The following is a 57671-nucleotide window of genomic DNA, read 5'->3' on the forward strand; positions in this document are numbered from 1 at the left end:
CAGGCCGGCGTGGCGGCGGCGCGTGCTGGCCGCTCGCAGGCCGCTTTGGCCCAAGGCTTCACCACCGTGACCGCCCCCTTTGACGGACGCGTGCTGAACACCCATGTGGAAGTGGGCGACCTGGCCGCGCCCGGCCGCCCTGTGCTGACCTTGTATGCCCCCCGCCCACTGCGCGCCGTGGTGCAGGTGCCCGCCTCGCAGGCCGATGCCGCGCGCACAGCACAACGTGTCGAGGTGGAAGTGCCAGTAGCGGGTGGTCAAGCCGCGTGGCTGAAGCCGACCCAGGTGGTGTCCCTGCCGGGCGCCGACCCGGTGTCCCAGACCGTGGAATGGCGACTGGACTTGCCCGAAGTGGCCGCCCTGCCCGGCCAGACCGTGCGAGTGCGCTTTGCCGATCTGAAAGCCCCCTCTGCCCCGACTGCAGGCGCATCCACGCAGGCTACAGCGCCCCTGACGGTGCCGGCTCAGGCCGTGTTGCGCCGTGGTGAGCTGACGGCCGTGTATGTGGTGCGGGGCGATCGCTTCATGCTGCAGGCCGTGCGCACTGGCACGCCAGCCACCTCGACCGGTCCTGTCACGCTGCTGAGCGGCGTGCGCCCGGGTGATGTCATCGCGGCCGATGCCCTGAAGGCCGGCCTGGCCAACGCCACACCCGCCAAGCCATGAGCCAGCACCCCGACGCCACCCCACCCGCCCTGGGCATTGCCGGGCGGCTGGCCCGCACCTTCCAGAGCAACGCGATGACCCCGCTGCTGGCCATCGTGGCCATGCTGCTGGGGCTGTTTGCCGTGCTGGTCACGCCGCGCGAGGAAGAGCCACAGATCAACGTCACGATGGCGAACGTGATGGTGCCTTTCCCGGGCGCCTCCAGCACCGACGTGCAGAACATGATCGCCCGGCCTGCCGAGCAGGTGCTCAGCCAGATCGCCGACATCGAGCACACCTATTCCGTCTCTCGCCCCGGCATGGCGGTGATGACCGTGCAGTTCAAGGTGGGCGTGCCGCGCACCGAAGCCCTGGTGCGCCTGTACGACGTGCTCAACGCCAACCAGGACTGGCTGCCCCGCAACCTGGGCGCCCTGCCCCCCATCGTCAAACCCAAGGGCATTGACGATGTGCCCGTGCTGGGCGTAACACTGTGGAGCCGCGACCACCAGTCGGGACTGGAACTGGAACGTGTGGCCCGCACGCTGGAAGCTGAACTCAAGCGCGTACCTGGCACCCGCGAGGTGCAAACCATCGGTGGCCCCAGCCAGGCCGTGATGGTGACCGTGGACCCGAGCCGCCTGCGGGAGCGCGGCGTGGATCTCAACGGCCTGCAACAGTCGCTGGCCGCCGCTAATCTGAGCCTGCCTTCGGGTGCCGTGCTGGCCCCCCAGGCCAATGGCCGCAGCCAGTTGCTGACCATCGAGACGGGTGAATTCCTGCGCTCGGCTGACGATGTGCGCCAACTGGTCGTGGGCGTGCACCAGGGCAAGCCGGTGTACCTGCATGAAGTGGCCCAGGTGGAGGCCGGCTCGCAGCAGGCCAGCCGCCACGTCTGGTACACCCCTGGGCAGACACCCGCCGACACGCCCGAGGCGGCCTTGGCGCCTGCCCCCGGCGGCGCCTACCCGGCCGTCACCCTCATCGTGACCAAGAAGCCCGGCCAGAATGCCGTGGACGTGGCCCGCGCCGCCCTGGCCCGCCTGGACAACCTGCGCAACACCGTGGTGCCGGCCGATGTGGAAGTGACCGTGACCCGCGACTATGGCGTGACCGCCGAGGAAAAGGCCAACAAGCTGATCCAGAAGCTGGCGTTTGCCACCGGCTCGGTCATCCTGTTGGTGGGCCTGGCGCTGGGCCGTCGCGAGGCCGTCATCGTGGGCGCGGCGGTGATCCTCACCCTCACTGCCACGCTGTTTGCGTCTTGGGCCTGGGGCTTCACGCTCAACCGCGTCTCGCTGTTCGCCCTGATTTTCTCCATCGGCATCCTGGTCGATGACGCCATCGTGGTGGTCGAGAACATCCACCGCCACCAGCAACTCACACCTGGCAAGCCGCTGCGCGAGATCATCCCGCTGGCCGTGGACGAGGTGGGGGGCCCCACCATCCTGGCCACGCTGACCGTGATCGCCGCCCTGCTGCCCATGGCCTTCGTGAGCGGCCTGATGGGGCCGTACATGAGCCCCATCCCCATCAACTCCAGCCTGGGCATGGCGCTGTCGCTGGGCATCGCCTTCACGGTGACCCCGTGGCTGGCGCTCAAGCTGATGAAGTCGCACGGTGGGGCCCACGATGCCCATGGTGACGACACACCCCATGCGCCCAGCGGTTTGGCCGCCAAGCTGCAAGCCGTGTTCCACCGCGTGCTGATGCCGCTGCTGGTACACCGCGGCAAGCGCTGGACCATGGGCCTGGGCGTGCTGGCCGCGTTGATGGTGTCGATTGCCCTGGCCACCATCCCGTCGTCTGGCATCGGGGTGGTGCTGAAAATGCTGCCCTTCGACAACAAGAGCGAGTTCCAGGTGGTGCTGGACATGCCCGCTGGCACGCCCGTGGAAGACACGGCTGCCGCCTTGCAGGACATGAGTGCCTTCCTGGCACAGCAGCCTGAAGTGCAGAACGTGCAAGGCTATGCCGGCACGGCCTCGCCCATCACCTTCAACGGCCTGGTACGGCAGTACTACCTGCGCGCCGACGCCGAACAGGGTGACCTGCAGGTCAATCTGGTGGACAAGGCCCACCGCCACGAGCAAAGCCACCCGATTGCCCAACGCCTTCGCCCCGAGCTGGAGAAGATCGCCAGCCGCCATGGCGGCCGCATCAAGGTGGTGGAAGTGCCGCCGGGCCCGCCCGTCATGTCGCCCCTGGTAGCCGAGATTTACGGCCCCGACGAAGCCGGCCGCCAACAACTGGCCCAGCGCGTGGCGGGGGCCTTTGCCGGCACGCCCGACATCGTCGGCGTGGACACCAGCCTGAAAGAGGACGCCGAGCGTGTGTTCCTGCGCGTGCAGCGCCAACGTGCCGAGTCCCTCGGCATCCCGGTGGCCGTGGTGGCGCAAGCGGTGCAATCGGCCCTCTCGGGTGCGGATGCCGCCTTCCTGCACGACGGCCAGGCCAAGCTGCCGGTGCCCGTGCGCATCCAGCTGCCGCGTGAATCACAAGTGGGTCTGGACACGCTGCTGGGCCTGCCCCTGCGTGCGGCCAACGGCCAGCTGGTGCCCTTGTCCGAACTGGTCCGCGTGGAGCGTGGCCGCATCGACAAGCCCCTGTTCACCAAAGACCTGCTGCCGGTGAGCTATGTGTTTGGCGACATGGCCGGCCAACTCGACTCGCCGCTGTATGGCCTGTTCGCCATCCGCGACAAGCTGGCCGCGGCCGCTCTGCCCGACACCGGCGGCATCGACGAGTACTGGATTCGCCAGCCCGACGATCCCTTCCGTGGCTACAGCCTGAAGTGGGACGGTGAATGGCAGATCACCTACGAGACCTTCCGCGACATGGGCGCAGCCTATGGCGTGGGCCTCATCCTGATCTACCTGCTGGTGGTGGCACAGTTCAAGTCCTACCGCACGCCGCTGATCATCATGGCGCCCATCCCGCTGACCATCATCGGCGTGATGCCGGGCCACGCCCTGCTGGGCGCCCAGTTCACCGCCACCTCGATGATCGGGATGATCGCCCTGGCCGGCATCATCGTGCGCAACTCCATCTTGCTGGTGGACTTCATCGAGCTGCAAGTGGCCCAGGGCATGGCCTTCAAGGAAGCCGTCGTCTCCTCGGCCGCCGTGCGAGCTCAGCCGATTGCACTGACCGGCATCGCCGCCATGGTGGGCGCCTTCTTCATCCTCGACGACCCCATCTTCAGCGGTCTGGCCGTGTCCCTGATCTTCGGCATCCTGGTTTCCACCCTGCTCACGCTGGTGCTGATCCCGGTGCTGTACTACGCGGCCTACCGCCGCAAGCTGGAAGCGGCCTGAGAGCGCTTCCCCCACACTTTTCAAGGAGTTTCACATGACCGTTGAACGCATGATCCGCATCATCGCCGGCCTGTTCATCATGCTCTCACTCGCGCTGGGCGTGGAAGGCAGCCCGCTGTTTGTCTCGAAATGGGCCCTGGCTTTCACCGCCTTTGTGGGCGCCAACCTGTTCCAGTTCGGCTTCACGAACTTTTGCCCGCTGGCCATCATTTTGCGCAAGCTCGGCTTCAAGGATGCAGCGTGCTGCTGACACATCCCTGACATCTGGCTGCGGCTCAGCTTGAAAGGCGTTGCACAATGACTGATCGACGTACTTCCACCGCACAGGCGGACGACTGCAACATGGCAGCCCTGAACAACGAAAAGAGCCGCACCGACATCCTCAACCGACTCAAGCGCGCCGAAGGGCAGCTGAGAGGCATCCAGCGCATGATCGAAGAAGGCGAATCCTGCCTGCCGATCGCCACCCAAATGGCCGCCGTGCGCAAGGCGCTGGACAGCACCTACGTGCGCATGACCGTCTGTTTCATGGAGCAACAACTGCAAGACAAGCTGGGCACCCCGGCTGAAGGCAGTCCGGAAATGGACGACATGTTCGGCGAAATCGAAAAGCTCCTGGGCAAGATCCGCTGAGCCCCTCTCCCACTCACTGTTCATGACAGCTCATCCTCCTGCCCACCACACCCCTGTGGTGGGCGACCAGGCTCGCCGCGTCGAAGACTCGCTGACCGAGCTCAATGCGCGCATCGCCGTGCTGGCCAAGGTGCTCGGCGCCGACCTGGGATCGGAGACGGACATCGAACACATCCTCAAACGGGATCACCCTTTCTTCCGCCTGTCCGCAGGCCAGAGCACCACGCCCAGTGCCAGCGACCGGCGACTCAAGCGTGAGTGGGAAGAGTTGCGGGGGCTGCTGGCTTTGCGCTGCGACCTGATGGCCCAGACGGTGAACGAGCTGGGCCTGGAGACAACGCGCCACATCACCCTGCAGGTTCAGGCCCGCCGAGACAAGGAAGGGCTCAAGCCCGACTCGGACGGCTTCCACCTGCGTCACCGCCTGACCGACCTCCCCTCTTCTCATCCCAACGGAGATACCAAGTGAGTACGTTCGACCACACCGGCCTCATGCAAGACATCAACAGCTGTCTGGCGCCGTTTCGCAAGTCCCAGTCTGAGGCCATGCGTGGTTTCGGCCAGCTGGCCCAGGCGGCCATGGCCGAGGGCGCCATCAGCGCCAAGAACAAGGAACTGATCGCTCTGGCCATCGGTGTGAGCCAGCACTGCTCGGGCTGCATCGGCTTCCATGTGAAGGCCCTGCACAAGCTGGGTGCCACCCGCGCGGAGCTGGAAGAGATGCTGACGATCGCCGTCTACATGGGCGGCGGCCCCTCGCTGATGTACTCCGCCGAGGCGCTGCGGGCCTGGGACGTCGTTGCCGGGGCCGTGCCTGCCTGAAGCAGGCGTCCCCCAGCGTTTCAGCACCGGGTATACCCTGTAACCCACCTGCACCCTGAGGTTCAGCATCTCTCTGGTACCCACAAAGGTATGACACAGGGAGAGCGGCATGGCACACATCGTGATCTTGGGTGCAGGCTTGGGCGGCTTGCCAATGGCCTTCGAGATGAAGGAACAGGCCCGAGAGACGGACACCGTCACCGTCATCTCCAACAGCCCCACATTCCATTTCGTCCCGTCCAACCCATGGGTCGCGGTGGACTGGCGCGATCGCGATGAAATCGAGTTGCCCATCGCACCGATTCTGGAGAACAAAGGCATCGCCTTCATCCCGGTGGGTGCCCAGCGCGTGGACCCTGAGCACAACAAGGTGCGCCTGGACGATGGGCGAGAGGTGGACTACGACTATCTGGTCATTGCCACCGGGCCCAAACTGGCCTTTGACGAGATCGAAGGCCTGGGGCCGGAGGGCTTCACGCAGTCCGTTTGCCATGTGGACCACGCCGAACACGCCAAAGACGCGTGGATGAAGTTTGTGACCGATCCAGGTCCCATCGTCGTGGGGGCGGTACAGGGAGCCTCGTGCTTTGGGCCTGCCTATGAGTACACGATGATCATGGAGACCGACCTGCGCCGGCGCAAGATCCGCGACAAGGTGCCGATGACCTATGTGACGTCCGAACCCTACATCGGCCACCTGGGCCTCAATGGCGTGGGCGACAGCAAGAGCCTGATGGAGTCCATCTTCCGTGACAAGGCGATCCGCTGGATCTGCAATGCCAAGGTGACGAAGGTGGAGCAAGGGCAGGTGCACGTCACCGAGCATGACGAGGACGGCAAGCCCAAGAAGGACCATGTGCTGCCCTTCAAGTACTCGATGATGCTGCCCGCGTTCAAGGGCATTGACGCCGTCTTTGGCATTGAGGGCTTGGTCAACCCCCGAGGCTTTGTGCTGATCGACGAGCACCAGCGCAATCCGCGCTACCCGAATGTGTTTGCGATCGGCGTGTGCGTGGCCATTGCACCCACGGAGCCGACACCCGTTCCCACGGGCGTGCCCAAGACGGGCTTCATGATCGAGTCGATGGTGACGGCCACGGCCCACAACATCCGTGCCTTGCTGGACGGGTTCAACCCCAGCCAGAAAGCCACGTGGAACGCCGTGTGTCTGGCCGACTTTGGCGACCGCGGCGCGGCCTTCATCGCCCTGCCCCAGATCCCGCCGCGCAACGTGAACTGGTTTGGCGAGGGCTATTGGGTGCACCTCGCCAAGATCGCCTTCGAGAAGTACTTCCTTCGCAAGATGAAGAAAGGCACTTCAGAGCCGATCTACGAGAAGATCGTGATGCAGGCGATGGGCATCATGAAGATGAAGGACCACTGAGCGCAGCGCGGCTCAGTCTTCCAGCAGGCTGCGCAGCATCCATGCGGTCTTCTCGTGCACGTCAATGCGCTGGGTCAGCACGTCGGCGGTGGGCTGGTCATTGGCCTCGTCCACCACAGGGAACAGCTTGCGGGCGGTACGGGCCGTGGCTTCCTGGGCTGCCACCAGGTGACGGATCATGTCGGTGGCCTTGGGCACGCCGTCCACTTCCTTGATGGAAGCCAGCTTGACGAACTCCTTGTAGGTGCCCGGTGCGGCAAAACCCAGAGCACGGATGCGCTCGGCGATCAGGTCAAGGGCGTTCCACTGCTCGGTGTACTGGTCCATGAACATGTTGTGCAGGCTGTTGAACTGCGGACCGGTGACGTTCCAGTGGAAGTTGTGGGTCATCAGATACAGGGTGTAGCTGTCTGCCAGCAGGGCCGACAGGCCTTCGGCGATTTTCTTGCGGTCAGCTTCGCTGATGCCGATGTCCATCGACAGCTTCTTGGATTGCTTTGCCATCTTCTTGCTCCTGAAAAAAAGGGGCGGCACCACGTTGCTTGTGCCATGGTGACACCATACCAAAAACTCACACAACCCATGTGTGATCAGATCAGCTTTGCGCACGGCCAACACGGCCAACACGGCTTCATCGGTGCATCACCCCGGTGCCGGCGCCAGTGAGGAACGCAGGAAGCTCATCATGCGTTGCACGTGATCCGGGCCCAGTCCGTGGGTCAGGTCATGTCCACCCGGTACAGCCAGGCAAGCCTCGGCACCCACGCCGCACGCTTCAGCCAGGCGCAAGGCATCTGTGAAGGGCACGGTCTCGTCGTCCTGGCCATGCACAAACAGGATGGGACAAGTGATCGCACCAGCACTGCGCAGCGGTGCAATCTCGTCAAAACGGGCGCCGATCACTTCCTGCACGTGGGAAAGGATCCAGCGTCCCGGCCAGCGAGACGGAATACGCATCTGCGCCAGCCAGCGCTGCATGACCTCGGCCGGGTGCGCAAATGCGCTCAGGCTGATGACCGCGCGCACGGCGGGCTGGCGTGTGGCGGACAGCAAGACCGCCCCCGCGCCCACGGAGTGACCGATCAAGGCCAGGCGCGAAGCATCCACCTCCGGCTGCTGGCGTAGCCAGGCCAGGCCGGCCTCCACGTCCTGCGCAAACCGTGGCAAGGACTGAAAGTCCACGGCACTGCTCAAGCCATGGCCGCGTGCATCCAACACCAGCAGGGCCAAACCGGCCTCATGCAACCAAGGGGCAGCCGGCAACATCAGCCCTGCATGCGCACCCCAGCCGTGCATCAGCACAGCCCCTGGCGCCAACACCCCCTGTGGGCCAGGCGGAGCGATGTACCAGGCAAACAGACGACTGCCCCCCTCCCCTTCGATCCAGACCGGGCGAATGTGCTGCCCATCCAATGCCAGCCCCTCGGGCATCACCGAATGCTCAAGACGCGGTGCGCGCAGTCCCCACAGCAAGGCGCGATGCGCGAGGGCCTTGAACAGGTTCATCGCGACGCCTCGCTGCGCTCGATGCGACGCAGCAGACGCACATGCATCGGGCGCGTGAAGTCGGCACCTGAGGGGCCACAGTGCGGCGCAAAGGCCCGAGCCACCCGGGCAATCAATTCATCGGTCAAGGCGTGGTCGGCAAAGGTGGGTCGCATCATGCGCTCTTCAAACTCATTGAAGTCCGCGTAGTGCACGGGCATGTCAAAGCGTCGCTCAGCCACCTGCTCCCACGGACCGTGAGCGAGCGCCCGGTCCACCGCAGACTGCGCGGCGGCACGCACTTCCCCCTCGTCATTGAACAGGCGCACGATCTCGTTGAGCGGGCCGTCGTACACCGGCTCCGAGACATACAGGTGCCCGCCCGGGCGCAGCACGCGTGCCACTTCGCTCAATGCCTGGTCCAGCAAAGGTAGAGGCACGTGGTGCAAGGACTTCAGCATCAGCGCCAGGTCGAAGGACGCATCCGCAAAAGGCACCGCTTGCGCGCCTGCGGCCACGAAGCTCAGTCCTTCTTGAGGTGCCGCCAGGTTCTTGGCATGTTGGCGCTCGTCCACTTCCAGCCCCGTGACATGACTGGTGGGGTAGGCCTGCACCAGTTGGCGGGCCAGCCTGGCATTGCCGCAGCCCAACTCGATGATGCGTTGGCCCTCCAGCATCACCAGTTCGGCCAAGATTTGCAGTTCATTGTGGATCAAGGGAGATTTTGCTGAGGGAGACATGTCGGTATCACGCTAGAAGATCATTCGGGCATCAGGACGCCTCACGCAATGCGCGCAGGCGGGCTTGGAGCGCCGGTTCACTCAACACCCCGAAATGGAGTTCAACGATGCGGCCATCGGGGTCGACAAACAAGGTCGCCGGCAAGCCGGCCACTCCCACGGCAGGCCCTAATTCCGAGGATGAGTCGAGCCACACACCTTGCAAGGGCAGCTGGGTGCTGCGCAGGTAGGCCTGCACGTCTTGAGTTGACTCACCCTGGTTGATGAACAGAAACTGCACATCGGCTTCGGTACGCTGCAGGCGCGCAAAGATGGGCATTTCCTGCCGGCACGGCCCGCACCACGAGGCCCAGAGGTTGATGACCCGCAACTGCCCGCGCCCAAGGCTGGGCAAGGCCTGCACGGAGCCATTGGTCGGGTGGTACACCCGCACTCCAGGCAAAGGAGGCTGCGCATCATCCGGGCTCAAGGCCCAGCTCGCAGTCCCCCACACCAGGCTGCCCGCCGCCACACCCAACCCCATGGCTTGGCGCCAGGCTGGCCGGCGCCAAGCCTTCCACAGCAGCCACAATAGTCCGGCGGCCCATCCGCTCCAGCCATGCCAGCCGCCATCGCGAACATCGAGCACAGCCAGTGGGTGAGGAAGGTAAAGGTCGGCGTTCAGCCCCACATGCACCAGACGCGCCCACAGCAACCCCCACCAGGCCGCATGCACAAGCTCATCGCCCGGACGCTCACCGACTGGCAAGCCTGAACGTCGATGAGCCCAACGGCCCGCCAGCCAAGCACCCAGCCACACGGCCACAATCAAAAGCAAAGGGGCCACCGGCAATGCCAGTGGCCCGAGCGAGAGGGAGTACAAGTTCGTCTCAGTCGAAATGATCAGAATGGCATCAGTGTGCCGGACGGCGCACCGACAAGATTGGCCACAACAGCACCGTCACGATGGCGCCTGCTGCCCCGGACAAACCCAGCAAGGTGAGCCAGTCAGCCCAATAGCCCATCTCAGAGACCCCAGACTTCAGCGATGCGGGCACGATGAAAAAGGCCACCACAGCCACCACCAACCCGATCAGCATGGCACGCCCGAGGCCACCTGCCCAGTTGACCCTGCCACTGAACTGAGCGCGAGCCATCAAGGCCAGCCATGCCAGCAACAACACCGCCAGGACCGGCATCGCAGGCAGCATCAACTCCCAGGCGATGTTCATCATCAGCCAGATTTCATACATGATCAACTCCTCGTGAGTGGTTGCAGACGCCGCCTCAGGCATGGCCCTTGAGCACGGACAGATACGCTGGCTTGAGCAAACGCACCTTCATCAGCCACGCCAGGAAGCTGTCTTGCAAAGGCTCGATGCCCGGCAGTGAGGGCACCAGCCGCCCCTCGTAGTCAAACTCCACCAACAGCGCGGAACCCTCGCGGATCAGCAAGGGACACGAGGTGTATCCGTCGAACTGCTCATTGGCCTGACGGCCTGCAATGACTTCCACCAGGTTGTGCGCGACGATGGGGGCGCTCTTCTTGATGGTGGCGGCCGTCTTGCCGCGGGGCGTGCCGTTGATGTCTCCGACGCCGAAAACATTGGGAAAGCGTTTGTGTTGCAAGGTGGCTTTGTCCACGTCTAGCCAGCCGCCAGCAGCCATGGGCCCCTGCTTGACGGCCAGATCGCTGTTGCGGACTGCATCGGGCGCACGCATGGGTGGCACCGCGTGCAGAAAGTCGTAAGGCACAACCAGGTCCGGCGCATCCGGTACCGCAAACGTGGCCTTGCGCCCCCCAATGTCCACGGCTTTGAGCCGGTGCTGGTAGACCACGTCAATGCCCAGCTTGCCCCAACGTTCAAGCACATTGTCATTGACCGGCTTGACGCCAAAGATGCTGTCTTTCAAGGCGGAATGGAAGGTGACCTTGGACTTGCCCAAGGTGCCGGCCTGCAGCAAACGATCTCGCACCATGAAGGTCAGCTTCAAGGGCGCGCCTGCGCACTTCAACGGCGTGGCAGGCAGGGTCATCACCGCCTCACCGCCCCTGGCCGTGAAGGCCTGCATGGCCTTCCAGGTGTTGAGCGCGGCCTGCGGGCTGGGGTACACGCTGCCCAGGCCGTTGCTGCCTATGGCCTGCACATCCATGCCCTCGATGAGAGACCAGTCCTGATGGGTGCCCGTGGCAACCACCAGGTAGTCGTAGCGCACCTTCTGCCCCCCCGCGGTGATGACCGTGTTGGTCTGGGGGTCGAAGCCTGCGGCCATCTCCTGAATCCAGTTGAGCCCGCTGGGGTGATAGTCGGCGTTGCGGTTGATGACCTTCTCAACCGGCCAGATACCGGTGCCCACGAGGGTGTAACCGGGCTGGTAGTTGTGCTCCTGCTTGGCATCGATCAGGGTCAGGCGTGCGCCGTCGAGCATGCTGGACAGACGGTTGGCCATGGCAATGCCACCCAGACCGCCACCCACGATGACGATGTGCGCCTTGGTGCTGAGCTTGGCCGCCCTGACGGGTGATGCGCCTGACACCAAACCTGCCACCAATGGAGCGGTTGCCGCCAAGCCAAGCACATCTCGGCGCGACGCCATCGCTTGCGTCGCCGTATGTTGACCCGGATCGCGGGACTTGCGTGTGTCACCCATCGGAACCTCCTGAGCACGGTTGCGTGATGGCCAATGATCACGCCTCAGTCACATTGTTTACATACCCCACAGGGTATACAAGAGGGTTTTCACTGAGACGCGTGGAACAAGCAACGGACCTCTGAATGAACGGCGCCCCGGCAACCCAAAGGACTGCCGGGGCGCTTGTTCAACTCAAAGCATCAAGCCAGGTCGAAGCGATCAGCATTCATGACCTTGGTCCAGGCAGCCACGAAGTCTTGAACGAACTTCGCTTTGTTGTCGTCCTGGGCATAGACCTCTGCGTAAGCCCGCAGCACAGAGTTCGAACCAAACACCAGGTCTGCGCGAGTGGCCGTCCACTTGGTGGCCCCCGACTTGCGATCGACGATGGCATAGCTGTTGCGGCCCGTGGGCTTCCAGGTGTAGGCCATGTCGGTCAGGTTGACGAAGAAATCGTTCGTCAGTGCGCCCACGCGGTCGGTGAAGACCCCGTGCTTCGTCCCGCCGTAGTTGGTGCCCAGCACACGCATGCCACCGACCAACACGGTCATCTCGCAAGCCGTAAGACGCAGCAGTTGCGCACGGTCGAGCATCAGCTCTTCAGCACTGACGACGTAATCCTTCTTGAGCCAGTTGCGGAAGCCATCGGCCAGAGGCTCCAGCACGTCAAAAGACTCGACGTCAGTCATGTCTTGAGACGCGTCACCACGGCCCGGCGTGAAAGGCACGGCCACGTCCACACCCGCAGCCTTGGCAGCTTGTTCCACACCCAGGTTGCCGGCCAGCACGATCACGTCGGCCACACTGGCACCGGTCTCGGCAGCGATCTTTTCGTACACTGCCAGCACTTTGGCCAGACGTGCGGGCTCATTGCCTTCCCAGTCCTTCTGCGGCGCGAGGCGGATGCGGGCACCATTGGCGCCACCGCGTTTGTCAGAGCCCCGATAGGTGCGAGCGCTGTCCCAGGCGGTGCTGACCATGTCACTGATGGACAGCCCTGCTGCGGCGATCTTGGCCTTGACGGCGGCCACGTCGTAGCCAGTCTTGCCGGCCGGGATCGGGTCTTGCCAGATCAGGTCTTCTGCCGGTGCATCGGGCCCAATGTAGCGAGACTTCGGCCCCATGTCACGGTGGGTCAGTTTGAACCAGGCGCGAGCGAACACTTCGGAGAAGTAGGCCGGATCCTTGTGGAAGCGCTCCGAAATCTTTCGATATTCGGGGTCCATCTTCATCGCCATGTCGGCGTCGGTCATGATGGGGTTGTAGCGGATCGACGGATCCTCCACATCCACCGGCTTGTCTTCTTCCTTGATGTTGATGGGCTCCCACTGCCAGGCACCGGCCGGGCTCTTCTTCAACTCCCACTCATAGCCAAGCAGCAGATCGAAGTAGCCGTTGTCCCATTGCGTCGGATGCGTGGTCCAGGCGCCCTCGATCCCGCTGGTGACGGTGTCCCGGCCGATGCCACGGCTCTTGTGGTTGTTCCAGCCCAGGCCCTGTTCTTCCAACTCGGCACCCTCAGGCGCCGGGCCGAGGTTGGCTGCACTGCCATTACCGTGGCACTTGCCCACAGTGTGACCACCGGCGGTCAAGGCCACCGTTTCCTCATCGTTCATCGCCATGCGGGCGAAGGTCACGCGCACGTCATGAGCCGTCTTGAGAGGATCAGGTTTGCCGTCAACGCCTTCCGGGTTCACGTAGATCAAGCCCATCATCACGGCCGCCAGCGGGTTCTCGAGATCGCGCTCGCCCGAGTAACGGCTGCCCTTGGCACCCGTAGGAGCCAACCACTCCTTCTCAGAGCCCCAATAGGTGTCCTTCTCGGGGTGCCAGATGTCTTCGCGACCGAAGGCAAAGCCGAAGGTCTTCAAGCCCATCGACTCATAGGCCATGTTGCCGGCCAGGATGATCAAGTCAGCCCAGCTGAGCTTGTTGCCGTACTTCTTCTTGATCGGCCACAGCAGGCGGCGAGCCTTGTCGAGGTTGGCGTTGTCAGGCCAAGAATTGATGGGGGCAAAGCGCTGGTTGCCCGTGCCACCGCCGCCACGGCCGTCAGCAATGCGGTAGGTACCAGCCGAGTGCCAGGCCATGCGGATCATCAGGCCGCCGTAGTGACCCCAGTCAGCCGGCCACCAGTCCTGGCTGTTGGTCATCAGGGCCTTGAGGTCCTTCTTCAAGGCGTCCACGTCCAGCTTCTTGACTTCTTCACGGTAGTTGAAGTTGGGGCCCAGCGGATTGGTCTTGCTGTCGTGCTGGTGCAGGATGTCGAGGTTGAGGGCCTTGGGCCACCAATCCATGTTCGTGCTACTGGCCGAAGTGGCGCCGCCATGCATGACGGGGCACTTGCCGGTCGAGCCAGAGTTTTGTTGATCCATGTCGATCTCCTTTGCTGGATTCAATGGGGGAGAGGTGAGCCGCCCAGCGTGATCACACACTGTTCAGTGACCGCGCTGGGGAGTGCGTAATTCACTGTAGCCCTATTTTTTTGCATCCACCCTCATAGCATCATCGCGAATCCTCATGACAGGCATAGAGGTTTCCATCACCTGGGACCATGAGGCAGTGAGCCAGTCAGGTCAACCACTGTGGTCGCAGCAGCATGACCGCACCCAGTACCGCCATGACCACGCCGCTGATCAGCTTCAAGCGCCGGCCGGCCTGTTCAGTGAGTTTGTCATTGGCCAGGGCATACACCGCCGTGCCCACCATGAGGCTGTCATCGGCGATGTAGCCCAAGATGTACAGCGCCAGGTAGGCGTAATGCGCCGATGGGCTGAGTGCTTGCTGCGTGAGGATGGCCGTGTACATGGCCGGCAAGCCTGCGGTGCACAGCAACTCGACCAGGTTGACGGCCACCGCCAACGACGCCACACCCAGCATCGCCAAAGGCAGGGAATGCGCCTGCATCACGCCCCGCATGCGACGGTACAGCGTGGGCTTGGCACGCTCGGGAATAGAGAAGGACACGCCGACCCGGCCCACGGCATAGTCCTTGATGTTGACCGCTGCGATCACCAAGGCCAGACAGGCCAAGGCCACTCGCACTGGCCCCGTTAGCCCCACCGCCTGGAACAGGTTCAGCCAAGCGGCCATGAAGGCGTAGTACACCGCCCCACTGACCAGCACGAAGGTGCCCGCAATCAAGGCCATGCGGCGGCGGTCTCGCAAGCGCACCAGCAGCGAAAGCAGAAACAACAAAACCCACATGGCGCAGGGGTTGAAGCCGTCGATCAGGCCCACCATGACGGTGAACAGCGGCAACCCCCAGTTTTGCAGGCGCGCCAACTCACTCGTCCAGCTCTGCATGGTGGGAGGCACGCTGGCGCCAGCCTCTGAGGCAGCGAGCGCAGGCGATGTGGGTGAATCCAGCGTCGCGTCCACATCGGCCAGCCAGCCTTGCAAAGCAGGCCCGGAAACCTCTGCCTCACCAAAGCCCACCGTGAGCTGGCCACGGTAAACAAAAGTCGGCACACCTGGGGGCCAGTATCCCGCCATTTGGCTCAAGCGATGCAGTTCCAGGCGCGCAGCCGGATCTTCATCCACCTGACGCAACACCACGCGCACGTCCACGCGCGCGCGCTGCAAGACGGGCAGATAGTGTTTGGCTTCGGCGCAATGGGGGCAACCTTCGCGCACATAGACCACGAGTTCGCGAGGCCCCGCAGCGCTAGCCCCTGACTCGGCAAGAGCAACCTCTCCCGCCCGCACCTGCCCAACTGCCGCCCAGCCGACGAGCCAAGCCAGCCACAATGCAAAAACCACTCTCAGCAGGCGGGGCAGCGCGACACCCATGACCAGCACCGATCAATCAAACGGACGAGAACAGCATCGCGGGAATCTCCTTGTGGCTGGTGAGGGTTCACGACACAATACCTCGGCGGCATGATGCATCTTTGCGGCGCATCAAGCCCAGGGCCTGCTGACGGTTGACCCACGAGACCGGCTCAGACCAACCCCAAACGCGTTTCATGGGGGCTGCCACCCGACGCAAGATCAACAAGGTGGCGCCTGGTGCCCAGGAGGCGGTTGAGAGGAGCGCATGCATTGCGTTTCAAGTTTGCATCGGAGGTCTGATGCGTCAGTGGGTGTTGAGCAGATGATCGGCCATGCCGGCAAAAGCTGCTTCCAGCTTCTCGCGGAAGGCCTCGTCAGGGACCTGCTCCTTGAGCGCCTGCCGCATGCACAACATCCACTCGTCCCGCTCCACGGGGCCGATGGCGTAGGGGTGATGTCGCATACGCAGTCTGGGGTGCCCCTTTTTGGCCACATACAGGGGCGGGCCACCCAGCCATCCGGACAGGAATTCGAACAGACTTTCCTCGCTGCCTGCCAGGCTTTCAGGATGTATCTGCCTGACCGTGTAGGCTTCCGGCAGTTCGTCCATCAAGGCATAAAAGCGCTGGACCAGACGGCGTACGCCCTCTGCGCCACCGAGTTGCTCGTAGGGGTTCATGCAGGCAACCTCACAGACATCAGAACGACAGGGTCTTGACCCCAGCCTTCAGCACATGGCTCATCACGTCAGAGGGATTGGCAGGGGTCACACCTTCCATCAGGTCTTTGGCTTGGCGCCCCTTGTTGGGCAGGTAGAGCGCGCACACCTCCACCTTCGCGCCGCCCTTGATCACGCCCTGCAGCATCTGCTGGGGGGTGGCGTTTTTGGGCTTGAGTGGCGCATCCTGCGGCTCGCCTTGCAGCGCCATGTCGGCCGCATCGTCGCACAGCAAAACGCGAACCGGCACTTTCTGAGCCAAGGCTTGGCCAGCCAGCACCAGACCGGCACCCTGAGCCATGGTTTCGTCGCTGGAAATGTTGACAAACAACTCCGTAGCCTGAGCCGCAGCCGAGAGGCCGCACAGCGCGGCGACAAGCAGTAATGATTTCTTCATCATGAGTCTTTCCAAAGGGTGCAGAAGGGCCAAAGAGCGCGTAACAAGAAGAGAAAAGAAACCTCAGGGCACAGGCAAACGCAGCGCCCTGCGGACGGTGGCGTCATCGGTCGCGAAGACAATGCCGGTCACCTTGCCCTCTTTGAGGGTGATCAAGGTCACTGCGTCGTCCTTGACGGGCCAGTCAGCCGTGAGCTTGTCATCCATCACCACCCCCAGGAGGAAGGGCTCATCGCGCAGGCTGGGCAAGGCCATGGTGCGGGTGATGAAGGCGGGCATGCGGCTCATGTTGGCCAGGTACACCGCACGGCGGGAGGCCAGAAAGTCCGGGCCCTGCTGTTTGAGAATGGCTTGCAGCCTGGACGAGGCCTCGCGGCTGGCCGAGTAGATCAGCAACTCGGCGTTGGCCGGCACCTGCCAGTCCTGATCGTGCTGGTCTTTCACGGCCAAGGCAGGCAAAGGCTGACCGACCACGACGGGGGCGGCAGTCGCCCAGGTCACACAGGCCATGAGCCCGGCGGCCAGGGTCAAGCGAAAACGGAGGTGCATGGGAGGACGTTTCATCGGTACTGCTGCAGATAGCGTTTTTCGAAAGCACGCTTGGCCCAATGGAACAAGCGAGATGAGGGCAGCATGATGTTGCGTGTGGGCGTGCGGTAGATCAGCGTGCCGTGGTCCACCGCATCGACGATGCAGATCAACTCGACCTTGAAGGTGACCGATGAGGGCCGCCCCGCCAGGTCGGCCAACAGGTTCACGGCGGCCGCACGCGCTTGCAGGTCAGCCATGTGAGCCTGCTTGGGCATCCAGTCGGGGCCGGGGAAGCTGCCCGAGTCACCCACCACATAGACACCTGGCCAGTCGGCCACGCGGCAATGGGCATCGGCCTGAACCAGCCCCCCGGGTGAGCGCGGCAAATCGGTGTGGTCGAACCATGCATTGCCGGTCATGCCGGGCATGAACAGGATCAGGTCGGCGCGGAACTCGCCACCTGCGGTGACCACCTTGTCGGCATCGAAGCGCACCATCTTGTGCCCAAGGTGGGTGTGAATGCCGCGGCGTGCCATGTCAGCCAGCAGGTGCTGCACGGCTTTGGGCCCGAGGCGGGCGCCCGGCTCAGAAGACGGATTGAAGAAAGTCAGCTCGAAGCGCTCGCGTCGCCCTTCCCTGCGCAACTGCTCGTCGATGCCGAACAGAAACTCGAACATCGGGCCACCCCGCACGGCTGTGGGCTCGTTGGGGTTGCCTGCAAAGCCGATGGCGATGTGCCCGCCCTGCATGGCCTTGAGTCGGTCACGAATGGTCTCGGCCGCCGCGATGCCCTCGCAGGGCGTGATGGCGTGCTCGATGCCGGGCAGCTTCTTGATGAAGCGGCCACCCGTGGCGATGACCAGGGCGTCGTTGCGCACCGGGCCTGCCGTGGTCAGCACCACGCGCCCCTGCTCCGCCAAACCTTCGACCTCGGCCTGGATGAACTGGACGTTCATCCGCTGGAAGAAGTTGTGCAAGGGCACCACCAGATCTTCACGACGGCGCAGGCCGCAGGGAATCCAGATGATGCCGGGCAGGTAGTGCAATTCGGCGCGCGGGGCAATCACCGTGATGCGCACATCGCGGTCGTGCTTGCGCACCTCCCGCACGGTCGAGAGCGCAGCAAAGCCCGCCCCGAGCACCACCAGGTGCCGGGTAGAGGTCTGATCGGACATGGAAAACCTTTCAGTGCACGGAATGAATCGGCTCAGCGCTCACCCTTGGCGCGCGCTTCCTCGTTCTCGCCCCACATGGCGTTGAGGATGGCCAGCAGCACAGCGAAGCCCACACCCAGAATCCAAGCGAAATACCACATGACTGTCTCCTCAGGCTTTGGCGTCGTCTTCGCCGATCAGGATCCGTGTGTCCGACACGTAACGGTGCGGCGGCACCTCCAGGTTGGTCGGTGCGGGCTTGTTTTTGTAAACCCGCCCCGCGCCGTCAAAAGTGCTGCCGTGGCAAGGACAGAAGTAGCCGCCCGGCCATCCCGCCTCGACACTGGGGTTGTTGCTACCCGCCGGAACCGAGCTGGGCGAACAGCCCAGGTGGGTGCAGATGCCGACCGCCAGGAACAGATCCGGCTTGATCGATCGTGTCGCGTTCTGCGCATAAGGCGGCTGCTGGGGCTGCTCGGAAGCCGGGTCTGCCAGCTTCTGATCGTGCCCTTCCAGCTGGGCCAGCATCTCGGGGGTGCGGCGCACCACCCAGACAGGCTTGCCACGCCACTCCACCGTCATCATCTCGCCCGGCGCCAACTTGGAGATGTCGACCTCCACCGCCGCCCCTTGCGCCTTGGCCCGCTCACTGGGCTGCAAGGTCGAGACAAAGGGAATGGCCGTGGCCACGGCGGCCACGCCCCCGGCAGCGGTGGTGAGCTTGAGCCAGTTGCGTCGGCTCTCGACGTCTTGCAGATCCAGACTGTGTGCATCACTCATGGTGTGCTCCTCTCGGCTCAGTAGGCCGCATGGTCGTTCTCGCGGATGTAGGCCTCGGTGACCTTGCCGCGCATCACGCTGTAAGCCCAGCTCGTGTACATCACGATGAGGGGCATGAAAATCAGGGTGGCCCAGAACATGATCCCCAGGGTCAGGTGACTGGAGACGCTGTCCCACACCGTCAGGCTGGCGTTGGGCATGGTGCTCGAGGGCATCACGAAGGGGAACATGCTGGCACCGGCCGTGCCGATCACCCCCACGATGGCCAAGGACGAGCAAACGAAAGCCGTCAGGGTATGACGTGCTCGCAGCAAGGCGGCTGCCGCCAAAGCCCCCACCACGCCCAGTGCAGGCAGGATCCACAACAGGGGCTGCTGCCCATAGTTGGCCATCCAGGCACCGGCTTCGCGCACCACGGTCTTGTCCATCGGGTTGGGCAAGGCCGAGGGGTTCACCACCGAGCTGATGCGGTAGCCGTCAATGCCTTGCAGCCAGATGCCGGCCCCCACAAAGCCCAGCACCATGACCACGGCCGCCCAGGTGGCGCCCTTGATGGCGCGAGCCTGGATGACCCCCTCGGTGCGGTGGGCCAGGTAGGCGCCACCGTGCATCGTGATCATCGCGCTGCTCACCACCCCGGCCAGCAAGGCGAAGGGGTTGAGCAGTTGCCAGAAGCTGCCGGTGTAGGTGGAAATCAGGTACTCGTCAAAGCCGAAGGGCACGCCTTGCAGCAGGTTGCCGAAGGCCACACCGAAGATGACCGGGGGCACGAAGCCGCCAATGAACAGACCCCAGTCCCACACGCTGCGCCAGGTGGCGTTGTGGATCTTGCTGCGGTAGTCAAAGCCCACGGGGCGGAAAAACAAGGCCCACAACACCGCCAGCATGGCCCAGTAAAAGCCGCTGAAGGCGGTGGCATACACCAGCGGCCAGGCCGCAAAAATGGCCCCACCGCCGGTGATGAACCAGACCTGGTTGCCGTCCCAGTGCGGGCCGACGGTGTTGATGACCACGCGGCGCTCGACGTCGTTCTTGCCGACGAAGGGCAACATGCTGCCGACGCCCATGTCATGGCCGTCCATGATGGCAAAGCCGATGAGCAGCACGCCCACCAGCAGCCACCAGATGATCTTGAGGGTTGGGTAATCCAACATGGTGTGACTCCGTTTGAACTCAGGCGTGAGCGGTGTGATGTGCAGCTTCGTTGTCGTAGCGACCGGTACCCAGGCTGCCCGGACCCATGCGGGCGAACTTGACCATGAGGTACATCTCAACCACCAACAACACGGTGTAGAAGCCGACGAAGCCAATCAGCGAGCCATACAGGCTTTCCACAGTCAGGGTGGAGACGCTCATGTGCGTGGGCAGGACACCGTAGATGGTCCAGGGTTGACGGCCATACTCGGCCACGAACCAGCCCACTTCACAGGCGATCCAGGGGACCGGCAGCATCCACAACGCGGTGCGCAGCAGCCAGGGGCGCTTCATGAACGTGCCCTTCAGCGAGGTCCAGAAGGTCAGCGCGAACAGGGCCAACATCGCAAAACCCAGGCCCACCATCACGCGGAAGGACCAGAACATCGGCGTGACACCCGGCACCGTGCTGTCCACAGCCTTGTCGATCATCTCGGCGGTGACCTTGTTCATGTCGTCGGTGTACTGCTTGACCAGGAAGCCGAAGCCCAGATCCGCCTTGTACTGTTCGAACACCTGCTTGGCACCCTCGTTGTTGCGGTCCTTGCGGATGGCCTCCAGGGCCTTGACGGCTTCGATGCCGCGGATCACACGCTCACGGTTCTTGGCCTTGATCTCGTGGATGCCGGGAATCTGCTTGTCCACCGAGCGGGTACCGATCAGGCCCATGACGTAGGGAATCTCGACTTCCCAGTCGTTCTTCTGCTCGGCTTCATTGATGCCAGCGATCAGCTTGAGGCCTGCGGGGGCCGGTTCGGTTTCCCACATGGCTTCGAGTGCGGCCATCTTGGTCTGCTGGGCCTCGCCCACGGTGTAGCCCGACTCGTCACCCAGCACGATCACGCTCAACACAGAGGCCAGGCCGAAGGCCGACGCCACACGGAAAGAGCGCTTGGCAAACTCCACGTCACGGCCCTTGAGCAGGTACCACGACGAGATGGACAGCACGAACATGGCGCCGGTCACATACCCCGCCGAAACGGTGTGAACGAACTTGGCCTGCGCATCGGGATTGAAGATCACAGCCCAGAAGTCGACCATCTCCATCCGCATCGTTTCATAGCTGAATTCGGCCCCCACGGGGTTCTGCATCCAGCCATTGGCGATCAGGATCCACAAGGCAGACAGGTTGGTACCCACGGCCATCAGCGTGGTCACCAGCAAGTGTTGCGTCTTGCTCAGGCGGTCCCAGCCGAAGAAGAACAGGCCAATGAAGGTGGACTCCAGGAAGAAGGCCATCAGGCCCTCAATGGCCAGCGGGGCGCCAAAGATGTCGCCCACGTAGTGAGAGTAGTAGGCCCAGTTGGTGCCGAACTGGAACTCCATCGTGATGCCGGTGGTCACGCCCAGCGCGAAGTTGATGCCGAAGAGCTTGCCCCAGAAGCGGGTCATGTCCTTCCAGATGACCTTGCCGGTCATCACGTACACGCTTTCCATGATGACCAGCAACCAGACCATGCCGATGGTCAACGGCACGAACAGGAAGTGGTACATCGCTGTGGCGGCAAACTGCAGCCTTGACAGGTCAACCAGTTGTTCGGATATCACTTGAAGACTCCTTGAGATGAAACGACACCTGTCGGGTAGAGACCGATGCAGGCCCCTCGACCCAGACCGGAAGGCACAACAAGACGAGAGGTGGCAGGCGTCATACCCCCATCTGTATACATGAACCGTGCCAAGCAGGGCCTCACCACAGAACTAAGGCAAATCAAAGACTTGGGGCTGCCTGACTGACAAGACACCGCCAATTTGACCGCCAAAGTGACACAATGGACTGCCAACATGACAGACACCTGTCACACGAAAGGAACCACTGCCATGTCCGAAGACCTGCCCGCCCTGATGTCCTATCTGGATGGCTTGCCGGAGCCCCACATCGTGTTCGACATGGATTACCGCATCGTGTCGGCGAATGCGGCTTATCTGCGCGAGTTTGCGCAGGGGCAGGACGTGCGGGGGCACACGTGCTTTGCTGTGTCTCATCACTTTCAAACACCTTGCGATCAAGCTGGTGAAAGCTGCCCCCGAGCGCGGGCGCTGGTCTCGGGGCAACGCGAACGTGTACTGCACTTGCACCATACCCCATCGGGTGAGGCCTATGTCAACATCGAACTGGCGCCCCTGAAAGACCGGCGAGGACGCACGCACTATTTCATCGAGAAGATGGAGTCGATGGCGCTGAGCCAGGGCAACCGGGCTGAACAGGGCATGGTCGGGCGCGCACCGGCTTTCCGAGCCACCCTGGAGATGGCGCTGCGGGTGGCCCCCACTGCTGCCAGCGTGCTGCTGCTGGGCGAATCTGGCACTGGCAAGGAGTTGATGGCCAAGGCCATCCACGAGGCCAGCCCTCGGGCCAATGCGCCCTTCGTCGTCGTGGAATGTGCCAGCCTGAGCGAAACGCTGTTTGAAAGCGAACTGTTCGGCCATGAAAAAGGCGCCTTCACCGGCGCCACATCGGCCCGCCTGGGCTTGGCCGAATCCGCCAATGGAGGCACCCTCTTCCTCGACGAAGTGGGCGACATCCCCTTGAGCATGCAGGTCAAGCTGCTGCGTCTGCTGGAAACGGGCACCTTCCGCCACGTCGGCAGCAGCGAGTTGCGACACACCGACGTGCGGGTGATCGCGGCCACCCACCGCCCCTTGCGGGAGATGATCTCCCAGCAGCAGTTCCGCGAAGACCTGTACCACCGCCTGAGCACCTTCCCCATCCGCCTGCCCCCCCTGCGCGAACGACGTGAAGACATTCCCCTGCTGGCCGAAACACTGCTGGCGCGTGTGGCGCCGGCTCGCCATCTCAGCATTTCATCCGCTGGACAGCATCGGCTGATGAGCCACCCCTTCAGCGGCAACATCCGCGAGCTGCGCAACGTGATGGAGCGCGCCGCGCTGTTCTGCGATGGTGAAGTGATTGAGCTGGCACACATCGAGCAGGCCCTGGCGGCCGATGCCTGGGCGCCATCCGCAGGCACCCCGGCGCCGATGGCGCTCTTGCCGCACACCACAGCCTTACCCACTTTGGCCCTGACGTCTGCCCAGCGCCAAGCCATGGCAGACGCGGCCTTGTGGGAAGCCGCCCAGGCCCATCGTGGCAGCCGCGCGGAGTTGGCGGCCCGCCTGGGCATCAGCGAGCGTTCGCTGTACCGCAGGCTCAAGGCCTTGCAGGCACAGGGCAAACCGGACGATGCGGGTGGATAGTTGCGTGGTTCGATCAGCCTTTGCGAGATGCGTATGATCGCCACACACAATGCAGCATGTCAGACACAACCGACACCGACACTCACGCCACGGCCCTGCGTGAGTTGAGCCGCCTTCACGGCCGCCATCCCCTCTGGTCCATGCTGGCGATGGCAGCCGGCACCGTGCAGGCAGCCGCCACCATTGCCCTCGCTGCACTGCTGGCTCAGGTGCTGCACGGCACCATCATTGCCGGCCAAACCTTCGAAACGCTGCGCACAGCCTGGCTGCTGATGCTGCCTTGCTTTGCCGTGAAGGCGCTGGCCGGTTGGGCGCGTGAAGAGGCCGGCATGCGCCTGTCGCTGGCGGTGCGCCACTCGGTTCGCCAGGCCTTGCTCGACACCTTGCACCGTCTGGGCCCTGCCTGGATGGTGCGACAGCAGGCTGGCAGCCTCAGCACCCTGCTGATGGAGCAAGTGGAGGCCCTTGACGGCTACTTCGCCCGCTACCGCCCGCAGCAGTGGATGGCGGTGATCACGCCCCTCATGATCCTCGCGGTGGTCGCGCCCTTGAGTTGGATCGCCACGCTGATCCTCGCTGTGACAGCCCCGCTGATCCCGGTCTTCATGATCCTGGTGGGTTGGGGCGCACGCCAGCGCCAGACCGAGCAATTGCAGGTGCTGCAACGCATGGGAGGGCACTTTCTGGATCTGATCCGGGGGCTGCCCACGTTGCAGCTCTTCAACGCCCACCATCGGATGGGCGAGGAAGTGGCCCTGGTGGCCGACAGCTTCCGCCAACGCACCATGCGTGTCCTGCGCCTGGCCTTTTTGTCAGGGGCCGTGCTGGAGTTCTTCGGCTCTGTGGCGATCGCCCTCACGGCGGTGTACTTCGGGCTGTCGCTGCTGGGCATGCTCGACATCGGGCTGTACGGACACAAGCTGGATTTGCGCCTGGCGCTGTTCGTGCTGCTGCTGGCGCCCGAGTTCTACCTGCCCCTGCGGGAGCTGGGCACGCACTACCACGCCCGTGCCGAGGCACTCGCTGCCGCGGGTGAGCTGATGGCGGTGTTTCAGGCTGCGTCGCCCCAGCCAAAGGGAGGTACCGTGCGGCTGCCCTCTACCCCACCCTCCTTGCATTTGCAGGACGTCACTTTCTCGCATCGGGAAGGTGAACCCGTCCTGCAAGGCTGCACCTTGCAGGTGGCGCCGGGAGAAACGGTCGCCATTCAAGGGCCCAGCGGGGGCGGCAAAACCACACTCTTGCGGTTGCTGCTCGGTCAATGGCGCGCGGGCTCGGGTCGTGTCTTGATCGAGGGCCACGCCATCGAGACACTGGACCTGTCGGATTGGCGTGAGCGCGTGGCCTGGATGGGGCAACCCCCCCGCTTGATGGCCGACACCCTGGCGGCCAATCTGCGGGTGGCGCGTGCAGATGCCTCCGACAGCGAACTGACCGAAGCACTGGCGTTTGCGGGCCTGGAGAGCTGGTTCGCCGCCCTGCCCGATGGCCTGGCCACCCCACTCGGCGAGGGCGGCCGCCCCATGTCAGGTGGGCAGTTGCGCCGCCTGGCACTGGCCAGGGTGAAGCTGCGCCGCGCAGACGTGTTGCTGCTCGACGAGCCCACCGCCAGCCTCGATCCAGACACCGAGGCTGCCATCGTCACCCGCATTGCCGAGCTGGCGCAAGGCAAAACCACGGTACTGCTGACCCACCGCCCTGCCCCGCTGCGCCTGGCGCAACGCGTTTTTCATCTCTCCCATGGCCAACTGGAGGCCGCCACATGACCGGCCCGATGACAGTGAAAGCCGGCTGGAAAGCCCTGGCACCTTTTGTACGGACCCCGGCGAGCGCCGGTCGCTGGCTGGCCCTCGGCGGCGTCCTGGCGGTGCTGACCCTGGTGGCCAGCCTGGGCTTGCTGGGCCTGTCGGGCGCCTTCCTCACGGGGGCGGCCATCGCCGGCCTGCTCCCAGCCACAGCGGCGGTGTTCAACTTCTTCATGCCTGGGGCTGGCGTGCGTTTCTTTGCGGTGCTGCGCACCGTCTCGCGCTGGGGTGAGCGGGTCACCACCCACGAAGGCGTGTTTCGCTGGCTGGCCGGTCTGCGGGTCTGGCTCTACGGGCGCCTGTCCCGACTCTCTCCGAGCCAACTGGCCGGGCGCCACAGTGGCGACCTGTTGAACCGCCTGATGCGGGACATCGATGCACTCGACAACCTTCACCCGCGCGTGCTGATGCCCCTGGCCGCGGCCGCCTTGGTGCTTGGCACCCTGGTGGGCGTGTTTGCGCTGGTGGCTCCAGCGCTGGTGTGGCTGCCGCTGTGCGTGCTGGTTGCCACCGTGGTGATCCTGCCACTGGCCGGCTGGCGGCTGGGAAGCCGCGTGTTGCCCAGCCTGATCGAGAAGCGCGCCACGCTGCGCGCCACCTTGCTGGACGACATCGAAGGCCTGGAAGACTGGTCCCTGCACGCGCCAGCCTGGGCTCAGCAACGTGCCCGCACACTGGCGACCAGCGATGCCTGGCTGCGTACGCAGCGTCAGAGTGCACGGCGAGCCGCGGCCCTGCGCGCGGCGGTCACCTTGGGCGTGGGCCTGGTCGCCTGGGTGGCGCTGGGATGGCTGACCTCAGAGCCCACCACCTCCCGCGTGAGCGGGCCTTGGATCACCGCGCTGGTGCTCTTGCTGCTGGGCTGCGCCGAGGCCTTGCTGCCGCTGGCGGGCGCCTGCCTTGACCTGCCTGGCACCGCCGCCGCCGCACAACGGGTCCAACAACTGGCCGAACAAGCACCCGCCCAGCGCTTCGTGGCGCATGGCCCCCAGCCTCAGGACGGGTCCATCCACATCCACCAGTTGTGCTTTGCCTGGGATGCGCACACCCCGGTCTTCCACGATTGGGCGCTGGACATCCGGCACGGCGAGCATGTGCTGATCACCGGTGAAAGCGGGGGCGGCAAAAGTACCCTGATCCAGTTGCTGACCCGCTTCGCAGAGCCACAAAGCGGCAGCATCGAAGTGGGCGGCGTGGCGCTGTCCGAACTGGACGAAGTCACCTTGCGGCAACACATCAGCTGTGCCACGCAGTTCACCTGGGCCAAGACGGCCACACTGGCCGATAACCTGCGGCTGGCCCGCCCCGAGGCGACCGACGAGGAACTAGAGTCAGTGCTGGCCCTGGTGGGGCTCAACCCCAGCGAGATGGGCTGGCAAGACGGCCTGCACACCTGGGTCGAAGAAGGCGGAGCCAGCCTGTCAGGCGGACAAAGGCGACGCCTGAGCATTGCCCGCGCTCTGCTTCGAAACGCGCCCATCACACTGCTGGACGAGCCCAGCGAAGGCCTGGACCTGGCATCAGAGCGCGAACTGGTTCGAGGCGTGACGGCCCACCTTCGTGGGCGCACCCTGGTGTGGATCAGCCACCGAGAAGACCTGTATCACCGCTTCGACCGCGTGATGCGCGTCCCCGCCTGAGAGCAAAAAACAGGCCGCATCGCGGCCCGTTTTGCATGATCGATGGCCCGCAGGCCTTGCATCACTTCTTCATCTTGCAGGTCGACAGACCGAAGGGCAGATAGGCCGGGCACCAGCCGCTCAGGCCCGTGGCCAACGGCACCACGCCGATCCAGCCCCATGCACCCACCGTCTCGGTTGCGGCCAGACCGATCAGCACCACACCCGCCGCAATGCGGGCCACACGGTCGATACCACCAACGTTTGCTTTCATGCTCATTCTCCTGGGTTAAAAAACTCACTGTCTGGTTTGCAGTGCATCCCAAGCGTGCTGTGCACTCAAGAAGATACGCCCTGCAAACCGCTTGTCAAGCGACACACGATGCAGACGGTCCATCACCGGCCCCTTCACCTCGGCAAGGTAAAGCGATCGCCCTTGCGCCGTCTGCGCGTCATCAAATTCGATCAGCGACTGGAGCGCCGAGTGGTCGATGCGGTTCACCGCCGACAACAGCAGCACCAGACTGTGCACCTGTGGACGGCGACTGAGCATGTCGCTCAGCCCCATCTCCACGTGCTGGATGTTGGTGAAGTCCAGGCTTTCGTCCACCCGCACCACCATCACACCTGGCAAGCACTCCACGTCGTAACGCTGCACGTTGCGGAAATGCTCGGTGCCGGGCAGACGCCCCACTTCGGCCATGTGCGGCTGGCTGTGGCGCCAGATCATGGCGCCCAAGGACCAGGCAATGCCCAACAAGATGCCCGACTCGAAGCCCAACAACATCACCCCGGCCGCCGTGCTCAGAAACGCCCAGGCCTCGACCCGGTCGTAGCGCCAGGCGTCGCGCAGACCCTGCCACCGCACCAAGCCTGACACGGCCATGATGATGACGGCGGCCAGCGCCGCCTTGGGCAACCAGGCCAGCCAGGGCAGGAACATCAGCATCAAGGCGCCCAGCAACACAGCAGTGAACACACCCGCCAAAGGGCTGCGAGCCCCTGCCGCCTCATTCACCACCGAGCGCGACAGCCCGCCAGCCACGGCCATGCCGCCCACCAGACCGCTGCCCACATTGGCCAAGCCCAGCCCGAGCAGCTCACGGTCGGCATCGATACGCTCGGTGTGTTTGAGCGCGAAGGTTTGCGCCACCGACATGCTGCTGACAAAGCTCACCAAACTGATCAGCAAGATGGGCATGACCAGGTTGGCCAAGGCCGTGACAGGCACCTCGCTCAAGGACGACAGCGCCCGCACCGCCCCACCGAGCTCGACGTTCACCGCCCCCACCTGGGCCACATGCCACTCGGTATGACGGTTCACCCACGCCGCCGCGAAGCTGGCCAGCACCAGCACCACCAGCGGCCACAGGCGGGACACCACCTGGCTGGCCGAATCCCGCATCCCAGCCATCCGCATCATGCGCGCCATCACCCGCGGCCCCAGCCACAGCAAGGCCATGGCACCCAGGCCAATCAGCACGCTGCCCGTCTGCACATCCGAGCGCCAGGCGCCGCTGCTGTCCACGAGATGCTGGCGCACCCCCGCCACCAGATCAGGCACCGTCTGACCCAGGGAAGACCACCCCAGGATGGGCGCCACCTGCCCGGCCATGATCAACAAGGCCGACGCCACGGTGAAGCCTTGCACCACCGGTCTTCCCAGCAACTGCGACAGGAAGCCCATGCGCAAGCGACCCATCAACAACATCAGCAGGCCGGAACCCAGGCCCAACGCGGCGGCCAGGGCCACATACACCTCGGAACCCGGCACTGCCAGCGGCGTTAGCGCCTGCACCATCATCAAGGACGTGATGGCCGCCGGTCCCACAGACATGCTCGTGCTGCTGCCGAATACCGCATAGCCCAACAAGGGCAGCAAGCTGGCCATCAGGCCCACATGCGGTGGCAAGCCAGCCAGCATGGCGTAGGCCAGGCTTTGCGGTACCAGCATCACGGCGACCACGAGGCCCGCCGTCAGGTCCTGAGCCAGCCATGCACGCCGCCACGCGCGCACCCAAGGGGGCGGCATGGACCACGGTGCGCCGCTGCTCAGCCGCACGCCCTGGTGGTCTGGTCTGGACTGAGACAGGCTCACGCAGGGCGCCCCACGCGACAACCCACGGCCTGGAACAGCACATTGGCGCGACCACCCGCGGCACAGAAGGCCACGATGGGGTGCGGCAAATCTGCGCACAGGGCCTGGTAATGCATGACCTGCTGGGGCGTGACCATCATGGTCGCCACCGGAAAGTGCACGTAGGCCATACCGGCCGCCTTGGCCGCCGCCTCGATCTGGGCGCTGGTGGGCTGGCTCGGCCCACCCTCACCGTCCGGACGGTTGTTGATGATGCTGCGATACCCCTGACGGGCCAGCACTGCCACATCGTCCACCGTGATCTGTCCACACACGGTGAACTCGGGACACAGTTGCTGGGTTGAAACACTCAGGGTCATGGCTTTCTCCGCAAATTGAGTTGAAACGGCAACAAAGAAATCGAACAAGAGAAACCGCAAGACTCAGCACGTGCCGCCTGACATCGCCGCACCACACACCCGACTGTGCAAGACCTGCATGACAGCCGCCGCATCGGCACTGACCAGTCGGTAGTAGATGTGCTTGCCCTCGCGACGCGTGTCCACCAGGCCTTCCTGTCGCAACACACCCAGTTGCTGCGACAAGGTCGGCTGACGGATGCCCAGATCGGCCTCGAGCGCACTGACGCAGAACTCGCCCTGCGCCAGACGGCACAAGAGCACCAGCCGGTCGGTGTGCGCCATCACCTTCAACAAGGCGCACGCCTTCTCGGCCGACGCCTGCAGCGCGACGAGATCAGGGGGCGGCAAGCTCACGGCCTGGGCCGCCGGTGTTTCAGGCATGGACACTTTCATGATTTTCATTATGTTGACAGATATATTGTTTGTCAATAAAGTGAAGCATCCACTTTGCAAGAACCTTGTGCCATGACCGCCCTGCTCCCCCAAGTTCAATCCTTTCTGGACCCGGCCACCAGCACCTACACCCATGTGGTGTACGACCGTGCCGGCGGGCATGCGGCCATCGTGGACCCGGTGCTGGACTTCGATGCCCGCAGCGGCCGCACGGCGCACACCCGGGCTGATGAAGTGATCGCCTTTGTGCGCGCCCAGAACCTGACGGTGGACTGGGTGCTGGAGACCCACGCCCACGCCGATCATCTCTCTGCCGCACCGTACGTCAAGGCACAGGTGGGTGGCAAGGTGGCCATTGGCGGCGCCATCCAGCGCGTGCAAAGCGTGTTCAAAACCCTGTTTCACCTGGAGCCCGAGTTCGCGACCGACGGCTCACAGTTTGATCACCTGTTCGCCGATGGCGACACCTTCACCATTGGCGATCTGACCACCACCGCCTGGCACGTGCCTGGTCATACCCCGGCCGACATGGCCTTTGTGGTGGGCGATGCCGTCTTCGTGGGCGACACGATGTTCATGCCCGACGTCGGCTCGGCCCGCTGCGACTTTCCCGGCGGCGATGCGCACCAGCTCTTTCAATCGGTGCGCCGCATCCTGGCCTTGCCGCCCCAGACTCGACTGTTCATGTGCCACGACTACCCGCCTGCCACCCGCGAGTCGCAAGCCATGTGCACCGTGGCGGATCAGCGCCAAGGCAACATCCACGTGCGCGACGGCATCTCCGAGACCGAATTCGTGGCCATGCGCCAGGCTCGTGATGCCACCCTGGCCATGCCCAACCTGATCCTGCCCTCGGTGCAGGTCAACATCCGCGCGGGGCACCTGCCGCCGGCAGAGTCCGATGGTCGCCACTACCTGAAGCTGCCCGTCAACGTTTTCTGAAGTTCAACTGAACGAGGTTTCACAATGGCCCAAGGCATTCACCACGTCACCCTGACCCAGCAGCAGGACTATCAGTTCCGCATCGAGTTCGAAGGCAACATGCCTGCCCTCATCAGCGACGAACCCGCCCCTCTGGGCGGCGGCACCGGCCCTTCGCCCGTGCAAATGCTGTCGGCTGCGGTGGGCAACTGCTTGTCCGACTCGCTGCTGTTCGCGCTGCGCAAGTTCAAACAAGCACCGGACCCCATCCGCGCGGAGGTGACCTCTGAGGTGGGCCGCAATGCCGACGGTCGCATGCGTGTGCTGAACATGACGGCCGCACTGCACCTGGGCGTGCCGGCCGCTCAACTCGAACACCTGGATCGCGTCCTGAGCCAGTTCGAAGCCTTCTGCACCGTGACCCAGAGCGTGGGCCAGGGCATCCCCATCACCGTGCAGGTGTTCGACGCCACGGGCGCTCAACTGAAGTGAGCCTCGCGGGGGCATCACCGCCCCCGTGCTCAGGCCTGCCGCCGCCACACCCAGCGCGTGACTTGCGCTGGTCCCTGGTGGAACGGGCCTTCGTCCAGCGTGACCGGACCTTCCGATGCCACCAGTTCCTCACCCTTGAGACCGGCGTCTGCCAGATCGGAACGCAGCCCTTGCAGGGTGTAGAGCATGTCCACATCCTTCGGCCCACCGCTGGTCAAGCCAAGCTGATTCGGGTGAAAGGCCTCCAGGATCAGCACACCGCCGGGTCTCAAGGCACGGGCCAGGTCGGCCATCACCTTGGGGCGCAAGCTGGACGGCAGGTGCAGGTACACCACCGCCACCGCGTCCACCGAATCCGGCTGGGGCGCCCACTCGGCCAGATCGGCCAGCACGGTGGTCACCTGCACGCCGCGCTCGGCGGCCAGAGCACGGGTCTTGTCCAAACCCACGCTCGAGGCATCGACCGAGGTGACATGGTGACCCTGCTGAGCCAGCCAAACACCATTACGGCCTTCGCCATCGCCCGGCACGAGCACCTGCGCGCCCGCTGGGATCAAGCCAGCCTGCGCGGCGAGAAACACATTCGGCTGCTGACCGTACTTGTAGGCCGCATCCGCAAACTTTTGATTCCAGAACTCACCTGTGGACATGCGCTGAACCTCGGTCACATCTTGCCCGCAGGCGACACCGTCGGGAAACCTTGGCGCACCCAGCCGGTCATGCCACCACTCACAAAGCGCACATGGCCATAGCCCCCCCCGCTCGCGCAGGGCCTGCAAGGAGGCACGCGAGCGATTCTGCGTGGCGCAGATCAGGTACACGGGCTTGGACGGATCGGTCGGCACCTCGGCCAAGCGCTGTGCCAGTTGACTCATCGGCAACAAACGCGCCCCCGCCGCCACGCCTTGCGCGTGCTCATGTGGCTCGCGAATGTCAATGAGCACCGCCGCCCCGCTCTGATGTGCATCGCGTGCCTGAGCGACGCTCACCGCATCGGCCGGATCAGCGGCCTGCGAACAGGCTGCCAACGCGGACATGGCACATACCAGCCAAGCTCGGCGGCACAGAGTGATTGAAGGTGGTGACATCACAGACCTCATACGGTGCAGGGTATACAAGCAAAGATACCACAGGCGGATTTTTGACACACATCAGTTCGGCGCCCAGCCACCTCTGCCTAGAATGCACGCATGTCACCCCTGATCCACACGCTGCGCCACCGCACGCGCCTGACCGCCTGGTTGGGCTTGCTGGCATTGTGCGCGCAGTTGCTGGCTGGGGGTGTCAGCAATTGGCACATGGTGCAGCGACTGGCAGGAGCGCCCAGCCTGCTCGACATCTGCTCCTCCACCGGGGGCACCCGTGGCACCCAGGACCCTGCCACCGGCACGGGTTCGGCCGCGCAGCACTGCCCCTTCTGCCTGGCAGCCAGCGGTCCCGCCCTGGCCCCCTCCCCCACCTTGGCTGTCGCGCTTCTGCGCCCTCAGCACGACACCCCGCCGAGCAGCTCAGCCGGCATCCTGCCCCGTGCCCCCGACTTGCGGCACGCGCGCACCCGCGCCCCACCTTTCTTCGCTTGATTTGCTTTTGACTTTGTTACCCGCGCGAGTCGGCCTGTGGCTGGTTCGCGTGGACGTCGTTTGCACACGAAGAAAGACCTTTCATGTCGACCTCATTCCGCCCGACCGTCCTGGCGCTGTCCCTCGCTGCCGCTTTCCCTTTCCACGCGCTCGCTCAGGCCGATCTGGCCGGCTCATCCACGCCCGGCACCACCGCGCCTGACGCACAGTTGGCCGTGCTGCCCCCTGTGGTGATCACGGCCCCCACCATGCAGACCCCGCTGGTGACCCAGTTCAACCCGCGTGACCCGCAGCAGCCTCTGCCCGCCAACGATGGCGCCAGCCTGCTCAAGACCATTCCCGGCATGAGCGTGATCCGCAAAGGCGGCACCGACGGTGACCCCTTGTTCCGCGGCATGGCCGCTTCGCGCCTGAACATCCTCATCGACGGTGAACACATCCTGGGCGGCTGCGGCATGCGCATGGACCCACCCACGGCCTACGTCTTCCCCGACACCTTCGACAAGGTCAGCCTGATCAAGGGCCCGCAATCGGTCGAACACGGCCCCGGCGCCTCAGCAGGCACCGTGCTGTTCGAACGCAAGCCCACCTACTTCCGACAACCCGGCGCCGAGTTCAAGGCCGCCGTCACCGGTGCCAGTTTCAATCGCTACGACACCTATGTGGACGCCAAGGCCGGCACCCCCTTGGGCTACGTGCAAGTACAAGCCACCGAAGCCGCCTCGGGCGACTACGAAGATGGCGACGGCACCCAGGTCAACTCGGCCTACCGCCGCCGCAGCCTGAGCGCTGCCATCGGCTGGACGCCGGACGAACACACCCGCCTGGAGCTGTCCGCCATCGAAAGCCGGGCCAAGGCTGCTTATGCCGACCGCAGCATGGACGGCAGCAAGTTTGACCGCAGCAATGTGGGCCTGAAGTTCGAGAAGACCCACATGAGTGGCGTACTCAACGCCGTCGAGGCACAGGTCTACTACAACTATGTGGACCACGTGATGGACAACTACACCTTGCGCACGCCCACCGGCACACCGATGACGTCCAACCCGGATCGTGAGACCACGGGGGGGCGTATCGCCGTGACCCTGCGCCCTGACGATGTCCACAAGATCGTTCTGGGCGTGGACCAGCAGGCCAACATCCACACCCTGCGCAAGAGTGGCATGGGTGGGGATCTGGTGAACTCTTACGCCAATCAAACACGGATGGAAGACGCCCGCTTCCACAACCTGGGCCTGTTCGGAGAAGTCACCCACGTGCTGAGCAACGAGCAGCGCGTGGTGGGTGGCCTGCGTCAGGACCAGTGGGAAGCACGTGACCGCCGCACCACCCTCAGCAGCGGCATGATGAACCTGGGCGCCAACCCCACGGCCAACCAGACACGCGACAAGACCCTGCACAGCGGCTTCCTGCGCTATGAGCAGGACCTGGGCGAACACACCCAAAGCTACGTCGGTCTGGGCTACACCGAGCGCGCGCCCGACTACTGGGAGTTGTTCAGCAAGGAGTCGCTGACCAGCATCAGTGCATTCGACCGCGTCAACCCGGAAAAAACCACCCAGATTGACGTGGGCGTGACCCACCAGCAAGGCCCCTGGGACACCTTTGCCTCGGCCTACGTCAGCCAGGTGCAGGATTACATCCTGATCCAGTCGAACGTCGTCAAGGGGATGCGGAGCACCACCGTGGCCCGCAACGTTGACGCGCGCACCTGGGGTGGCGAAATCGGCGCGCACTACCAGTTCACCCCCCAGTGGACCGCCCTCGGCAGCCTGGCCTACGTCAACGGCCAGAACCGCACCGATGGCCGCGCCCTGGGTCAAATCCCACCGCTGGAAGCACGACTGGGCCTGAACTGGCAGCATGGCGCCTGGTCGGCTGGCAGCCTGCTGCGCCTGGTGGCGTCACAACACCGCTATGCCGTCAACGAAGGCAACATCGTCGGGCAAGACCTGGGCCGCACCGGTGGCTTCGGCGTGGCTTCGCTCAACGGCAGCTATGCCTGGAGCAAGGCGGTCAAGCTCAGCGCGGGCATCGACAACCTGTTTGACAAGACCTACGCCGAGTCCATCAGCCGGGGTGGCGCGAACGTCAGTGGCTACGACACCACCTATCGCATCAACGAACCCGGCCGCACCTGGTGGCTGAAGATGCAGGTGGCGCTGGACTGACGCCGCGGCGGCGCCAAGATCCGCCCCGCCCCGGGCTCGCATCAGCCCGTCGCCCCTGCAACTTCAGGGGGGCGGCGGGCCGATGCGCGCTGTGGTTTCACGGACAATCTGACACTGTCGCCTCGCTGACCGCCCCCGCTTATGCCCTCTGTCGCGCCCACCGCTGTCACCCCCGCTGACCTCAGCACGCCCTCCCTGCGGGTTCTGCCCCCGGATGACGCGCAGCGCCGTGTGCTGCACAACGAGGTGCACGCCCGCCCGTCGGCCCGCATCCGCATGCCGGCCCTGGTCGTATACGTGGCCGTGCTCAACGAGGGCATCACGCGCGAGATGGAGTGGCAGCACCTGCGCCAGCTCCCCGGCCAGGAAGGCCTCACGCTCGAGCACCTGTCGGGCAACTTCCAGCGCCTGCGCTTTGCCAACCACACGCTCAAGTGGGAGCGCCACACCGAGTTCACCCGTTACTCGCTCGTACAGGCCCTGCCGGAAGACGCCCTCGCCCATGGCGACGACGACACACTGATCCGCTCCCTGGTGCTAGCCCCCCAGTGGCTCGCGACCATCCCCGGGCGCACCGTGGCCGCCATCATGATGGCCATGGTCGAAGGCGATGTCGATGACCTGGAAAGCATGCGCCAGACCAGCGAGTCGTGGATCGAAGGGCGGGAGACCATGGCCTCGCTGCTGGGTCTGCGGCGCTCCTGCGTGATGACCGACTTCCGCCTGCGCGACAGCGGCTTCGAACACCTGCTGGTCATCTCGCCGCCCGGCACCACCGAGCTGCGCGTGGGCCGCATCTCGCAGCGCCTGCTGGAGCTGGAAACCTACCGCCTGATGGCCTTGCGCGGCCTGCCCGTGGCCAAGGAGATGGGCCCCTTGCTGATGCAGGCCGAATCCCAACTGGCCGAGATCATGGCACGCATGGAAAATGCCGACACCTCGGACCAGGAGTTGCTCAACACCCTCATAGGCCTGGCAGCGCGCATCGAGCGCGCCACGGCCACGCACATGTACCGCTTCTCGGCCACCATGGCGTACCACAGCCTGGTCGTGCAGCGCATTGAGCAACTGCATGAAACGCCCATCCCCGGCACGCAGACGGTGGGCGAGTTCATGCTGCGCCGCCTGTCACCGGCCATGGCCACGGTGCAGGCCACCTCGCAGCGACTCAGCTCGCTGTCACAGCGGGTGGAGCGGGCCAGCGCCTTGTTGCGCACGCGGGTGGACATTGCCACCGAGTCGCAAAACCAGATGCTGCTGGAAAAGCTCACCAAGGGCCAAGAGCTGCAACTGCGTCTGCAATCCACCGTGGAAGGCCTGTCGATCGCGGCCATTGCCTACTACGTGGTCAGCCTGATTCTGTACGTGGGCAAGGCTGGCAAGGCAGCCGGTCTGCCGCTCAACCCGGAGATGCTGGCCGGCGCGCTGATCCCGCTGGTGCTGGCGGGCGTGTGGTGGGGCACCCGCCAGATCCACAAGAAGCTGACCCACAGCGCCGGACACTGAGCCCGGTCACACACGAGCGGTTCGCCGGGCCGACGCTCAGTCCCAGCGCCAGGACCAGATCAGGTCGGCCGCATTGTCCACACCGGCCTGCAGGCGCAGGGTGAAGCGCCGCGCCAGGGTGTAGATCAGTTGCCAGTTGCCGCCGGTGGCGTTGAGGTTGCGCTCGTAGCCCACATACCAATAGCGCGACACCTGCTTGCCCACGTTGACCACGGTTTCGCGCACCGCCCCATCGGTCTGGCGCACCGAAAACTCATCCAGACCCAGCATGCCGATCAGGTTGTCCGACGGCGACGAGCCCTCGCCGGACAGAAGCGCCACGGCCGCAGTCTGCAGCAGGCCGATGTCAGCACCGCCCAGGCCTGTGGGCGCCCGACCCAGCACCAACCAAGACAGCTTCTCCGTCTCGGACATGGCCGGCTCCGAATACAGGCGGATGCGCGGGTCTTGCGCCGTCCCGGTGATGGCCACCCCCACCTTCACATCGCTGTTGCTGGCCACCGCCGACTGCGCCCGCATGGCCAGGATGTCCAGGCGCGGGTTCTCGATCGGGCCGGTGAAGGCCAGGGTGCCGCGCTCGACCACGAGCTTTTGCCCATACGCTGCATAGGTGCCATTTTCAACGCGGATGATGCCGTTGAGCAAGGGGCGGTTTGAAGGGGTCGTGACCTTGAGTGCGCCTTTCAACAGGGCATCCAGGCCCATGCCCTTGATGCGCAGATTCTGACCCAGGTCCACGTCCAGATCGGCCATCAGCTTGCGCTGCGGTGTGCGCTTGGGGCCACCTTGCGAAGCCGCATCGGCCCCTTCACCCACCGGGCGCGCGTTCGCCGGGCGATTGACCACCGTCACATCGTCGCCCACCGTGGGGGCCGAGGACTGGCTGATGTCGATCAGGCCCTCGTCCACCTTGGCGCGCCCGTCCACCTCGATCGTCTCCGTGCCCAGAGCGGCATTGATGTTCGCACTGACCACCAGGCGCCGGTCCACCCGCTGTAACAGCGGGAAGCGGTCGGCCGTCAGGCTCAAGCGCGCCTGCGGGATTTCGCCGAAGGTGCCCTGCCCCTGCGCAGTGATCAGACCACCCGCCGCGCCACCGCGAGCTTCGAAATGCTGCAACACGATCAAATCACCCCGCAGCGACATCAGCAGTTTGCCCTCGCTCAGGCTGACGCCCAGCAAGGCTTGCCCGCCGCCGAGGTTTTCCCCCACGATCTGGCCGCTGTAGCGCGGAGCGCCCAAGGTGCCGGCCAACTCTGCCTTGGCCTGCACCTGACCGCTGACACGCCAGCCCGCAGGAATCCAGGTGCCCCAGGGGCGCAGGTTGCCGATGGTCAGGTCCAGTTCGCCATGCAAGGGGTCGCTGCCCTGCGGCCCCGCAATCGGGTTCTGAGCCTGCACCACCTGACGCCCCACCAGTTTGCCCAGGGAGCGCCCCTCGAACAACTCGGTCAGCGTCCAGACACCCTCACGTGCCTGCAGTTGCACCTTGGCCTCCCGAATACCCAGACGCTGCGCGCTGTTGCCCTCGATGGTGGGCTCCGACAGGCTAAGGTCGCCCGACTTGCGCTGCACGGTGGCATCCACCCGCCAGGGCTCCTGGCGGCTGTGCTTGAGCTTCATGTCGCCGCTCAGGATCAAGTCGCCGCCCCAGCCCGCCTGTGGCTGCCAGCGCCCGAGCAACTCGGGCAGGTTGAAGGCCTCCAGTTCCATGTCCATCTCGGCCACACCCACCGGATCGCGATGTCGGTCGGCCCAGGTCCAGGCACCTTGGCGCAGGTGCAGCACAGCGCCCATCAGGTTCATGCGGGTGCTGCCCAGCGTCACGCTCTCGGCGCGGGCATCTTGCCGCCATTGCACCGGCATGGGCTGCAAGCGCGCCACTTCGCGGCCCGGCGCCTCACCCAAGTGGATGGCCAAGTCCTGAATGCGGCCCTGCCAGGCATGGACTGCGTCGGTCCAGGTCAATCCGCCTTGCAGCGCAAGGTCCAGCCTCAGTCGCTCGGGCTTGGGCGGGGCCGTGCTCTCGTCTGTGCTCGGCTGCACGGGCGGCTTGCGCGTCAAGGTGGCATGCGCCTCACCTTGGTGAGACTGGACCGAGCCGTGAAGGCGCAGGGTGGCCTCCATCAACTCAACGCTGGCCGCGCGCACCTGGCTCACCTGGACTTGTGCCTTGACCGGTGAGGTCGGGTTGCGCATGTCCAGCCCCCAGTCTGCCTGCACCGAGGCCACGGCAACGCCCTCCCCCTCCTTGGGCACCCAGCGCAGACCGCTCACACGGGCCTGCCCCTCGCTGCTCACCCGAGGCCAGAGGCCCAGGCCCTGGGTGTTCAAGGTCACCTCACCTGACAGCTGTCGCGCGCCCACCAGGGCAGCCAGCGGTTGCAGGCTCTGCAAGGTGGTGGCATTGACCTGCGCCTGCCAATGCGGCGATGCGGACACCTCGGGCCGGCCTGCCTCCCCCGGTTGCCAAGGCAGTTGCACCTGTGCCTTCGCCAGATTGCCAGCGGCATCGAGGTCGAGGTTCAGGCTCATGACCTGACGCTCACGCGGCGACTGCCATTGCACCGTGCCCTTGAGGGGCACCCCGGCCAGCCAACTGGGCGCGAGCTGGGCATTCAAGCTGCCGCGCCAGTCGGCGTCCAGCTCGAACTGCGCCTGGGCAGACAGCTGATGGCGGCCGCTGGCCTCCGTCGGCCACGGCAACCACAGTCTCGGATCAAAGGAGCGAACATTCAGCGCCCCTTTCGTTTGCCAAGCCGGCGCGGCGGGCGCGGACGCTCGCGCTGCGCCCTGTCCTGCGGGTTCGTCTGGCCGGGTTGCCCCCGCCTGAGACCAGCGCCACTGCGCCTCACTGAGCACCGCACTCGCCTCACCAGAGTTCAGGGCCAGACGCGTCACACTCACCAGCCCGGGTGCATAGTGGGCCTCGGCCGTGGCCTCGACCGGGCGCATGCCCGGCGGCATGGCTTTCGCGCGCTCAGGCGTGGCATGCTCCGGCCCGTACGCCCCCTTCAAACGCGCCGTCAGCGTGGCTGCCGTGTCGCGCCACGAGGACCTTGCCCCCTCTGGCTGACTTCCCGGCACCAAGGTCAGATCGCCTTGCAGCTGCAAGGCAGGCGCCAGGCTGTGCAGCGCCTGGGGCTCCAGTTGCGCCATTGACAGCTTCAGGCTGCGCCCCTGACCCCAGCCACCGCTCAGCTGCACCTTTGCGTGCTCCTTGCCACGCACGCGAGGCAAAGCCAGTTGCCAGTCCACCTGGAGGGCGTCCAGCACATCGTCAACCGACCGGGCCTCGGTGGCCTTCGCCATCCGCAGTGTCCCCTGCCAGTCCGCCACGGGCAAGCGTTGCGCGTCCCAGGCACCGCTCAAGCTGTTGTGCAGGTTCACACGCCCCAACAGATCGGTGTGCCCCCTGCGGGTGGCCCCCTGCGGTTCGATGTCCAACGTGCCTTGCAAGGCCGTGCGCGGCAATCCTGCATGCAGATCGGCCAGATTGAGGCGCTCCAGCCTCGCCTTCAGACGCGACACCGGCCAGGCTGCAAAGGGCTGCACCTGGGCGCTCACGTCCACCGCCTGTTCCGCCTGATCGGCACGCTGCAAATGCGCCTGCGCAGTCACGCCAAGGTCCGTCAACGCGCCCTTCAGCCGCACATCGGCACGGCCCTTCAGGTCGCTCGACACCGCGCCGGAGGCCTGCAATGCGGCGTCCACCGCCATGCGACCGCGCACGTTCACATCGGCTTTGCCCTGTACCTGCCAATCGCCCCAGGCCAGATGCTGCAAGTGGATGCGATGGCGCGTGGGCAGCACCCCGTCGTGCAGTGCCACCGCCGCGTCCAGCCCGGTCAAAGGCACGGCGCCCAGCAGGTTGCTGGCAAATGCCCCCACCTCCACGCGCCCCAGGTGCACCGACACCGGCAAGCTCAGATTGCGGGGGGCCTGGGTCGGTCCTGGCGATGGGGGGCCGGCCACCCAGTTCAGGCGCGCTTGGCGCACCTGCAAACCCTGGGCGCGCACACCCATCCACCAGCCCACCTCCAGATCAGGGACCAGCGTCAAACCCTGCCAGGCCGGCGCCTCCAGATGCAACAAGCCCCCTCGCGGCAGGTCCACCTCCACGCGCTCGGCCTGAAAGTTGCCCAGCAAGGCTCCCTGGGGTGCGGTCACCCGCACGCCCACGCCAGACAGCGACGTCAACAGCCGCTGCGTGGCCCACTCGGTGTGGGCCAGGCCCCAAACGGCCACCAAGAGGGAGAACACCACGGCCACCGCCGACAGCGGCACCCACAACCAGCGCCACGCCGTGCGCCGACGCGGCGTCGCCACGGGTGTGTCCGCAGGCGCATTTCCAGGTGGGTTCGGCACCGGGTCGGGCATGTCAGGCGCCTCGCTCACAGGCTGATCCCCACGCTAAAGTGCACCCGAAACTGCCCGGTCTCGGTGCCCCGTGCCAGGTCCAGGCGCAACATGCCCACCGGGCTGCGCCAACGCACGCCCACGCCATAACCCACATTGGGCCGCAGATCGCCCATGCGCTCAGCCGCATCGCCCACGTCCACGAACACCGCGCCCAGCAAGCTGGGCATGCGCTTGACGATCGGATGCGCCAGTTCCACGCTTCCGGTGGCCAAGGCACGCCCCCCGGTGATGACGCCTTCTCGCGTCACGCCCAAAGAGCGGTAGGCATAGCCACGCACAGAGTCATCCCCGCCCGCGCGGAACAGCAAGGTGTCCGGCACGCTCACCGCATCGCCCGCCGTCACCTGCCCCGCCTCAGCGCGTGCGGTCAGGTGCCAGTCGGCCGGCAAGGGCTGGTAGGCCGTCACCCGGCCATAGGCCCGCAAGAACGTGCCGGTGTCATTGAGGGCCGAGTAGGTCTGGCCCAGGGTCAGCTCCGCCAGGCTGGTGAAGCCTTTTGTGGGCAGGACCTGGTTGTCCACATGACGCCAGATCCATTGCGTGGTGCCACTCAAGGCCGAGGCGTTCGACACCACCACCTGGTCGCGCGAGGTCACACGCGCATGCTGGTAGGCCAGATAGTGGGTGCGCTCATGCAGTTCGCCTTCTTCCAGCACACCGACCCGAACGCGCTGGCTGCTCGTCTCGGCATCGTCGCTGTCCAGCAAGCGCGAGGCCTGCCCCGACACCAGGCCCCGCACGCGCCCTGGCCAGGGGTGGGAGGTCAGGTCCAGTTGTCCACGCGACTCGCGCTTACCAATCTGCAGTGAGGTCTTGGCCTGCCAGCCCAGGCCCCAGGCATTGCGGTGCAGATGCTCGCCAGACACGCGCGGCCCGGTATCGCTGCTCGCCCCCACCCCCACGGTGGCGGCCTGCAAGGGCAACTCACGCAACTGCACCACCACCGGCGTGGCATCGGCCTGGGTGGGGTCAAACCCCGTGGTCACAAAGATGTTCTCGAACAGGTTGAGCTTCTGGATGCGCTCCTGCCAGTCGAGCACCATCTTTTCCTCGTAGGGGTCGCCCTTCTTGAACGGCGCCAGGTTCAACACGGCCGACGCCGGCTGCCGGTGCAAACCCTCGACGCGGATGTCACCGAACACGAAGCCCGGCCCCGAGTCGGCCACCAGGAAGATCTTGGCCGTGCGCGCGGTCGCATCCACCGTCACCGAGGTCCCGCTCCACGACGCCGTGGGATACCCCTGCGCCCGCAGCCGCGCCAAGGCACCATTCTTGGCCGACGACCACACGCTCTGGCGAAACACCTCACCCACGGGCAGGCCCCACTCGGCGGCCAGCCTGTCCACCAAGGATTGCGCCCGCGGGTCTCCATCGGACAGCGCGACATCCAGCGCACCTTCGTAAATCATCTGCACCTTGCTGATGCGGGTGCGCTCACCGGGGACCACCTTGAGCGTGACGACCACCGGCTTGCCCTCCACCTCGTCATCGACCCGGGTCGTGATCTGGGCACCGAAATAGCCTTCGGCTTCGAGCAGGCTGCGCGCCTCGTCGGGCGCCGAAATCACCAGGCGGCGCAGTTCGTTGCGGCTGATGCGCAAGGCATCGTTGCCAACGAGTTCACGCTGAAAACGCGCGAGCTCCAGGTGCTGCGTCAGCAAGGTATCCAGTGGTTCGGGGGCGTCGACCTTCAGTTGCCACACCAGCGGCGGCAGACGCCGGCGTGGCGTGACCACCGTGGCGGGCGCAGCATCGGCGTCCTCCACCTCCGGCGCGGACGCGGCCGGCGCGGGGGACACTGGTGTGGTGGGCGCCGAAGGGGTGAGCGGCGAAACCGGCCCAGGGGGCGCCGCGCCTTGCGCCGTGGCACACAGGGGCACCGCGCTCAGCCACAAGGCGATCGCAGGCCACAACCCCGGTTTCACGGACCCCAATTGGCTCATTTGCTCAGCAAACGCATGGCGCTTTCGAGCCCTTGCAGGCTCATGGGGAACATGCGTCCCCCCATCAGCTGGTGCATGATGGAAACGCTCTGGCGGTAGTTCCACACCCCAGGCGGCTCCGGATTGATCCAGACGTGGTTCGGAAAGGCGTTCGTCAACCGCCCGATCCACTCCGCGCCTGGCTCTTCGTTGTTGTATTCCACGCTGCCGCCGGGCTGCAAGATCTCGTACGGGCTCATGGTGGCGTCGCCCACGAAGATGAGCTTGTAGTCCTTGTTGTACTTGCGCAGGATGTCCCAGGTCGGGATCTTCTCGGTATAGCGGCGGTGGTTGTTCTTCCACATGAAGTCGTAGACGCAGTTGTGGAAGTAATAGAACTCCAGGTGCTTGAACTCGGACTTGGCCGCCGAGAACAACTCCTCCACCCGGTGGATGTGGTCGTCCATCGAGCCGCCCACGTCCATCAGCAACAGCACCTTCACGGTGTTGTGACGCTCGGGCACCATCTTGATGTCCAGCATGCCGGCATTGGCCGCCGTGGCCTGGATGGTGTGATCCAGATCCAGCTCCTCGGCCGCACCTTGGCGCGCGAACTTGCGCAGGCGGCGCAAGGCCACCTTGATGTTGCGGGTGTCGAGCTCGATCGTGTCGTCGTAGTCCTTGAACTCGCGCTTGTCCCAGACCTTGACCGCGCTGCGGTGGCGCGAGCGGTCTTGGCCGATGCGGATGCCTTCGGGGTTGTAGCCATAGGCCCCGAACGGCGAGGTGCCGCCCGTGCCGATCCACTTGTTGCCGCCCTCGTGGCGCTCCTTCTGCTCTTCCAGCAGCTCCTTGAGGCGGTCCATGAGCTTGTCCCAGCCCATGGCCTCGATCTTGGCGCGGTCTTCCGGGCTCAGTTCGCGCTCGAACTTCTTGCGCAGCCACTCCAGCGGCAGTTCGCGCGTCAGGTCGATGGCCTGGGTGGCCCCCTGAAAGTACGTGGCGAAGGTGCGATCAAATTTGTCAAAATGCGTTTCGTTCTTCACCAGGGTCATGCGCGCCAGGTGATAAAACTCGTCGACCGAGGGGCCAATGACCTCACCCTTGATCGCTTCGAGCAAGCTCAGGTACTCCGGGATCGTGACCGGCAGCTTGGCGTTGCGCAAGGCGAAGAAGAAATCGATGAGCATGGGCTTTCCAGAAAGTCGCTGCGCTATTTTCACCTCGGATTAACCCAAACGAAAGCCTGGGGCCTCTTGGCAACCCAGAAACTCCCCGCCCCCAATGGAAACTCGCCATTTGCTGCTGGCCTTTGTCCTGCTGACCCACACGCTCACCACGGGCCTGTGGTGGACGGCCGGGACCTGGATGGGGCTGTCCAGCCGCGCGGCGCGCTACTGGCTGATCGCCACGCTGGGCAACGGCGTGGCCCTGTGTCTGATGCTGGTGCCCGGCAGCGGGCCCGCCCAGCTCCGGGTGCTCACCGCCTGTTCGCTGGCGGCGCTGGGCGCCATCTGGCTGCGCCAGGGCCTGCAGGTGTTCCTCAAACTGCCTCACGCCGAGACCCGCCAGCTGGCCTTGAGCATGGCGCTGATGGTGTTCAACATCCTGGTCTGCGTCCCCTTGGGCTGGCAGACGGCCGGGGTGGTCGTCAGCGCGTGCGTGGTCGCCGCCACCATGCTGTGGAGCGCCCGCGAGATCTTCCACCCGCTGCGCCAGGAGTTCAAGCGCGGCACGGCCTGGGCCGCCACGCTGATGTTCGTCACCGTGGCCCTGGGCGCCGCGGTCACGGGTCTGAACCAATTGCTGCCTCACTGGCCGTGGCCCTGGCTACAAAGCCCGCTCGACACCCGGCAGTTTGTGCTGACCTTCCTCAGTGTGACGCTGTCCATCTTGACCAGTTTCGTGCTGGGCTACATCGTGGTCATGCGCCTGGTAGCCCGACTCGAACACATGTCGCTGCACGACGGGCTCACCGGCTTGCTCAACCGGCGCGCCATCGAAACGCTGCTCGAGCGCGAAGCGCAGCGCCTGGAGCGTTTCAACCAGCCTTTCGCCATCCTGTTGATCGACATCGACCACTTCAAACGCGTCAACGACCGCCTCGGCCACCCGGCCGGCGACCGGGTCCTGATTGAGGTGGCGCGACGCCTGCAGGCCGAGGCCCGCGAAGTCGACCATGTGGCGCGCTATGGCGGAGAGGAGTTCTGCGTGCTCTTGCCCCACACCGAGCACGAAGGCGCCCTGCTGGCAGCCGAACGCCTGCGTGAAAGCGTGTGCGAACGCCCCATCAACTGGGACAATGCCGCGGTGACGGTCACCATCAGCATGGGGCTGGTCTGCGCCAACGACCCGCAGGAATCGCTGCAGGCGCTGCTGCGGCGCGCGGACGCAGCCCTGTATCAGGCTAAGGAAGGCGGGCGCAACATGGTGGTGTCCGCCCCCTGAGGGACGCCACCGCCATGCCTGACGCCCCGCACGTCTGAGTTCCAGCGTGGCCGACCACCACGCCCGCCCGAGCCTCAGCGGTTGTGGCGGGCCATGTGAACCAGTTTCTCGAACAGGCTGAGGTCTTGCTCGTTCTTGAGCAAGGCGCCCACCAACGGCGGCACGCTGACCTTCTCATCCTTGGCCTGCAGCACTTCCAGCGGGATGTCTTCGGCCACCAGGAGCTTGAGCCAGTCGATCAGCTCCGAAGTGCTGGGCTTCTTCTTGAGGCCCGGCAGGTTGCGCACTTCGTAGAAGTGGCGCATGGCGGCCTGCAACAGGTCCTGCTTGATGTGGGGGAAGTGCACCTCAACGATCTGCTTCATCGTCGACGCATCCGGGAAGCGGATGTAGTGGAAGAAGCAGCGGCGCAGGAAGGCGTCAGGCAGGTCCTTCTCGTTGTTCGAGGTGATGATGACCAGGGGGCGGTGCTTGGCCTGGATCAGCTGGCGAGTCTCGTAGCAGTAGAACTCCATGCGATCGAGTTCACGCAGCAAGTCGTTGGGGAACTCGATGTCGGCCTTGTCGATTTCGTCGATGAGCAGGGCGACCTGCTGCTCAGCCTCGAAAGCCTGCCACAGGGTGCCTTTGACGATGTAGTTGTGGATGTCGCGTACCTTCTCGTCGCCCAACTGGCTGTCGCGCAGGCGGCTGACGGCGTCGTACTCGTACAGGCCTTGCTGGGCCTTGGTGGTGGACTTGATGTGCCACTGCAGCAGCGGCATGCCCAGGGCTTCGGAAACCTGTTCGGCCAACATCGTTTTGCCGGTGCCCGGCTCACCCTTGACCAGCAAGGGCCGCTGCAACTTGAGGGCCGCATTCACGGCCAGTTTCAAGTCATCGGTGGCGACGTATTGATCGGTACCTTGGAATTTCATGCGCTGACTCAACAGGGTTGCTACTGTGTTCGAGTATAGGCGGAGCCCCAATAATGGGTTGCACGCCCGTGTTTCACTCAGCAGCCATTTTCCACTGCCCGCCATGCAAACACTGCCTCACCTGCTTCGTTCTTTCGGCGTCTTGACCTCCGCAGCCTTGCTGTCGTTTGGCGCATGCGCCCAGAACGTCACAGCGGGAGATGCCCAAGCGGCACGCAGCAAGGTCGCCATGTGCATTGGCTGCCACGGGATCCCGGGCTACCAGTCCAGCTTTCCCGAGGTGCACAAGGTGCCCAAGATTTCGGGCCAGAACGCCGCCTACCTTGCCGCGGCCCTGACGGCCTACCGCAAGGGTGACCGCAAGCACCCCAGCATGAAGGCCATTGCCACCTCGCTGAGCGACCAGGACATTGCCGACCTCGCGGCTTATTACGCCGCACACGGGCAGGATTTGCCACCCAGTCCCGCCAAGGGAGGCGCAGCCAGCCCGGACGTGCAGGCACTGCTGACCCGAGGCAACTGCGTGGCGTGCCATGGCGAGAACCTGAACAAGCCCATCGACCCGTCTTACCCTAAGCTCGGCGGCCAGCATGCCGACTACCTGTACGTGGCGCTCAAGGCGTATCACACGACCAACAACCCGAACATCGGGCGCGCCAACCCCATCATGGCGGCGCAGGTGCTGGCTTTCACGCCCAAGGAGCTCAAGCAGTTGGCGCAACACATCGCCTCCCTGCCGAGCGACCTCAAGACGGTGCCGCAATCGAAACTGCGTTGAACCTCCGACTGAGCCCCAAGCACTCAAGCAAAAGCCCGCTCGAAAGCGGGCTTTTGTATTGAAGGGACAGACGCTACGCCCGCCCCCTTCCTCGCTCAGGCTGCGCTCACGCCGCATCCACCCAGAGCTTGTGGTCAGCGAGCATCTTGGCGATGACCAAGCCATCTCCGGCACCAGCATCCAGGCCCATGTCGGTGCGCAGGTTGACGCCTTCCAGCACGATTTCCTGTGTGATGCTGCCCTGACCATTGACCAGATCGCCGTTCACGCTGATCTGGATGAGGGTGTTCGCACCACTGGTGTCGAAATGCAGATACTGCGTGAGGTTGCCCGTGCCACCGTCGGTGTGCTCGCCCTGCAGCAGATCGCGCAGGTCCAGCACATCGCCGCCGGCCGCGTGCGCCGCCACGTCGAAGTCTTCAATGCTGTCCACGGTGGTGTGGCCATTGACGACATCGCTGAGGCGCCACGCAAACACATCGCTGCCATCGTCCCCGTTGAGGCGATCGTCGCCCCGACCACCGATCAGCACGTCGTCGCCAGCCAAGCCTTGCAGCGCATCGTTCCCGGCCTGACCGAGCACATCGTCATCGCCCGAGGTACCAGTGACCGCGCGGCCTTCGTTGTCGGTGATGGCCACATCGTTCCAGTTGACAGGGTTCATCACCTCGCCCTGCACCACGGTGGCCTGCAGGCGGAGGTATTCCACCGGCTCCGTGTACATGTCTTCCAAGGTGACCACGCGCACTTCGATCTGGGTCTCACCGGGCTGGAAGCTGAGCGGACCGCTCACGGCCTCCCATTGCTGAGTGGCCACGTTGAAGAACTCCAGGTCGGTCGACGAATCGAGTCCTGGCTGCGCAGCGTCACTGGGCGAATCGGCGGGCTGCAACGCCAGGGTCACGGCCACGACGTCGGCAGCGGCGGACGTCAGGTTCACCGTGAAGTGAGCGGCTTCACCCTCGATGGCGTCGGTCGCATAGACCACCATATAGGGCTTGTCGTTGTCGGTGACGGCCGCGTCGTTGGAGTTGAAGGGGTTGGCCGTTTCGCCGCTGGTGACCGTCGCCTTGAGCTGGATGAACTCGACACCCTCGATCTCGGTGTCGTCAAACGTGGCCACGCGCACCTGCAGTTGGGTCTCGCTGGCGGCAAAGGTCAGATCACCGGTCACGGCTTCCCATTGCTGGGTGGCGCTGTTGAAGAACTCGAGCGGGCCGAGGGTGTCGACGTCGGGCGTCGCGGCCGTGGTCGGGTCGCTGCCGGCCAGCAGGTCAAGCTTGACGGTGACCGGACCGGGTGACGGCTGAGTCAGGTTGACGGTGAACCCAACCGGCTGCCCTTCGACTGCGTCCTGACCGTACACGACGAGATAGGGCTTGTCGTTGTCAGTGATGGCGGCGTCGTTCGAGTTGAAGGAGTTGGCGGTTTCGCCACTCACGACCGTGGCCTTGAGCTGGATGAACTCGACGCCCTCGACCTCGGTGTCGTCCATCGTGGCCACGCGTACCTGGATCGCGGTTTGGCCCGCGGCAAACGTGAGGTCACCGGTGACCGGCGCCCACTGCTGGGTGACGGTGTTGAAGTATTCGAGCGCCGCAGCGGTGTCCACGCCCGGCGTGGCGGCGTCCACCGGGTCACTGCCGGGCAGCAGTTCCAGCCTGACGGTGACGGGATTGGCCGGCGCCTGGGTCAAGGTAACGGTGAACTCGCTGGCCTGGCCCTCGACCGCGTCCTGACCGAACACCACGAGGAAGGGCAAGCTGGCAGGTGGTGCGGGTGGCGCAGGCGGCTCTGCTTCCGTCGTGGCCAGGGGGCGTTGGTCGGTGAGCGCGCCGGCCAGAGGATCGTTGCCATCGGCGATGGTGCCACCGGCCGATGCAAAGGCCTGCGGCGAAACACTCTCGCTGACTCGGTCCACTCGCAGACCCTGCCCCAGCGAGGCGCCGTCGCCACCGGTCAAGCCGGCGGCAGGCGCGTCCTCTTCATTCGGGGCAGCATCGAGGTTGGCGATGGCCTGATCCACCTCGGCCGTCAGGTCAACCGGACGTGCTGCGGGGGTGGGCGTGGTTTCAATAACCTCACCAGTGGGGCCGAGAATGACCTGACCGGGCTGGACAGTGTCGCCCACTTTCACGGGGACCAGATCGCCTTGAGGGGAGCGGATGAACGCTTCACCTCGAACGGCGGTGACGACGCCAGCAGACACAGCAAGGATCGACATAGGGCGGCTCGTGACAAAAAGTATGCGATGCCACCACTTTAGGGGGAGTTGACGTCACAAGACCCCTGGCCGCCCCCCCTGACCGCAGGGGCTCGGTGTGTCAAAAGTCGCTGTTTGCAGGGCACCCCGCCCTCAGCCACCTAGCAAAAACCCGCTCAGCGGGTGGCGCGCATCATCAGGCGGTCGATGTAGCCTTGGCCGTCGAACGGACGACCCGAGCGCTGCGCTTCCCAGACCATTTCGCCCAGGGCTTCCATGGCGACGTGGTGGGCTTCGTGCAGGGAGTTGAGGCGCTGCGCCAGCCGCTCGATGGCGGCCTTGACGCCGCGCGGCTGGTCGATGCTGACCTGTTCGGTGATGGACAGGTGCATGGACAGGTGCAGGAAGGGGTTGGTGCGCCCCTCCTCCACGGTGTAGACGGCGGCGATGGCCGCGTCCACGTCAGAGAGATCCTGATGGTATTCAGGGTGCTCGATCATCCAGTCGGCGGCCTGGGCCTCCAACGGGGTGAGCGGCTGGCCAGCCAGGTGCTTGGCCCAGGCCTCACAGAAGAAACGACGAACCTGTTCCTGGCTGGGGGCAAACATGGTGGATCAGACGCCCAGCAGTTCGACTTCAAACATCAGGGTGGCGTTGGGGGGGATGACGCCGCCAGCACCGCGGGCACCGTAGCCCAGCTCGGCCGGGATCACCAGGATGCGGGTGCCGCCGACCTTCATGCCTTGCACGCCTTCGTCCCAGCCGCGGATCACGTGACCGGCGCCCAGGGGGAAGGCGAAGGGGTCGTTGCGGTCCTTGCTGGAGTCGAACTTGGCGCCCTTGACGCCGTTCTGGTACAGCCAGCCGGTGTAGTGCACGGACACGTAGTTGCCGGCCTTGGCTTCAGCGCCGCTACCGACGGTAACGTCTTCGTATTGCAGACCGGAGGTGGTGGTGACGACAGCCATGGCGTGTCCTTTCTGAGGTAAGGCGAATGAAAAAGAGGCCAGAGTCTAACCTCTGGCCTCATGCCCTTGCTGGGGGTCTGATTTGTCTGCGCTCAAATCGACATGAGCTGGCGCACGCCGTCGGTGGCCATGTTCTCGCCACGGCCCTGCTGGATGATCTCGCCGCGCTCCATGACGAGGTACTGGTCGGCCAGTTCTTCGGCGAAGTCATAGAACTGCTCGACCAGGACGACGGCCATTTTCTGGCCGTTGAGGCCTTCGTCGGCCAGCTTGCGGATGGCGCGACCGATGTCCTTGATGATGCTGGGCTGGATGCCTTCGGTGGGCTCGTCCAGGATCAGCAGCTTGGGGCCGGCAGCCAGGGCGCGGGCGATGGCGAGCTGCTGTTGCTGCCCGCCGGAGAGGTCGCCGCCGCGGCGGTGCAGCATCTGCTTGAGCACGGGGAAGAGCTCGAACAGCTGCTCGGGCAGCGGGGTGCTGCCGGGCTTGCTGGCCAGGCCCATCTGCAGGTTCTCGGCCACGGTGAGGCGGCCGAAGATTTCGCGGCCTTGGGGCACATAGCCCACGCCCAGGCGCACGCGCTCGTAGGGCTTGGTGCCGTTGATGGACTGGCCGTCCAAGCGGATGTCGCCTGACTTGATGGGCACCAGCCCCATCAGGCTCTTGAGCAACGTGGTCTTGCCCACGCCATTGCGGCCTAGCACCACGGTGACCTCGCCGAGTTTGGCCTCGAAACTCAGGCCGCGCAGGATGTGCGAGCCCCCGTAGTACTGATTGACGCTTTCAACCTTCAACATGCTGACTGTTCCTTCGCGTGGGTCGTGGCAGCGGCGCGGCGCTCAACGACCCAGATAGACTTCGACCACCTTGTCGTTGGCCTGCACTTCAGCCAGCGTGCCTTCGGCCAGCACCGAGCCTTCGTGCAACACGGTGACCTTCTTTTTAGCGGCATTGGCGCCCTGGGTGGTGAGTTCGTGGATGAACTTCATGTCGTGTTCGACGACGACCAGGGAATGCGCGCCTTCCAGCGACAGGAAGAGCTCGGCGGTGCGCTCGGTTTCTTCGTCGGTCATGCCGGCCACAGGCTCGTCGAGCAGCAGCAGCTTGGGGTCCTGCATCAGCAACATGCCGATCTCCAGCCATTGCTTTTGCCCGTGCGACAGCAGACCTGCGATGCGCTGGGCATGATCTTTGAGGTGGATGAGCTCCAGCATGGCGCCGATGCGGTCGAGCTGGGCGCCGCTGAGCTTGAAGAACACCGAAGCGCGCGCACGGCGGTCGGCCTCGAGGGACAGCTCCAGGTTCTCGAACACGGTGAGGTATTCGAAGACGGTGGGCTTCTGGAACTTGCGGCCGATGCCGCGCTGGGCGATTTCGCTTTCGCGCAGGCTGAGCAGGTCGATGGTGGAGCCGAAGAAGGCCGTGCCGCTGTCGGGCCGTGTCTTGCCGGTGATGACGTCCATCATCGTGGTCTTGCCGGCACCGTTGGGGCCGATGATGCAGCGCATCTCACCCACCGAGATGTCCAGGCACAGCTTGTTGAGCGCCTTGAAGCCGTCGAAGCTGACCTCGATGTCGTCCAGGTAGAGGATGGAGCCGTGGGTGAGGTCGAGCTGGCCGGGCTGCACCACGCGGCCGTAGGCGGCTTCTCGCCCGCCCGACTCGCCGCCCTGCCCTGCGCGGGACTTCACGCGGGCCAGCTTTTCAACGCCTTCTTCCATGAGTTCGGGTGTCATGCCTTCACCTCGGTCTTCTTGTTGAGCAACTTCTTGACGCCACCGACGATGCCGTCGGGCAGGAACAGGGTCACGGCGATGAACAGGGCGCCGAGGAAATAGAGCCAGAACTCGGGGAAGGCCACAGTGAACCAGCTCTTGGCACCGTTGACGAAGAAGGCGCCGATGATCGGGCCGATCAGGGTGGCGCGACCACCAACCGCCGTCCAGATGGCCATCTCGATACCAGCCGCAGCCGACATTTCACTGGGGTTGATGATGCCGACCTGGGGCACGTACAGGGCCCCGGCGATGCCGCACATCACAGCCGACAGAGTCCAGATGCCGAGCTTGTAGGCCAGCGGGTTGTAGCCACAGAACATGACGCGGTTTTCGGCATCACGGATGGCTTGCAGCACACGACCGAACTTGGTGTGAACCAGCCAGCGCGCCATCAGGAAGAAGCCGATGAGCGTGAGGCCGGTTAGCACGAACAGCACCATGCGGGTGGACGGCTGGGCGATGGGGATGCCCAGGATGCGCTTGAAGTCGGTGAAGCCGTTGTTGCCGCCAAAGCCCGTTTCATTGCGGAAGAAGAGCAGCATGGCCGCATAGGTCATGGCCTGGGTGATGATGGAGAAGTACACCCCCTTGATGCGCGAGCGGAAGGCGAAATAGCCGAAGATGAAGGCGATCAGGCCGGGCACCAGGACCACCAGGGCCATCTGACCGAGGAAAGACTCGCTCAGGGTCCAGTGCCAGGGCACTTCTTTCCAGTCCAGGAAGACCATGAAGTCGGGGATATCAGCGCCATAGCTGCCGTCGCGGCCGATCTGGCGCATCAGGTACATGCCCATGGCATAGCCGCCCAGCGCGAAGAACAGGCCATGGCCCAGCGACAGGATGCCGGTGTAGCCCCAGATCAGGTCCATGGCCAGCGCACAGATGGCGTAGCACATGATCTTGCCGATGAGGGACAAGGCGTAGTCGGACAGGTGGAAGGCCGAGTCGACCGGCACCAGCAGGTTGAGCACGGGTGCCAGGATCAACACCGCGAGCACAGCCGCCATGACGGCCGCCCACCCCTTGGTGCCCAGCATCAACCCACCTTTGGGTTGGAAGAAAGCAGAACTGGTCATAGTTGTCATCGTTCTCATGTGAACAAACCTGCGGTAGGTCAAGCCTCTCGTCCCTTGATCGCGAAGAGGCCCTGAGGACGCTTCTGGATGAAGATCACCACGATGACCAGCACCAGGATCTTGGCGAGCACGGCCCCCGTCCAGCCTTCGAGGAACTTGTTGACCATGCCCAGGCCGAGCGCGGCGTACACGGTGCCGGCGATCTGGCCGACGCCACCCAGCACCACGACCATGAAGGAGTCCACGATATAGCTCTGGCCCAGGTCAGGCCCCACGTTGCCGATCTGCGAGAGCGCACAGCCGGCCAGGCCTGCGATGCCCGCCCCCAGCGAGAAAGCCAAGGTGTCCACCCGTGCGGTGTTGACGCCCATGCACGAGGCCATCGGGCGGTTCTGGGTGACGCTGCGCACGAACAGGCCCATGCGGGTCTTGGCGATCAGCAGCGTCATGCCGATGAGCACCAGCGCAGCGAACACGATGATGGCCAGGCGGTTGTAGGGCAAGGTCAGGTTGCTGAGCACGTCGAAACCACCGGACATCCAGTTGGGATTCTCGACCTGCACGTTCTGCGCGCCAAACACGGTGCGCACCAGTTGCATCAGCACCAGGCTGATGCCCCAGGAGGCCAGCAGCGTTTCCAGCGGACGGCCGTAGAGGAAGCGGAACACGCTGCGCTCCAGAATGGCGCCCATCAGGGCCGCAGCCAGGAAAGACGCCGGCACGGCCAGCAGCAGGTACCAGTCGAACAGCTCAGGCAGATGCTGGCGGAACAGGTTCTGGATGACGAAGGTGGCGTAGGCGCCGATCATCATCAACTCGCCGTGCGCCATGTTGATGACGCCCATCAGGCCGTAGGTGATGGCCAGGCCCAACGCAGCCAGCAGCAGGATGGAACCCAGGCTGATGCCGGTGAAGACGACGCCGGCATGCTCACCCCATTCGAGCTTGCTGGTGACCTCGCTCAGTGCGGACTGCAAGGCAGCTTTCACCTGGGGATCAGATTCTTCGCCGCTGTTGAGGCGCTCCATCAGCAGGCCGCGAGACTCGGGGCTGGCGTCGGCGGCCAGAGCCTCGGCTGCTTCCATGCGACGGGCGGGGGTGCTGGCAGTCAGCAAGGCCTTGGTGCGTGCCATCTGCAGCTGCTTGCGCAGGGCCTTGTCGGTTTCCGCGGCCAGGGCCTGGTCGATGAGGGGCAGCCGAGATTCGTCGGCGGCATTGGCCAGCGCTTCGATGGCCTCGGCGCGCAGGTCGCGGTCGGGGGATGTCAGGTTGGCAGCGGCCAGCACGGCTTCGATCTCGCCGCTCATGCGGTTGTTGTTGACCACGTCTTCGGCATCATCGGGCAAGGTCGCTGCCTGGCCGGTGACGGCGTCCACCGCCTGCCCGTCGTTCTGGATGATGTAGGCGCGGTCGGCGCTCACCTTGACCGCATCGTCCAGCATCGCCTTGAGGAATGGCGTCAACGCCGGATCGTTCGTGGCGGACAACTTCTTGAGGGTGTCAATGCGCGCGTCGTTGTCGCCCGCGGCCAGAGCGTAGGCGTCTTGCTGGGTCAGGGCGTGCGAGGCGGGCGCCCAGGCACCAAGGCTCAGGCTCAGCGCCAGGCCCAGGGTTGTCAGCCAGGATCTTGTGTTCACAGGCATGTCCTGCTCGTTTCGTGTGTGTGCGGTGAAAAAATGGCCCCGTCGGGCAACCCGAACGGGGCCAACCGCTCTGCTCCAAACTCAGCCCGCCGTCGCGAGGGCGGGCACTCGTGGATCAAACCGGTGCTTTACTTGGCTTCCGGCTCGTCCTTCTTCTTGTCGTTGCCCGGGATGTAGGGGCTCCAAGGTTGAGCCTTGACCGGGCCTGGGGTCTTCCACACGACCTTGAACTGGCCGTCGGCCTTCACTTCGCCGATGAACACGGGCTTGTGCAGGTGGTGGTTCTTCTCGTCCATCTTGGACATGAAGCCGCCCGGGGCCGGGAAGGTCTGGCCGGCCATGGCCTTGATGACCTTGTCCACATCGGTGGTGCCGGCCTTCTTGACCGCTTGCGCCCACATGTTGATGCCGATGTAGGTGGCTTCCATCGGGTCGTTGGTCAGCGGCTTGTCCTTGTGACCAGCGATGTTCTTGGCCTTGGCGTAAGCCGACCACTTCTTGATGAAGTCCGCATTGGTCGGGTTCTTGATGGACATGAAGTAGTTCCAGGCAGCCAGGTGGCCGACCAGAGGCTTGGTGTCCACGCCACGCAGCTCTTCTTCACCCACCGAGAAGGCGACCACCGGCACGTCCTTGGCCTTCAGGCCCTGGTTGCCCAGTTCCTTGTAGAACGGCACATTGGAGTCGCCGTTGATGGTGGAGACCACGGCGGTCTTCTTGCCTTCAGACGAGAACTTCTTGATCTTGGCAATGATGGTCTGATAGTCGGCATGACCGAAGGGGGTGTACTCCTCCATGATGTCGGCATCGGCCACGCCCTTGGACTTCAGGAAGGCGCGCAGGATCTTGTTGGTGGTGCGGGGGTAAACATAGTCGGTACCCAGCAGCACGAAGCGCTTGGCCGATCCGCCGTCCTTGCTCATCAGGTATTCCACGGCAGGGATGGCCTGCTGGTTGGGCGCGGCGCCGGTGTAAAACACGTTCTTCTCCAGTTCCTCACCCTCGTACTGCACGGGGTAGAACAGCAGGCCGTTGTTTTCCTTGTAGACCGGCAGCACCGACTTGCGCGACACCGAGGTCCAGCAGCCGAAGGTCACGGCCACCTTGTCTTGCGTCAGCAGCTGCTTGGCCTTTTCGGCGAACAGGGGCCAGTTGGAGGCCGGATCCACCACCACGGGTTCGAGCTTCTTGCCCAGCAGGCCGCCCTTGGCGTTGATCTCGTCGATCGCCATCAGGACGGTGTCCTTCAGCACGGTTTCCGAGATGGCCATGGTGCCCGACAGCGAGTGCAGCACGCCGACCTTGATGGTGTCGGCGGCCTGGGCCATGGAACTGAAAGCCAGGCCGGCCACGCCCAGGGCGACGGCGGTCAGGGAGGCAGTGGCACTGCGGCGAGAGATGTTCATGGGAAGCGCTCCTTGGAGACGGTGGGTTGAACGAATCAGAGTGAATTCAGTGTGCCCACCGGGGCTGAAGCGAGGAATACGCCATGTGGCGTACGAGTGGCGTATGGCTCGCGTTTGAAGGTGCCGCCATGGCGTCAGATGCCCCCCATGCGACACTGTCGGCATGAGCGAGCAAGCGCGGCTGCACCAGAACAGCCAGACCCTTTCCCTGAGTTTCGAGTCGTCCCTGATCCAGAGCTGCATGAGCCTGGCGGACCCCGATGAGCTGGTGCTGGACTACACCCGCGCGATGATGGGTTTTCTCTTGTTGAACCCCGCGCCACGGTCTGTGCTGATGATCGGACTGGGAGGCGGTGCGCTGCACAAGTACATCCACAAGCACCTGCCCGAGACGGACCTGACCACGGTGGAGATCAACCCCGGCGTCATTGAGTTGCGGCAGGACTTCTGCATTCCGCCAGATGACGAGCGCTCACGCATCGTGTGCGCCGATGGGGCGGCGTTCCTCGCAAAACCCACGCATCAGTTCGACGTCATCCTCGTCGACGGCTTCACGGGCGAAGGCATCCCGGATGCGCTGTGTTCACCCGGCTTTTACCGACGCGTGAAGGCGGCCTTGACGCCACAGGGGGTGATGGTGGCCAATGTGCAGGCCGACACCGAGCAAACACGCGACATCATGAAACGCGTGGGGCGGGTGTTCGACGGCGCCACGCTGTCATTTGAATCAGACGAGGGCGGCAATGACATTGTGCTGGCGGGGACGCGCGATACCCTCGTACGCGGCTGCCAGTCGTTTGACGCCCGTTGGACCGCCCTGCCCTCCGTGCACCAGGCCACCTTGGCGGCCTGCTCGACCCGGCTGCAGCGGGCCTTGCTCAAGGAGATTCGCGCGATCAGCGGGCCTTGAGCTGTCCCACCCGGCTCAGAGCCAGCCCCGCCGCCGCCGTGCGGGTCTCGACCCCCATCTTGGCAAAGACGCTCTCCAGTTGCTTTTTGACCGTGGCCGGGCTGCTGCCCAGGATGTCGCCAATGTCACGGTTGGTCTTGCCCTTGACGACCCAGTACAGCACCTCACCTTCGCGGGCGGTGAGCTTGAAGGTCTGACTCAGGGCCTCCATGGCGGCCTGGTCGGAGCTTTCCTGCATGACCAGCAGCCATTCGTCGTCACCCGTGGGTTGGTGCAGAGTGAAACGCAGGCAGCTGTGCCCCTGGTTCACCGTCCAGCTCGGCGCGGGAGCGGGCACGTCGCCCGGCCCGACCTGGTCCTGCTGGCGCGACACAGCCAGACGCAGCCAATCCAGCAACTCAGGCGGCGCCACGGCCTCAGGGGTGTCAAAGTAGCGCTGCAACAGCTTGCGGGCCAAGGGTGTTTGCCACAGCACCTTGCCCTCGCGCAGGTGCACGGTGAGCGAGGCGTGGCCGAAGGCGTCGAGCGCATTACGAGCTTGGCGCGACTGCCGAGCCGCTTGCATGTGCGACTCGATGCGGGCGAGCACCTCGCGTGGCCGGATGGGCTTGACCACATAGTCCACGCCGCCAGCTTGAAACGCCGCCACGACGTGCTCGGTTTCGGCCAAGCCTGTCATGAAGACAATGGGGATGTGGCTGGTATCGGGCTGCGCCTTCAGTCGCCGAGCCACCTCGAAGCCGTCCATGCCCGGCATGACGGCATCGAGCAGGATGATGTCGGGCACCGCCTGGCTGGCACGCTGCAGGGCTGCCTCGCCATGAGTAGC

The 57671-nt window shown here is 64.6% G+C and carries 52 protein-coding genes (2 of these 52 cut by a window edge); 18 read left to right on the plus strand and 34 right to left on the minus strand.

What is annotated here, in order from left to right; all coding sequences use genetic code 11:
• From RBT42_RS03235 to RBT42_RS03265, 7 genes are all read left to right on the plus strand, one after another.
• On the plus strand, positions 1-666 hold the 3' portion of the coding sequence (locus tag RBT42_RS03235; RefSeq protein ID WP_320362425.1) for an efflux RND transporter periplasmic adaptor subunit. It extends 435 nt beyond the left edge of the window; 666 of the gene's 1101 nt are visible here — the last part of the coding sequence; its start codon lies off the left edge, out of view; its stop codon occupies positions 664-666.
• Positions 663-3962, plus strand: a complete 3300-nt coding sequence (locus RBT42_RS03240) for an efflux RND transporter permease subunit (RefSeq protein ID WP_320362426.1) — start codon at positions 663-665, stop codon at positions 3960-3962. Before RBT42_RS03235 ends, RBT42_RS03240 begins: the two co-directional genes overlap by 4 nt.
• A gap of 34 nt (positions 3963-3996) precedes the next feature.
• Positions 3997-4212, plus strand: a complete 216-nt coding sequence (locus RBT42_RS03245) for a DUF2892 domain-containing protein (protein WP_320362427.1) — start codon at positions 3997-3999, stop codon at positions 4210-4212.
• A 92-nt stretch (positions 4213-4304) separates the two neighbouring features.
• Complete coding sequence (locus RBT42_RS03250; RefSeq protein ID WP_320362428.1) at positions 4305-4595, plus strand: metal-sensing transcriptional repressor; 291 nt, start codon at positions 4305-4307, stop codon at positions 4593-4595.
• A 22-nt stretch (positions 4596-4617) separates the two neighbouring features.
• Positions 4618-5064 (plus strand): hypothetical protein, encoded by a 447-nt coding sequence (locus tag RBT42_RS03255; RefSeq protein WP_320362429.1) that lies wholly within the window; start codon positions 4618-4620, stop codon positions 5062-5064.
• Positions 5061-5417, plus strand: coding sequence for a carboxymuconolactone decarboxylase family protein (locus RBT42_RS03260; protein ID WP_320362430.1), 357 nt, complete (start codon positions 5061-5063; stop codon positions 5415-5417). Before RBT42_RS03255 ends, RBT42_RS03260 begins: the two co-directional genes overlap by 4 nt.
• Positions 5418-5526: 109 nt before the next feature.
• Positions 5527-6801, plus strand: coding sequence for an NAD(P)/FAD-dependent oxidoreductase (locus RBT42_RS03265; RefSeq protein WP_320362431.1), 1275 nt, complete (start codon positions 5527-5529; stop codon positions 6799-6801).
• Positions 6802-6813: 12 nt separating this feature from the next.
• On the opposite strand, the gene RBT42_RS03270 is transcribed toward RBT42_RS03265, so the two are convergent.
• The 16 genes from RBT42_RS03270 to RBT42_RS03345 all read right to left on the minus strand — a co-directional run bounded on the left by RBT42_RS03270 (position 6814) and on the right by RBT42_RS03345 (position 21735).
• Positions 6814-7305 carry a Dps family protein gene (locus RBT42_RS03270; protein WP_320362432.1) on the minus strand — a complete coding sequence of 164 codons (492 nt, stop codon included), beginning with the start codon at positions 7303-7305 and terminating at the stop codon, positions 6814-6816.
• 138 nt (positions 7306-7443) lie between these two features.
• The gene (locus RBT42_RS03275; RefSeq protein WP_320362433.1) at positions 7444-8307 is read right to left on the minus strand and encodes an alpha/beta hydrolase; all 864 of its coding nucleotides are present in this window, start codon (positions 8305-8307) and stop codon (positions 7444-7446) included.
• Positions 8304-9026, minus strand: coding sequence for a class I SAM-dependent methyltransferase (locus RBT42_RS03280; RefSeq protein WP_320362434.1), 723 nt, complete (start codon positions 9024-9026; stop codon positions 8304-8306). The genes RBT42_RS03275 and RBT42_RS03280 overlap by 4 nt, the downstream gene beginning before the upstream one ends.
• A gap of 31 nt (positions 9027-9057) precedes the next feature.
• Positions 9058-9888, minus strand: a complete 831-nt coding sequence (locus RBT42_RS03285; protein ID WP_320362435.1) for a TlpA disulfide reductase family protein — start codon at positions 9886-9888, stop codon at positions 9058-9060.
• A gap of 31 nt (positions 9889-9919) precedes the next feature.
• Positions 9920-10258, minus strand: a complete 339-nt coding sequence (locus tag RBT42_RS03290) for a hypothetical protein (RefSeq protein WP_320362436.1) — start codon at positions 10256-10258, stop codon at positions 9920-9922.
• Positions 10259-10292: 34 nt separating this feature from the next.
• Positions 10293-11657 (minus strand): FAD/NAD(P)-binding oxidoreductase, encoded by a 1365-nt coding sequence (locus RBT42_RS03295; protein WP_320362437.1) that lies wholly within the window; start codon positions 11655-11657, stop codon positions 10293-10295.
• Positions 11658-11839: 182 nt separating this feature from the next.
• Positions 11840-14014, minus strand: coding sequence for a catalase/peroxidase HPI (gene katG / locus RBT42_RS03300; RefSeq protein WP_320362438.1), 2175 nt, complete (start codon positions 14012-14014; stop codon positions 11840-11842).
• Between the two features lie 196 nt (positions 14015-14210).
• Positions 14211-15431: a glutaredoxin family protein gene (locus RBT42_RS03305; protein WP_320362439.1), complete on the minus strand. Its 1221-nt coding sequence runs from the start codon at positions 15429-15431 to the stop codon at positions 14211-14213.
• 286 nt (positions 15432-15717) lie between these two features.
• A complete protein-coding gene (locus RBT42_RS03310; RefSeq protein WP_320362440.1) occupies positions 15718-16092 on the minus strand; it encodes a group II truncated hemoglobin in 375 nt (124 codons plus the stop codon).
• Positions 16093-16111: 19 nt separating this feature from the next.
• Positions 16112-16531, minus strand: coding sequence for a hypothetical protein (locus RBT42_RS03315; RefSeq protein ID WP_320362441.1), 420 nt, complete (start codon positions 16529-16531; stop codon positions 16112-16114).
• 60 nt (positions 16532-16591) lie between these two features.
• The gene (locus tag RBT42_RS03320; RefSeq protein WP_320362442.1) at positions 16592-17077 is read right to left on the minus strand and encodes a hypothetical protein; all 486 of its coding nucleotides are present in this window, start codon (positions 17075-17077) and stop codon (positions 16592-16594) included.
• Positions 17078-17088: 11 nt separating this feature from the next.
• Positions 17089-18234, minus strand: a complete 1146-nt coding sequence (locus RBT42_RS03325; protein WP_320362443.1) for an NAD(P)/FAD-dependent oxidoreductase — start codon at positions 18232-18234, stop codon at positions 17089-17091.
• Between the two features lie 32 nt (positions 18235-18266).
• A complete protein-coding gene (cydX, locus tag RBT42_RS03330; protein WP_320362444.1) occupies positions 18267-18374 on the minus strand; it encodes a cytochrome bd-I oxidase subunit CydX in 108 nt (35 codons plus the stop codon).
• Positions 18375-18384: 10 nt separating this feature from the next.
• A complete protein-coding gene (gene petA, locus RBT42_RS03335; RefSeq protein WP_320362445.1) occupies positions 18385-18993 on the minus strand; it encodes a ubiquinol-cytochrome c reductase iron-sulfur subunit in 609 nt (202 codons plus the stop codon).
• 17 nt (positions 18994-19010) lie between these two features.
• A complete protein-coding gene (gene cydB, locus RBT42_RS03340; RefSeq protein WP_320362446.1) occupies positions 19011-20147 on the minus strand; it encodes a cytochrome d ubiquinol oxidase subunit II in 1137 nt (378 codons plus the stop codon).
• Positions 20148-20166: 19 nt separating this feature from the next.
• Positions 20167-21735 carry a cytochrome ubiquinol oxidase subunit I gene (locus RBT42_RS03345; protein ID WP_320362447.1) on the minus strand — a complete coding sequence of 523 codons (1569 nt, stop codon included), beginning with the start codon at positions 21733-21735 and terminating at the stop codon, positions 20167-20169.
• 273 nt (positions 21736-22008) lie between these two features.
• Here RBT42_RS03345 and RBT42_RS03350 point away from each other — a divergent pair, with 273 nt between their 5' ends.
• The 3 genes from RBT42_RS03350 to cydC are packed head-to-tail and all read left to right on the plus strand — an operon-like array spanning position 22009 to position 26830.
• Positions 22009-23385, plus strand: a complete 1377-nt coding sequence (locus RBT42_RS03350; RefSeq protein WP_320362448.1) for a sigma-54-dependent Fis family transcriptional regulator — start codon at positions 22009-22011, stop codon at positions 23383-23385.
• Between the two features lie 56 nt (positions 23386-23441).
• The gene (gene cydD, locus RBT42_RS03355) at positions 23442-25151 is read left to right on the plus strand and encodes a thiol reductant ABC exporter subunit CydD (RefSeq protein WP_320362449.1); all 1710 of its coding nucleotides are present in this window, start codon (positions 23442-23444) and stop codon (positions 25149-25151) included.
• The gene (cydC, locus tag RBT42_RS03360; protein WP_320362450.1) at positions 25148-26830 is read left to right on the plus strand and encodes a thiol reductant ABC exporter subunit CydC; all 1683 of its coding nucleotides are present in this window, start codon (positions 25148-25150) and stop codon (positions 26828-26830) included. The genes cydD and cydC overlap by 4 nt, the downstream gene beginning before the upstream one ends.
• Before the next feature lie 61 nt (positions 26831-26891).
• Here the strand turns inward: cydC and RBT42_RS03365 are convergent, their stop codons facing one another.
• From RBT42_RS03365 to RBT42_RS03380, 4 genes are all read right to left on the minus strand, one after another.
• Entirely contained in the window at positions 26892-27083 is a 192-nt protein-coding gene (locus RBT42_RS03365) for a DUF2892 domain-containing protein (protein ID WP_320362451.1), read from the minus strand.
• 24 nt (positions 27084-27107) lie between these two features.
• Positions 27108-28841 (minus strand): SulP family inorganic anion transporter, encoded by a 1734-nt coding sequence (locus tag RBT42_RS03370; RefSeq protein WP_320362452.1) that lies wholly within the window; start codon positions 28839-28841, stop codon positions 27108-27110.
• Between the two features lie 62 nt (positions 28842-28903).
• Complete coding sequence (locus RBT42_RS03375) at positions 28904-29266, minus strand: TIGR01244 family sulfur transferase (protein ID WP_320362453.1); 363 nt, start codon at positions 29264-29266, stop codon at positions 28904-28906.
• Between the two features lie 63 nt (positions 29267-29329).
• Positions 29330-29701 (minus strand): metalloregulator ArsR/SmtB family transcription factor, encoded by a 372-nt coding sequence (locus RBT42_RS03380; RefSeq protein ID WP_413785836.1) that lies wholly within the window; start codon positions 29699-29701, stop codon positions 29330-29332.
• A gap of 81 nt (positions 29702-29782) precedes the next feature.
• Between RBT42_RS03380 and RBT42_RS03385 the strand changes: the two genes are divergently transcribed.
• Both RBT42_RS03385 and RBT42_RS03390 read left to right on the plus strand, forming a co-directional pair.
• Positions 29783-30643 (plus strand): MBL fold metallo-hydrolase, encoded by an 861-nt coding sequence (locus RBT42_RS03385; RefSeq protein ID WP_320362491.1) that lies wholly within the window; start codon positions 29783-29785, stop codon positions 30641-30643.
• Positions 30644-30667: 24 nt separating this feature from the next.
• Positions 30668-31114 (plus strand): OsmC family protein, encoded by a 447-nt coding sequence (locus RBT42_RS03390; protein ID WP_320362454.1) that lies wholly within the window; start codon positions 30668-30670, stop codon positions 31112-31114.
• A gap of 29 nt (positions 31115-31143) precedes the next feature.
• On the opposite strand, the gene RBT42_RS03395 is transcribed toward RBT42_RS03390, so the two are convergent.
• Positions 31144-32151, minus strand: a complete 1008-nt coding sequence (locus RBT42_RS03395) for a methyltransferase domain-containing protein (protein WP_320362455.1) — start codon at positions 32149-32151, stop codon at positions 31144-31146.
• A 153-nt stretch (positions 32152-32304) separates the two neighbouring features.
• Between RBT42_RS03395 and RBT42_RS03400 the strand changes: the two genes are divergently transcribed.
• The 3 genes from RBT42_RS03400 (at position 32305) to RBT42_RS03410 (ending at position 36371) form a co-directional block, all read left to right on the plus strand.
• Complete coding sequence (locus RBT42_RS03400) at positions 32305-32694, plus strand: DUF2946 family protein (protein ID WP_320362456.1); 390 nt, start codon at positions 32305-32307, stop codon at positions 32692-32694.
• Positions 32695-32777: 83 nt separating this feature from the next.
• The gene (locus RBT42_RS03405) at positions 32778-34865 is read left to right on the plus strand and encodes a TonB-dependent copper receptor (RefSeq protein WP_320362457.1); all 2088 of its coding nucleotides are present in this window, start codon (positions 32778-32780) and stop codon (positions 34863-34865) included.
• A gap of 141 nt (positions 34866-35006) precedes the next feature.
• Positions 35007-36371 (plus strand): DUF3422 domain-containing protein, encoded by a 1365-nt coding sequence (locus tag RBT42_RS03410; RefSeq protein WP_320362458.1) that lies wholly within the window; start codon positions 35007-35009, stop codon positions 36369-36371.
• Positions 36372-36407: 36 nt separating this feature from the next.
• On the opposite strand, the gene RBT42_RS03415 is transcribed toward RBT42_RS03410, so the two are convergent.
• From RBT42_RS03415 to RBT42_RS03425, 3 genes are all read right to left on the minus strand, one after another.
• Positions 36408-40700 carry a translocation/assembly module TamB domain-containing protein gene (locus RBT42_RS03415; RefSeq protein WP_320362459.1) on the minus strand — a complete coding sequence of 1431 codons (4293 nt, stop codon included), beginning with the start codon at positions 40698-40700 and terminating at the stop codon, positions 36408-36410.
• A 65-nt stretch (positions 40701-40765) separates the two neighbouring features.
• A complete protein-coding gene (locus tag RBT42_RS03420; RefSeq protein WP_320362460.1) occupies positions 40766-42736 on the minus strand; it encodes an autotransporter assembly complex protein TamA in 1971 nt (656 codons plus the stop codon).
• Positions 42733-43905, minus strand: a complete 1173-nt coding sequence (locus tag RBT42_RS03425; RefSeq protein ID WP_320362461.1) for a VWA domain-containing protein — start codon at positions 43903-43905, stop codon at positions 42733-42735. Before RBT42_RS03425 ends, RBT42_RS03420 begins: the two co-directional genes overlap by 4 nt.
• Before the next feature lie 94 nt (positions 43906-43999).
• Here RBT42_RS03425 and RBT42_RS03430 point away from each other — a divergent pair, with 94 nt between their 5' ends.
• Positions 44000-45163, plus strand: coding sequence for a GGDEF domain-containing protein (locus RBT42_RS03430; protein ID WP_320362462.1), 1164 nt, complete (start codon positions 44000-44002; stop codon positions 45161-45163).
• 74 nt (positions 45164-45237) lie between these two features.
• On the opposite strand, the gene RBT42_RS03435 is transcribed toward RBT42_RS03430, so the two are convergent.
• On the minus strand, positions 45238-46080 hold the full coding sequence (locus RBT42_RS03435) for a MoxR family ATPase (RefSeq protein WP_320362463.1): 843 nt from the start codon (positions 46078-46080) through the stop codon (positions 45238-45240).
• Between the two features lie 103 nt (positions 46081-46183).
• On the opposite strand from RBT42_RS03435, the gene RBT42_RS03440 reads away from it, so the two are divergent.
• Positions 46184-46858, plus strand: coding sequence for a c-type cytochrome (locus tag RBT42_RS03440; RefSeq protein ID WP_320362464.1), 675 nt, complete (start codon positions 46184-46186; stop codon positions 46856-46858).
• Between the two features lie 106 nt (positions 46859-46964).
• Here the strand turns inward: RBT42_RS03440 and RBT42_RS03445 are convergent, their stop codons facing one another.
• The 8 genes from RBT42_RS03445 to urtA all read right to left on the minus strand — a co-directional run bounded on the left by RBT42_RS03445 (position 46965) and on the right by urtA (position 55932).
• A complete protein-coding gene (locus tag RBT42_RS03445) occupies positions 46965-49082 on the minus strand; it encodes a type I secretion C-terminal target domain-containing protein (protein WP_320362465.1) in 2118 nt (705 codons plus the stop codon).
• 155 nt (positions 49083-49237) lie between these two features.
• Positions 49238-49669, minus strand: coding sequence for a DUF1841 family protein (locus tag RBT42_RS03450; protein ID WP_290728864.1), 432 nt, complete (start codon positions 49667-49669; stop codon positions 49238-49240).
• A gap of 6 nt (positions 49670-49675) precedes the next feature.
• Entirely contained in the window at positions 49676-50029 is a 354-nt protein-coding gene (locus RBT42_RS03455) for an FKBP-type peptidyl-prolyl cis-trans isomerase (protein WP_320362466.1), read from the minus strand.
• A 92-nt stretch (positions 50030-50121) separates the two neighbouring features.
• Positions 50122-50826: an urea ABC transporter ATP-binding subunit UrtE gene (gene urtE / locus RBT42_RS03460; protein ID WP_320362467.1), complete on the minus strand. Its 705-nt coding sequence runs from the start codon at positions 50824-50826 to the stop codon at positions 50122-50124.
• A 42-nt stretch (positions 50827-50868) separates the two neighbouring features.
• On the minus strand, positions 50869-51765 hold the full coding sequence (gene urtD, locus RBT42_RS03465; protein WP_320362468.1) for an urea ABC transporter ATP-binding protein UrtD: 897 nt from the start codon (positions 51763-51765) through the stop codon (positions 50869-50871).
• Entirely contained in the window at positions 51762-52892 is a 1131-nt protein-coding gene (gene urtC, locus RBT42_RS03470; RefSeq protein WP_413785837.1) for an urea ABC transporter permease subunit UrtC, read from the minus strand. Before urtC ends, urtD begins: the two co-directional genes overlap by 4 nt.
• Before the next feature lie 29 nt (positions 52893-52921).
• Positions 52922-54526, minus strand: a complete 1605-nt coding sequence (gene urtB / locus RBT42_RS03475; protein WP_413785838.1) for an urea ABC transporter permease subunit UrtB — start codon at positions 54524-54526, stop codon at positions 52922-52924.
• Positions 54527-54654: 128 nt separating this feature from the next.
• Positions 54655-55932 (minus strand): urea ABC transporter substrate-binding protein, encoded by a 1278-nt coding sequence (gene urtA / locus RBT42_RS03480; protein ID WP_320362470.1) that lies wholly within the window; start codon positions 55930-55932, stop codon positions 54655-54657.
• A 163-nt stretch (positions 55933-56095) separates the two neighbouring features.
• Here urtA and RBT42_RS03485 point away from each other — a divergent pair, with 163 nt between their 5' ends.
• The gene (locus RBT42_RS03485; protein ID WP_320362471.1) at positions 56096-56842 is read left to right on the plus strand and encodes a fused MFS/spermidine synthase; all 747 of its coding nucleotides are present in this window, start codon (positions 56096-56098) and stop codon (positions 56840-56842) included.
• Here RBT42_RS03485 and RBT42_RS03490 read toward each other — a convergent pair.
• Positions 56829-57671: the 3' portion of a response regulator transcription factor gene (locus RBT42_RS03490; RefSeq protein WP_320362472.1), read on the minus strand. Its footprint extends 132 nt past the window's final position; only the last 843 of its 975 coding nucleotides appear in the window; its start codon lies off the right edge, out of view; the stop codon is at positions 56829-56831. The two genes, RBT42_RS03485 and RBT42_RS03490, sit on opposite strands and share 14 nt — an antisense overlap.

Source organism: Aquabacterium sp. (assembly GCF_034003525.1).
GTDB lineage: Bacteria > Pseudomonadota > Gammaproteobacteria > Burkholderiales > Burkholderiaceae_C > Aquabacterium.

Bases quoted from the DNA above. Each gene is read 5' to 3' on its own strand.
- urtE (WP_320362467.1), bottom strand. From the start codon at position 50,826: ATGTTGAAGGTTGAAAGCGTCAATCAGTACTACGGGGGCTCGCACATC.
- RBT42_RS03370 (WP_320362452.1), bottom strand. From the start codon at position 28,841: ATGCCGCCCCCTTGGGTGCGCGCGTGGCGGCGTGCATGGCTGGCTCAG.
- RBT42_RS03350 (WP_320362448.1), top strand. From the start codon at position 22,009: ATGTCCGAAGACCTGCCCGCCCTGATGTCCTATCTGGATGGCTTGCCG.
- RBT42_RS03375 (WP_320362453.1), bottom strand. From the start codon at position 29,266: ATGACCCTGAGTGTTTCAACCCAGCAACTGTGTCCCGAGTTCACCGTG.
- RBT42_RS03320 (WP_320362442.1), bottom strand. From the start codon at position 17,077: ATGCACCTCCGTTTTCGCTTGACCCTGGCCGCCGGGCTCATGGCCTGT.
- RBT42_RS03395 (WP_320362455.1), bottom strand. From the start codon at position 32,151: ATGTCCGCGTTGGCAGCCTGTTCGCAGGCCGCTGATCCGGCCGATGCG.
- RBT42_RS03265 (WP_320362431.1), top strand. From the start codon at position 5,527: ATGGCACACATCGTGATCTTGGGTGCAGGCTTGGGCGGCTTGCCAATG.
- RBT42_RS03420 (WP_320362460.1), bottom strand. From the start codon at position 42,736: ATGAGCCAATTGGGGTCCGTGAAACCGGGGTTGTGGCCTGCGATCGCC.
- RBT42_RS03315 (WP_320362441.1), bottom strand. From the start codon at position 16,531: ATGATGAAGAAATCATTACTGCTTGTCGCCGCGCTGTGCGGCCTCTCG.
- RBT42_RS03240 (WP_320362426.1), top strand. From the start codon at position 663: ATGAGCCAGCACCCCGACGCCACCCCACCCGCCCTGGGCATTGCCGGG.
- RBT42_RS03295 (WP_320362437.1), bottom strand. From the start codon at position 11,657: ATGGGTGACACACGCAAGTCCCGCGATCCGGGTCAACATACGGCGACG.
- urtC (WP_413785837.1), bottom strand. From the start codon at position 52,892: ATGACAACTATGACCAGTTCTGCTTTCTTCCAACCCAAAGGTGGGTTG.
- RBT42_RS03280 (WP_320362434.1), bottom strand. From the start codon at position 9,026: ATGTCTCCCTCAGCAAAATCTCCCTTGATCCACAATGAACTGCAAATC.
- RBT42_RS03325 (WP_320362443.1), bottom strand. From the start codon at position 18,234: ATGTCCGATCAGACCTCTACCCGGCACCTGGTGGTGCTCGGGGCGGGC.
- katG (WP_320362438.1), bottom strand. From the start codon at position 14,014: ATGGATCAACAAAACTCTGGCTCGACCGGCAAGTGCCCCGTCATGCAT.
- RBT42_RS03390 (WP_320362454.1), top strand. From the start codon at position 30,668: ATGGCCCAAGGCATTCACCACGTCACCCTGACCCAGCAGCAGGACTAT.
- RBT42_RS03445 (WP_320362465.1), bottom strand. From the start codon at position 49,082: ATGTCGATCCTTGCTGTGTCTGCTGGCGTCGTCACCGCCGTTCGAGGT.
- RBT42_RS03310 (WP_320362440.1), bottom strand. From the start codon at position 16,092: ATGAACCCCTACGAGCAACTCGGTGGCGCAGAGGGCGTACGCCGTCTG.
- RBT42_RS03275 (WP_320362433.1), bottom strand. From the start codon at position 8,307: ATGAACCTGTTCAAGGCCCTCGCGCATCGCGCCTTGCTGTGGGGACTG.
- cydX (WP_320362444.1), bottom strand. From the start codon at position 18,374: ATGTGGTATTTCGCTTGGATTCTGGGTGTGGGCTTCGCTGTGCTGCTG.
- RBT42_RS03455 (WP_320362466.1), bottom strand. From the start codon at position 50,029: ATGGCTGTCGTCACCACCACCTCCGGTCTGCAATACGAAGACGTTACC.
- RBT42_RS03365 (WP_320362451.1), bottom strand. From the start codon at position 27,083: ATGAAAGCAAACGTTGGTGGTATCGACCGTGTGGCCCGCATTGCGGCG.
- RBT42_RS03290 (WP_320362436.1), bottom strand. From the start codon at position 10,258: ATGTATGAAATCTGGCTGATGATGAACATCGCCTGGGAGTTGATGCTG.
- petA (WP_320362445.1), bottom strand. From the start codon at position 18,993: ATGAGTGATGCACACAGTCTGGATCTGCAAGACGTCGAGAGCCGACGC.
- RBT42_RS03400 (WP_320362456.1), top strand. From the start codon at position 32,305: ATGTCACCCCTGATCCACACGCTGCGCCACCGCACGCGCCTGACCGCC.
- RBT42_RS03380 (WP_413785836.1), bottom strand. From the start codon at position 29,701: ATGAAAGTGTCCATGCCTGAAACACCGGCGGCCCAGGCCGTGAGCTTG.
- cydD (WP_320362449.1), top strand. From the start codon at position 23,442: ATGTCAGACACAACCGACACCGACACTCACGCCACGGCCCTGCGTGAG.
- RBT42_RS03305 (WP_320362439.1), bottom strand. From the start codon at position 15,431: ATGGGTGTCGCGCTGCCCCGCCTGCTGAGAGTGGTTTTTGCATTGTGG.
- RBT42_RS03425 (WP_320362461.1), bottom strand. From the start codon at position 43,905: ATGCTCATCGATTTCTTCTTCGCCTTGCGCAACGCCAAGCTGCCGGTC.
- RBT42_RS03435 (WP_320362463.1), bottom strand. From the start codon at position 46,080: ATGAAATTCCAAGGTACCGATCAATACGTCGCCACCGATGACTTGAAA.
- RBT42_RS03410 (WP_320362458.1), top strand. From the start codon at position 35,007: ATGCCCTCTGTCGCGCCCACCGCTGTCACCCCCGCTGACCTCAGCACG.
- RBT42_RS03405 (WP_320362457.1), top strand. From the start codon at position 32,778: ATGTCGACCTCATTCCGCCCGACCGTCCTGGCGCTGTCCCTCGCTGCC.
- RBT42_RS03485 (WP_320362471.1), top strand. From the start codon at position 56,096: ATGAGCGAGCAAGCGCGGCTGCACCAGAACAGCCAGACCCTTTCCCTG.
- cydC (WP_320362450.1), top strand. From the start codon at position 25,148: ATGACCGGCCCGATGACAGTGAAAGCCGGCTGGAAAGCCCTGGCACCT.
- RBT42_RS03440 (WP_320362464.1), top strand. From the start codon at position 46,184: ATGCAAACACTGCCTCACCTGCTTCGTTCTTTCGGCGTCTTGACCTCC.
- RBT42_RS03430 (WP_320362462.1), top strand. From the start codon at position 44,000: ATGGAAACTCGCCATTTGCTGCTGGCCTTTGTCCTGCTGACCCACACG.
- RBT42_RS03450 (WP_290728864.1), bottom strand. From the start codon at position 49,669: ATGTTTGCCCCCAGCCAGGAACAGGTTCGTCGTTTCTTCTGTGAGGCC.
- urtB (WP_413785838.1), bottom strand. From the start codon at position 54,526: ATGCCTGTGAACACAAGATCCTGGCTGACAACCCTGGGCCTGGCGCTG.
- urtA (WP_320362470.1), bottom strand. From the start codon at position 55,932: ATGAACATCTCTCGCCGCAGTGCCACTGCCTCCCTGACCGCCGTCGCC.
- RBT42_RS03270 (WP_320362432.1), bottom strand. From the start codon at position 7,305: ATGGCAAAGCAATCCAAGAAGCTGTCGATGGACATCGGCATCAGCGAA.
- cydB (WP_320362446.1), bottom strand. From the start codon at position 20,147: ATGTTGGATTACCCAACCCTCAAGATCATCTGGTGGCTGCTGGTGGGC.
- RBT42_RS03250 (WP_320362428.1), top strand. From the start codon at position 4,305: ATGGCAGCCCTGAACAACGAAAAGAGCCGCACCGACATCCTCAACCGA.
- urtD (WP_320362468.1), bottom strand. From the start codon at position 51,765: ATGACACCCGAACTCATGGAAGAAGGCGTTGAAAAGCTGGCCCGCGTG.
- RBT42_RS03245 (WP_320362427.1), top strand. From the start codon at position 3,997: ATGACCGTTGAACGCATGATCCGCATCATCGCCGGCCTGTTCATCATG.
- RBT42_RS03255 (WP_320362429.1), top strand. From the start codon at position 4,618: ATGACAGCTCATCCTCCTGCCCACCACACCCCTGTGGTGGGCGACCAG.